This window comes from Parabacteroides faecalis (assembly GCF_022809355.1).
GTDB lineage: Bacteria > Bacteroidota > Bacteroidia > Bacteroidales > Tannerellaceae > Parabacteroides > Parabacteroides faecalis.
In genome coordinates this window covers 55,770-112,989 of the sequence record NZ_JAKZMM010000008.1, presented here as the reverse complement: position 1 = coordinate 112,989, position 57,220 = coordinate 55,770, and the positions used below count along the sequence as shown (strand labels likewise).

Here is a 57,220-nt window from a genome sequence, read left to right as displayed (position 1 = left end):
CTGAAGTAAAAACCTCAATTATTGTTCCGCATCGAATAAAGAATTTATTGTCTGACAAACATAACTGACTAATATCTCCTATTAATTTATCGTCAGAAAGTGGAATATAAGTGATTGATGCCGCAAAATCTGATAGCTTCGCGTGTGAATCCTTGTACGAAACATCAGATAGATTTATTATCTGCAAAGTATCTCTTTTTATTTCATCTTGTTTAACCGATGACTTTTCATTCTGCCTAGAACTACAACTCAAAATCAGGCTTCCAACCAACAGAAGCATACAAACGAAGAAAAAAACTTTTGTTTTCATAAGCGTGAAATTATAGGTATTTAAAATTCAATCAATTCTTTTTATCCTTTTCTCGTTACATTTCATATTTTTGACAGATGTCGAAAAGCTTTATCACATTTGTCAAAAAGCTTTAGCACATATATGGAAAAGCTTTACGACTACTGTCAAAAAATTAAAAAGCAATGAATATTTTGGATGTATCCAATCTATTAAAAGTCTTTCAGGAAATCGTCTAAGCTGAGGTGTTCATCCGTAATTCCTAACTTTTCGGTTTTCAGCCGGAACTTACGTTTCGAAATAGCGGCTTTACTGACACAGTAAATATCTGACAGGTCTTGCATATTGACATTCAGTTTTACCAGACAACAGAATATGACGTCTTTCGGAGTAAGAGCTGGGAAAGACTCATGCAAACGACGGGTAAAATCGTCGAACACGGCATCGACCGACTCTGTTATTTCCTTCCATTCCTCGTCGGTCAACCGGATCTTCTCGTGTGTTCCGGCAGCACGATCGCCTTGTAACGAAGGTAGTTTGCTGTAAAAAGAAAGACGACGGAAAAGGGCTTCGCGCAAATCGGCAACCTTCGACATCTGCCAGGCTTCTTTCTCTCGCAACAGACTGATTTCTGTTTCTTTCTTCAACAACTCGTTTTGATACCGCAGGATACGGGCTTCTTCTTCCATTTTCTTGTTTTGCAAGCGGACTTCGGCCAACGCCCGTTCCCGCTTGATACGCAAATAAAAGAATATAATCCAGGCAAGCAACAACACCAAACCCAACAACGAAGCCAACAACCAGAGTTGTTGTTGCTGCCGCTTCAGTTTGATCTGATACAATTCATTCTCCAGTTGGGTACGTTTGAATTGGGCAATATCCACTTCTGACTCAATATGTGAAAGCAAGGACTCGTCCAACAACTGCGATTTCTTCATGCTGTCAAATGCTTTCTGCACGTCATGTAAAGAAAGATAATAATGCATCAGGCGGGAAGAAGCCAGGCTGGCAATGGCCGGTGAATAGCCTTGTTCTGCTTTCCGGTAATAATACAAAGCCGAATCTACTTGTCTCAAATCTTCAAACGCCTGGGCCTTGAGATAGAAATTACGGGAAGCCCGCAACTTGGGAGATTCTTTCAACTGGGTATTCAGCTGTAACGCATCGCCCCATCGTTCGTTCTGTTCCAGCCACGACATCTGATGGGTATAAACAATGTTACTAATCACATCGAAGCGTTCGGTATCCGGCATATAATCTGCCAACATCGCATACAGGCTGTCCACTTTCCCGTCTTCGTTCAATGCCTGCAAAGTACGGATACGAAAGACCGTTGCCTGAATATAACAGATCGAATCAGGAGCCAAGACACAAGCTTCTTCCGCTTCCTGCAAAGCAAGCTTCAATTCTCCTTTTTGCAGATAGGCTTGCTGCCGGTAATAACACATATCAAACGCTAAAGAATCAGCCACCTGTGGAAATTTTTCCTGCAATACCTGACTCAGCAGTAACACCGAATCCGGTTTTTCGTAATAACTCTTCCGCTGTATATCTAGCCAAAGCAATTGGCTGATATAAAACGAATCCTTCTCCTGCACTGCCAGCTGGTTTGCTTCCCGCAGAAGAGAATCCGACTGGCTTCCAAGTGTATAAAATTCGATTTTTCCTTTCAGGTAAGCATAGCGCAACTGTTCTTTCGGGGCAAGTTTTTCCGGATGTTCAATCTGGGAAAGGTAAAAGTCCGCACTATCGAGCGAAGCGACAAAAGCCCTTTCCGCCTGATCCAGCAAATAGCGCGGCGAATCCGTACAGCCAGTCAGCAGCCACACCCAACAAATACCCATCACCAACAGCAGTCGCGCCATGTATTGCATAAACACTCGTATTAATTCTTCAGCTTCGCCAGTAAAATTACATTATTTCCATTTTCATCCAAAGAAGAAAGGCAAGCTTTGATGCGGGCTTGTACCGATTCGTCCAAGTTTTCCTCCTTCAAGGCTTCTTCCAACTGTTCCTTCAGGGTCATCGGTTCCATATTGGCGATATAATAACCATTGGAAAAACTCGGCCATGCCGAGATATGTAGAAAATCATTCTTCAGCCGCATGAAGTTTCCTTTCAAGGTCGTTTTATCGACGATATAATAAGCCGGAGCCGAACCTTGAAAAGAGGTTTCACTGACTTGTACCGGGAAAGACACATCGCCCATAAAATGATGCGGCAATTCGGTATATCCGTGCCAAGGCATTTTCTCTCCGGTAAATAGCGTCGTAAACCGAGGCTCTAACCGGTTCTTCTCCCAATTATAATGATATAACGAGTCTTGTTTAGCTTCCGGCACGATTATTAAGAACATCACATCATACGCCGACGTATTGCGTGCATCCATGACTTCGTTGCTGAAATCTCGTGGAGCCATCAAATGGCCCGGAGCAATGCTCTGTTTCCGATTACCGTGCATGTCTTGTACCCAAACCATTTCAGCACTTCCTTCAAACGGAAGTTTGGTAACAATCACTGTCGAATCGGCCGTATTCACCCGAAACTTCCCTTTCGGGACACGTGTATTCAGCGGGATATACGGTTGCGGATTTCCTTTCAGGTCGAATACCAGAATCTTCTCCGCATTCCACGACATAATATAAATACGGTTATGCGCTTCGTCCAATTGTTCGGCATACGTCAGTTGATATTCATTCGGTCCCTGCCCAAACGAGCCTACGGTACAAATAAACTTACCGTCTCGTCCGAATAATTTATAAGGAACCTGCCTGTTATTGCTGACAAGAATATAGTTGTCGGAAACAGTTGTGCGTACCCAACCGCCCACCAGCGCCTCGTCCCGATTATCGAGCGGAACGATCTGCAGTTCTTCCGTCAGCATACTCAAAGGAACATCCAAGGTATCCGTCGCTTTTGCCAAATCACACACAATCAAATCACCTGTAGGCAACGTTACTTTCTCGGCAATAACCGGCATTTCTCCTAAACTGTCTTGCTGCGTACTGCTACACGCCATCAACAAGCTGCATGCGATTCCCATCATCCAAGGAATCATTGTTTTTCCTGATACCATATAACCATCGATTTAATAAGTTTACAGGGCAAAAGTAGAGGTTTATACGAATAAGGGCAAAAAAGCAATTGGACATTTCAGATCATTCAGACAAACATAGACAACTCATTATCAACCGACTAAAGAAATACAAAAGAGAAAATCAATGGACAAGTACAAAAGAAACATCCTGTGATACGGGCATTCACCTCGCATCACAGGATGACAGTAAAAAACAACTGTTTATCTTCGTTGTGAAAGAAGCGTATTTAAAAGACACGCCGGTATTATTCGATATTCTTCCGGATTTTAGTCAGGAAAGTCTTGATACCATCCGTATCTCTATTCTTGATAATATCCAGCAGCGTATTCAATTCCTCCTGAATCCGTTCGATCTGCTTCGGAGTCCGCGGATTAAACAGAATTTCCGTCAACAGATAATCATCTTCCGAAAGCAGGCCACGGGCAATCTTCATGTGCCGTTTGAAAGTCGTACCCGGCGCATCCTGATGTTTCATCGTAGCCGCAAAGACCATGGTCGAAGCGAAAGGAATACCCAATGAATAAGCCACCACTTTATCGTGCTCTTCAAACGTATATTCACGGATATTCAGATGCAGGCGGCTGTATAAGTCCTTGAAGAAGATCTTTCCCAGATGATCGCCTTCCGAGATGATAATGGTATTTTCCTTCTCCAGATTTCCCAGATTGGCAAAAGTTGGCCCAAACATCGGGTGTGTTGACACATAAGGAAAACCACAAGTCTCGTAAAATTCCTTCAAATGTGTCTTGACCGAAGCAATATCGGCAATGATACAATACGGCTGCAAGTAAGGCAATACTTCCCGAAAGGCATCAATCGTATGATTCAATGTCACACAATTGATCACCAGTTCCGGAGCAAAGTCCTTCACTTCCTCCACCTGTTGCATCCGGACTGCATTATAAATAAAACGCATCCGTTTCGGATCTTTTTCCAGAACAGCGACCTCATGGTCAAAGCTAAGCAAATCCGTAAAGAAAGAACCCATTTTCCCGGCTCCTAAAATCAGAATCTTCATCGTGACGTCTTATTTTTGTTCTTGCTCTTGTTCTTCGTTCATAATAATCATTTGCTGGCGGACAGATTCTTCGTGAATCAGACTTAATATCTTCTTGATAAAGTCGGTATTCAAATCCATCTGCTGTCCCATATCGGAACGGTTCTCCAGAATCTCGCTGTAACGCGGAGATTGCAGGATTGGCATATTATGTTCTTTCTTGTAAACCCCAATTTCCTTTGAAATACGCATACGCTTTGCCAATAACTCCAATACCTGTTCGTCGATACCATCAATCTGGCGGCGTAAAGCACTTAAATTCTCGGTTGTCTGGGTTGATTCACGGATCACCAGCAAGTTCAGTACGTAATCCAATACATCCGGTGTAATCTGCTGGGCAGCATCACTCCAGGCAGCATCCGGATTACAATGCGATTCGATCATCAAACCATCCAGACTCAAGTCCATTGCCTGCTGACAAAGCGGAGCTATCAGTTCGCGTTTACCACCGATGTGGCTCGGATCGCAGAAGATTGGCAGATTCGGCATCCGACGACGCAGTTCAATCGGAATATGCCACAAAGGCAAGTTGCGGTAGATCTTCTTATCGTAAGAACTGAATCCGCGATGAATGGCACCCAGACGCTTGATACCGGCACCGTACAGACGCTGGAAAGCTCCGATCCACAATTCGAGATCCGGATTAACCGGGTTCTTTACCAAAACAGGAATATCTACACCACGCAAAGCATCCGCAATTTCCTGTACTGCAAACGGGTTAACCGTTGTACGAGCTCCGATCCACAAGATATCAACACCAGCCTTCAAAGCTTCGAAGACATGATCTTTGTTAGCGACTTCGGTAGCTACATACATACCGGTTTCTTCTTTGACCTTCTTCAACCACGGCAGACCAATCACGCCGATTCCTTCGAATCCTCCGGGTTTGGTACGCGGTTTCCAAATACCGGCACGGAATATCTTAATGCCTTTGGATGCCAAATTCTTGGCTGTTTCCAATACTTGTTCTTCTGATTCTGCACTACAAGGACCAGCAATAACAATCGGACGCTGCGGATCAATTCCCGGTAGTAAAATAGATTCTAATTTCATCTCTTCCATGACTATATTTTTCTTTTTATTATTTAGACTTCATTTAATAACTTTCTGAATACGAGTTAAAGCCTCCTGCAACATCTGGTTATTACAGCAAAGCGAGATCCGGATAAAACGGTTTCCCTGACTGCCGAAGATAAATCCCGGTGTAAGGAAGACATTCGCCTCATATAAAACTTTATCAGCCAATTCTTCACTGCCGCTGTATATATCAGGAATTCTTCCCCACAAGAACATGCCGACCTGGTTCTCATCGTAAGTACAACCCAAGGTATGCATGATTTCTCCGGCCAAAGCCCGACGGCTGCGATACGTTTCGTTCATCTTATCATACCAAGCCTTTGGAGCGGCCAAAGCCTCAACTGCCGCATGTTGCATCGGTTTGAACTGACCTGAATCAATGTTACTCTTCACTTTCAGTATCCACTGAACAAACTGTTTGTTGGATGCCAACATGGCCATACGCCAGCCCGGCATATTATGCGCTTTACTCATGGAGTTCAGTTCAATACAAATATCCTTTGCTCCCGGAATACTCAAAATACTCAACGGATGTTCGTTCAGGATAAAGCTATACGGATTATCGTTACATATAATAATACCATGCTTTCTACCAAAGTCAACCAGCTTTTGATACAGTTCCATACTGGCATTTGCTCCGGTCGGCATATTCGGATAGTTCGTCCACATCAACTTCACGTTCGACAAGTCCATCTTTTCCAACTCATCGAAATCCGGTTGCCAGCCTAACTCTTCCTTCAGTTCATACGGAATCAAATTCGCCTGTACCAATTTGCTGACCGAGCTATACGTCGGATAACCCGGATTCGGAACCAACACACCATCACCCGGATTCAGGAAAGCCAGTGAAATATGCAGAATGCCTTCCTTTGAACCAATCAGCGGCTGGATTTCAGACTTCGGATCCAGCTCTACCTGATACCAGGTTTTATACCAGTCGGCAAATGCCTGGCGCAATTCAGGAATTCCCACATACGGCTGATAACCGTGTTCGTTGGCATTGCGGGCATGCTGGCATAAGGTTTCGATCGTTTGTTCGGAAGGAGGTAAATCCGGACTACCGATGCCTAAGTTGATCACCTTTTTCCCGGCAGCATTCATTTCTGCCACTTCCTTGAGTTTCTTGGAAAAATAGTATTCCTGTACGCTGTTCACCCGTTCGGCAGGAACGATTTTACAAACCTTGTCTTCCTTCTTCATATTCACCTAATATTTTAAAGTCCTTTGTCAATGGCCGGATCGCATCCAACGCCTGTCTGTATCGGGTATAATCCACAAAAGTCAGGTTGATATAGAACATATATTCCCATTCACGGCCAATAATCGGTAATGATTGTATCTTTGTCAGATTCATGTCGTAGAAAGAAAGAACAGACAAAACCTTGGAAAGGCTGCCGGCTGTGTGAGGCAAGGCAAATACAAGAGATGCTTTATTCTTGATAGAATCTTTCATCATCTCGTCGGCCGTCCAACGATCGGCAATCGCCAGAAAACGGGTGAAGTTCCGTTTATTGGTCTCGATTCCTTCAGCCAATACTTCCATTCCATAAATTTCGGCAGCCAGTTTACCGCAAATTGCAGCATGACCTTTCAACTGGTTCTCGGCAATCCAACGAGCACTCGAAGCCGTATCGTCTTTCTCGACAACTTTGGCATAAGGAATCGTATCCAGGAATTCCGTACATTGCATCAAAGCGATCGGATGCGAATTGACTTCCTTTACATCTTCGATCTTTGTTCCCGGCAATGCTACCAGTGAATGAGAGATGCGCAATTTGTATTCTCCGATAATACTAAAGCCACTTTCGCGGATCAACTCATGATTCTGCAACAAACTTCCGGCGATGGTATTTTCAATCGCCATCAAGCCCAAGATAGAAGGATCACGTTTGATAGTCGTAATGACATCCCGAAAGGTATTGCAGGGAATGGTTTCCACTTCATCCTTCTCAAAGTACCTGCGAGCTGCGATATCGTGATACGAACCGGCTATTCCTTGAATTGCTACTTTTCTTTCCATTGTTACGTTTCTTTTGTCTTTTATTGGATTTGAGTTTCAGGCTCGAATTGCCAGATAATAAAAAAGTCCCACCGGATTCCGGCAGGACTTTATATCTGATTATTGATACATACAAACTATCATCAACTCTTTACATACAAACTCCTGCCTTTACCTTGCTATAAAAGTAAAAGTAATAAAAGTAATATGTAAAGCTAAATCGAGTCATCTTTATTTGTTCGTTTTTAATTACGGGGCAAAAATAACGATTTTTCCGTAAAAACAAGAAAAAAGTAATATTTTTCTTCAGAAAATGATATTTTTCCGAATCCATACCGATCAGACAACCTTTTGTCCGGCTCTCAGACGAAGCATATCTTTGGGAACGGCTTCTTGAATATGCTCTATCAAGATCTTGGATAAGGAATGACGGATAAAGTCTTTCCGTGTAACGAAATAGATTTCACGTGTCGGCTTGGGAATAGCAAACGGACGTACCATTTCCTGTTGTTCCTGACTGAGTTGCAAGGTAGCCAGTTCCGGAATGAATGTCATTCCATAACCACTTTCCACCATGTGCATGAATGTTTCCAGGCTACCGAAACGATAAGCCGCCTGATTAACCCGGGCTTTCTCCCGCTGGCAGAAACGCATCAGCTGATCGCGGAAGCAATGTCCTTCGTCAAGTAACCATAAACGTTCGTCATTAATATCCGTTGTCCGGATTTTGTCCTTTTCGAAAATAGGTTCGTTACGCGACACATAGCCGAAGAATTCTTCATAATAAAGAAAATGGCCCTGAAGTTCGCTCTCTATCGGTTGGTTGGCGATAATGGCAGCATCGATTTCACCTTTCAGCAAAGCAGATAAAGTGGGAGCCGTCTGCATTTCCTGGATCCGTATATCCAAATCCTTGTGTTCTTCCGCCAAATGTTGCAGGAAACGCGGCAATAAGTAAGGAGCAATGGTTGGCAAGACAGCCAGCCGGAAAGAACCTCGGACCGATTCTTTCTCTTCCGTTACAATGTCTTTGATCAGCGAAGCCTGATACAAGACGCGCTGGGCCTGTTCCAATACTTTCATACCGGCCGATGTCGGACGAACCGGCTGCGAAGAACGGTCAAACAACTTCACTCCCAACTCGTCTTCCAACTTCTGCACCATCATACTCAGCGTTGGTTGTGTTACCCGGCAGTATTCGGCAGCCTTGGCAAAATGGCGGAATTTATTAATCGCCAAGATATATTCCAGTTGTTGAATCGTCATAAATACATCTTTATTCTGTTTATTTTACAAATGTACATGATTCTGTTTGATTCTAGTAGGTGGATTCTATGAAATATTGTATATTTGTCAAAAGAAAAAAACGTATATGTATGCAGCCATCTATATTGATTGTAGAAGATGATGTTACTTTTTCACTAATGCTAAAGACTTGGCTGGGCAGAAAAGGGTTTCTTGTAGAATCCCAGACGTCTGTTTCTGACGCCCAAAAGTGTTTGGATAGCCGGTCATTTCAGTTGGTCCTGTCAGATTTGAGATTACCTGACCGGGATGGAATCGAATTGCTGAAATGGCTGAAAGAAACACATCCGGATGTGGCCTTAATTATGATGACCAGCTATGCCGATATCCATACGGCCGTACAAGCGATCAAATTGGGAGCATCCGATTATATTTCCAAACCAGTCAACCCGGAAGAATTGCTGACGAAGATCAAAGAAACCATAAAAGTACCTGAATTATCAACCGGCAAAAGCACAAAGACTGCTGCCGGAAATGCTGTTTCGAACCCGTATATAGAAGGAGTAAGCCAAGCGGCCGTCTCGATGTATGAGCATGTCCGGCTGGTTGCACCTACGGATATGTCGGTATTGATCACAGGATCGAGCGGAACCGGCAAAGAATATGTTGCCCGCCGGATTCACGAGCAAAGTAATCGGGCCAACGCTCCTTTTGTGGCTGTCGATTGCGGTGCTATTCCCAAAGATCTGGCTGCTTCTGAATTCTTCGGTCATGTAAAAGGTTCTTTCACCGGAGCCATCGACAATAAAGTCGGCGCTTTTGTTGCAGCACAAGGCGGAACTATCTTCCTCGACGAAATCGGTAACCTGACTTACGAAGTGCAAGTCCAGCTTTTGCGCGCCCTGCAGGAAAGGAAAGTCCGGCCGGTCGGCAGTAATCAGGAGATCACCATCAACGTTCGTCTGGTATCTGCCACGAACGAGAATCTGCGTCAAGCCATTGAAAAAGGAGATTTCCGAGAAGACTTGTACCATCGAATCAATGAATTTACCATCCGGATTCCAGACCTTTGCGAACGTCAGGAAGACTTGATGCTGTTTGCCAATAATTTCCTGGATCTGGCCAATGCCGAGCTGAAGAAAGATATCATCGGTTTTGATGCCGAAACAATCCGTCTCTTCCAGTCATACAGCTGGCCCGGCAATCTGCGCCAGATGAAGAATGTGATCCGCTATGCTACCTTGCTGGCCAAAGGACGCTTCATCACTTGTGCCGAATTGCCTGACGAACTCCGCGAAACGCCGCAAGCCAAACATTCCGTCTCTCAGTTGCGTGACGGAAACCATGAGATTGATCTTATCCGAAAGGCTTTGCAGGAATGCGGTAACAACAAGACGAAAGCAGCGCAAATGTTGGGTATTGACCGAAAGACTCTCTACAACAAACTGAAACTATATCAGATAGAATAAAGCTTTCAGTCCATCATCAACCGCATATAACCGGACGATTCCGGTTCATCCAGTAAGCATGTTGTCTGTTCCCGGACAGACCATGCTTGCCAGGCTTCGTCCGTCAATGGTTTGTCAGGATGCATCTCTTTCCAACGCGATAGGAATCGCTCAGGAGAGAGAATACGTGCCATCCCATATCGTGCTGTCTTTCCCGGCAAACGATAGTCGATTTCCTGCCGTTGAAAGACAGCTGCTGCAGCCTGAAATAAGGTACCGCGTACTGATTCCGTATCGGCTTTCCATTCAGGCAGGAAGAGTTTTTCTCCGGAAGGTACAGCCATTAGTACACCTTGTATCTCTTGTTCCTGCCGATACAGGAAACATTTTCCATCACTGGCTATGATATCTTGGTAAAGGAATTGGAAATCTTCCCAAGAATGTAATATGGAAACCGGTTCTTCCCGCCACTTCCGATCCAGATAACGCCAGCCAGCATACAAATCAGAAACCGTTAACTCTTCCACTCCGGCAAGCGGATACGGAGGAATTGCCGGATAAGTTTGGGTCGCATGCCGGCAACCAAAGGCTTCGGTAAAACCGGATTTCCGGTAGCAGTCGAACAGCCAGTCGTGGGCCGGAATCAGAAAAGCCAATCCACTACCCTGCTCTTTCAAGCGTACAAAAGCTTGTTCCAACAGCTGATGCATATAGCCACGCCGACGATAATCCGGATGTGTACAGACACCATATATATAGGTAGCCGGAATCGACTGGCCATAATAATTAATGGTATAAGGAAGTAACTGCATGGCGCAGACAATTCGCCCGTCTTTCTCCAGCGTCCAAGCATTTTGATCCTGATAAACCTGACTGAAGAAACGGTAGATAAAATCTTCGCTGTCTTCAAAGCAGCACCGCCAAAGCTGGATGATTTGATCTTTCCGCTCCATAGGCCTTATTCCGATTTAATCTTTTTGATAACGGCGGCTTTCGGAAGCAATATCGTCGGATTGTAAGATAACTTCGCCTGCCGCAAACCGGGAATACCCAGATCTTCCTCTCTATTTATATAAAGGTATTGCTCGGGAATGCGGGAAGCAAATTCCTGATTGATGATGCTGTAAGCTCCATCGTAATGGGTATCCGCCTTTTCGACATGCACGCCAAACGTATCCTGATTGATCGGCGAACCAAAGGTAAATGCCACCAACTGATTATCTATCCGGATTGCTCCGCCCATCAGATCCAGTTCCTTAAAATGCTGAAGGGCAAAAATCATCGACTGCCGTTCTTCTCTCAACTCTTCCTGATCCGCATCCGTACGGTTTGCCTTGTACCATTTCGCTTCCAGTTCCAGACATTCGGGTATCAGTTCAGGCGTCAAAGGGACATATTCGTACGCATATTGCTTCTTGAACTTATTGACATGATTCCGCTTTGCCTGGAATTTCTTGCCTTTCAGGGTGGCCAAATCTTCGCGTAAGTAAATATAATCAAAGTAATCCCGCTCGGGAATGTAAGTAAACTCGCCCGGGAAAGCCTCTTCCAGCAAATCTTTCGATACAGGTGTCACACCCAGCATCAGCAACGGATGTCCGTGTTGCCAGGAATCTTCTTCCAACTGCAATAAAGCGTCCTTGAAGTCGCCACTTCCGATAGGCCGCATATAAGCGATCCGGTTTTTATCTTCTATGCGGAAACGAATCAACAGAAAGTTCTTATAGACAGCGAACTCACTTTGATACAGGAAACGCCAGCTACACATATTGGAAAAAGCCAAATCGCAATTGCGCAACGGAGAAGACAACGTAAAAGAAGTGATCGTCTTTTTGTCATCGACGGTAATCGGATTGAAATCTAACTGCATATCCTTTTTAATTCTAATCATTAATCCATCTGGAATCTCTGAAACCAGCTTCATATACAAAACTGACAAAAATCCCCTTTTGTTTATCTTCCTTCAAAAAATATACCACTCTTGCGTATTCTTCCTGTTAAAGGCAAAAATTCTTTTCGTATTCCCGAACAATTCTTTAGTTCACGTCGTGAACTACTTAATCCACGACGTGAACTAAGTAAACCACGGCGTGGATTAAAGAATTGGTCACTGGAATAACATCTTTGATAGACGACTCCGATAGGAATAGAAACCGGATAACAGGTTTTGGCAAAAGGATATTAAATGTGGCATAAAAACTTTATAGGGTAAACAGCCTTGTTGGGACATGTAAAATAAATGACTACTTTTGCGCCATAATAAAGAAAAACGATCGTATCCCGGCATGAACAGCCGGAATCGTTTGGACAGAAAACAAGACTAATATGGATGATTCCAATTCGCGAACGTGTAATTTGATTTATTAACTCCGGAAGAGACATTTCGAAGATGCCTCTTTTCGGGCCTAAAAAGAGAAAGGAGGCAATAAGATGAGAGGTTATCTTTATTGTGGAGAAGCCGGCTTGGTAGAAAAGCAAGAGTGGCTTCCAAACAGCTGGGTGAATGTTGAATGCCCGGATGCTGATGATTTCGATTTTCTGACTAAAACCTTGGGTGTTCCCGAATCATTTCTGGATGACATTGCGGATGTGGACGAACGTTCACGCACGGAAGTAGAAGGAGACTGGTTGCTTACCATCTTACGTATTCCGGTACAGAGCGACGTGGCGGGTATTCCTTTCACGACGGTCCCACTCGGTGTAATTACCAACAACGACATTATTGTGTCGATCTGCTACTATCATTCGGAAATGCTGACAGATTTCATCGAGCATACCCGGAAGAAAAGTGTATTGGTACGAAACAAGCTCGACTTAATATTCCGCCTGATTTATTCATCGGCCGTCTGGTTTCTGAAATACCTGAAACAAATCAATGTAGATGTAACGGCAGCTGAAAAAGAACTGGAGAAAAGCATCAAGAACGAAGATCTTCTGCGATTGATGAAACTACAGAAGACATTGGTTTACTTCAATACCTCCATCCGTGGCAATGAGGTACTGATCGGAAAACTGAAGACGATCTTCAGTGATACGGATTATCTGGATGCAGATCTGGTGGAAGATGTAGTGATCGAGCTGAAACAGGCCTACAACACCGTCAACATCTACAGTGATATTCTGACAGGAACCATGGATGCCTTCGCTTCCATCATCTCCAACAACGTCAACGTCATCATGAAACGTATGACCAGTCTTTCCATCACGCTGATGATTCCGACGTTAATAGCCAGTTTCTATGGTATGAACGTAGATATTCATCTGGAAGAGATGCCTCATGCCTTTGCTTGGATTGTCATTGCTTCCGTCGTTTTGTCAGGTTTATCATTCGTCCTTTTCAAGAAGATCAAATGGTTCTAAGAACCACAGCATACCGGTAGGGAAAATCAGGAACGATTATCCCTGCCGGCTCAATTCATGCTCCACTTCCTGCAAAAGCATCATCCGTTCAACAGAATAGGTCAAGTCGTGAATCTGAAGATAATAGAGAAGTTCCTGCGCCTTATTTAATAAAGGAAAAGGAAGGCTGGATACATAACTGTCTTCGATCAGGAGTTTGGCCGCCAATTCCAGGCGTTGTAACCCGCAGCCGTCGTCTTGGTTCAAGGCCTGTTCGATTTCTTCCGGCGAATGCCCCAGCAAAAAAGCCGAATCCGTCTTCAATGCCGTGAAAGCCTGTTCGATCAGGTCCGGATTCTTATCCAGATCTTTCCCGCTCTTCCGATTGAACACGAGCCGGGCAAGCGCCTTGCCCAACTCTTCAATCTGTACCATGATAAAATCTCTTTTCAGCATACTTATTCATTTTCTACTGTAATACTAACGATGCGGATATCTTTCAGCGGACGGTCATACTTATCTGTCTTCTGGGCAGCAATCTGATCCAATACTTCAAACCCTTCCGTCAGTTCGCCGAAAATCGTATAAATACCATCCAGATGGTGGCAGCCGCCTACTGTCGTATAGGCTTTTCTCTGTTCGTCGGTAAATACCAGATGACCGGGTGTTGCCAGAATCATCGAGTCGATTTTGGCATTGATTGCCGCAACCCGCTTATTATATTCGCGCGGATTATCCATCTTAAGCATCTGCAACTGTACTTTTACCGGACGATAATATAAATCGAGTGCTTTCTTTCGGATTGCATAATTCTTTACTTTTTCCAAGGTATCCAATTCACCGCTTCGGTAAACCTTTCCTTCCACAATAAAGAACTGCGACATATCCGATTTCTTTTCCGGATTCACGTCATCATTCTGTCGCGGAGCCGCCAGTGCACCTTTCTTATGAAAATATTCCGGACGAAGTTCCGGCAAGATCTCGGCATCTTTATCACCGAAACCAACCCGTGCTCCCGGAGAAGCGTTTCGGGAATCAGGCGCACCACCTTGTATCATGAAATCTTTAATCACCCGCGTAAAAAGAGTTCCGTTATATTCTCCTTTTTTGGCCCGTTCGATGAACGTTTTCACATGGTTCGGAACATTGTCGTACAACTTGGCTTTCATCACTCCTACATTGGTTGTAATCGTAACAACCGGTTCATTGGCTTTCAACGGGCAGGCAAAAGCACCCGCCAGACTGAAGATTAATAAAAAGATAAGGTGTTTCATTTTTTTATGTTTTATCGGGTAAAGTTAAGACTTTATGTTGTTGAAACAAAAAAATAGTATTACCTTTGCACACTTATTAGAGGAATTTAAGTTTTTTAATGGTATTAGTATGAATTGGATTAATGATTTGATATGGGGCCAAGGAGTTGGGCATTCCATTCTGTTGTTATCTTTTGTGATTGCAGCGGGTATCCAATTGGGGAAAATAAAGGTTTTCGGAGTATCCCTGGGTATCACGCTCGTGTTGTTTGTTGGGATTATCATGGGACATTTCGGAATAACCATTAATCCGCACGTAATTCATTATTTCAAAGAGTTTGGTCTGATCTTGTTCGTGTATTCAGTCGGAATGCAAGTAGGACCGGGTTTCTTTTCTTCTTTTAAGGAAGGTGGTGTCACCTTAAACATGCTGGCCGGAGGAATCGTCTTATTAGGAGTGGCCACAGCTTTGGTGATACACTTCATCACAGGAATCCCTATTCCGACAATGGTCGGTATCTTATCGGGAGCTGTTACCAATACGCCGGGATTAGGTGCTGCCCAGCAGGCTTATTCTGATATGTATGGCGTGAGTGAGAACTCTATTCCGCTGGGATATGCCGTTGCTTATCCGCTGGGTGTTGTTGGTATCATTCTTTCTATTATCGTTATCCGTTACATCTTCCGGATTTCTTTCCAGAAAGAAAACGAACAGCTCGAACAAGCCGAGACTTCACACGCCAACGGAGCTATTCCGATTTCACTGGTCGTAAAGAATCCGGCCATTTTCAATAAGACAGTAGCTGAAATCTCTTCTTTACTCGAACATACCGACTTCGTTATTTCCCGAATCTGGAGAGACAGCGATAAGCAAATCGACATTGCTTCGGCCAATACGGTATTACACGAAAACGATAAGATCTTCGTGATTACGACAGAACAAGATGCGGAAAAGATCAAGATCTTCATCGGTGAAGCCATCGACATGGAGCGTAAGCAGTGGATCCGTATGGAAAGTCAGTTTGTCAACCGCCGTATCCTGATCACGAAACCGGAATTGAACGGAAAACGTTTAGGAGACCTGAAATTGCGTAAACTATATGGTATCAACATTACCCGAATCAACCGTGCCGGTGTTGACTTGGTTGCGAAACCGAATTTAAGTCTGCAAGTCGGTGACCGCGTTAATGTAGTAGGTACTGAAACAGCCGTATCAAATGTAGAGAAAGTATTGGGTAACTCTATGAAGCGCCTGAATGAGCCGAATCTGATCACTATCTTCGTTGGTATTGCATTAGGTATTATCTTAGGAAGTATCCCATTTACATTCCCGGGTATTCCTCAACCAGTGAAGTTAGGTCTTGCCGGAGGTCCGCTGATTGTAGCGATCCTGATCAGCCGTTTCGGTTATCACTACAAGCTGATTACCTATACAACACAAAGTGCCAACCTGATGCTTCGGGAAGTAGGTATTGCGATGTTCCTGGCCTGCGTTGGTTTAAGTGCCGGTGAAGGCTTCGTCGATACGATTGTTAACGATGGCGGTGTTGCGTGGATTGGCTACGGTTTCATCATAACTGTTGTTCCGTTGCTGATCATTGGTTGTGTTGCCCGTTATTTCTTCAAGATCAATTACTTCACATTAATGGGATTAATTGCCGGAAGTACAACTGACCCGCCAGCATTGGCTTATTCAAATGCAACAGCTGGAAACGATGCTCCGTCAGTAGGTTATGCAACTGTTTATCCGTTAACCATGTTCTTACGTGTATTGACGGCTCAATTAATGATTCTATTCTTCGCCTAATTTCTCATTATTTTAATTTATATGGCGGACATTTCGAAGGGAAACCGAACGGAATGTCCGCTTTTTTATAACCATATTGTATCTGAGTTATTGATAACACTAACCAATAAATACGGAGTATTTAATGGGTTACTTCGTTTAAAGCCAGAATAAAAAGAATTAGTTGCCGCGAATGTGTAACTAGATGTTTAATCAAATATACAACTACATATAAAAAATAAAGCCTCAACTGCAGAAACGCACTTGAGGCTTTACATATCAATTTTAAATCTATACCTTTTTATAAAAGGCTATCTGTTTATTCCCATTCGATTGTCGCATTAGGTTTCGGCGACATATCGTAGCAAACACGGTTCACATGCGGCACTTCTTTCAGAATACGATCTGTGATCTTCATCAAGATAGGCCAATCAACCGGTTCGATTGTAGCCGTCATAGCATCTACTGTATTGACAGCACGGATGATAACCGGCCATTCAAATGAACGGGCATTATCTCTGACTCCTACTGACTTGAAGTCTGGAACTACCGTAAAGTATTGCCAAACCTTCTTGTCTAATCCAGCCAACTGGAATTCTTCACGCAAAATAGCGTCTGCTTCCCGAACAGCTTCCAGTCTGTCGCGAGTAATCGCTCCCAAACAACGGACACCTAATCCAGGACCAGGGAACGGCTGACGATATACCATTTCGTAAGGCAAACCTAATTCTAAGCCACAAGCACGAACTTCGTCCTTGAACAACTGGCGCAAAGGTTCAACCAATTCGAACTTCAGGTCATCAGGCAGACCGCCTACATTATGATGAGACTTCACCATCTTGGCTGTTTTTGTACCACTCTCAACAATATCCGGATAAATAGTACCTTGACCCAAGAAATCGATACCATCCAACTTGCGGGCTTCTTCTTCAAATACGCGGATAAACTCACCACCGATGATCTTCCGTTTCTGTTCCGGATCAGCCACACCTGCCAGCTTATTCAGGAAACGATCAGTTGCATCTACATAGATCAGGTTCGCTTTCATCTGATGCTTGAATACTTCCACAACAGCTTCCGATTCTCCTTTACGCATTAAACCGTGATTTACATGTACGCAAACCAAATTGTTACCAATAGCCTTCAGCAATAAAGCAGCCACTACAGAACTGTCAACACCACCCGACAAAGCCAACAACACCTTCCGGTCGCCAACCTGACGTCTGATCAGTTCAATCTGATCGTTGATGAAGTTCGGCATATTCCAATTGGCTTCTGCATGACATACATCGAATACAAATGACTTAACGGCCGACTGAATAGCCTCCATATCATTATTGAATTCCGGTAATTTTGTCTCACACAAAGCCTTGTCGTGTCCGGCTGACATGACAGGAATACCTAATGTATAAATCTCTGGACGCACATCAATAGCCACACCATCAATAATATGATTGGGACCACCATTGATAATGATACCCTTTACATTCGGCAATTTCTTGATTTCTTCGGCAGTAATATCGTGCGGATAGATTTCACTATAAACTCCCAACGCACGAATGGCTCTTGCCAAAACCGTGTTTTCATGACTACCCAAGTCTAAGATGATAATCATATCTTGTTTCATAGATATATCTCCTATATTGTTGTAAGTTAATAATCAGATAAAAGTTAATGCCTTAGCTTATTCCCACTCGATTGTTGCAGGTGGTTTTGAGCTGATGTCATACACTACGCGGTTGACACCTTTTACTTTATTGATGATCTCGTTAGAAACCTTGGCCAGGAATTCGTATGGCAAATGAGCCCAGTCTGCCGTCATGGCATCCGACGAAGTAACTGCTCGCAAGGCAACTGTATTTTCATACGTACGTTCGTCACCCATCACACCAACCGACTGGATAGGCAACAAGATTGCTCCTGCCTGCCAGATCTTGTCATACAAGCCCCATTCACGCATCAATGACATATAAATATCATCTGCCTCTTGCAGGATGCGTACTTTCTCAGGTGTAATATCACCCAAAATACGAATACCTAAACCAGGACCTGGGAACGGATGACGCTTGATCAGATGTTCCTGCATACCCAATTCGATACCAACCCGGCGAACCTCATCCTTAAACAACAGGCGCAAAGGTTCTACCAGCTTCAGGTTCATCTTTGCTGGCAGACCACCTACATTATGATGACTCTTGATTGTTGTTCCGGTAATTGATAAAGATTCGATCACATCCGGATAGATGGTTCCTTGTCCCAACCATTTAATATCTTTCAGCTTGTGTGCTTCTTCATCAAACACATCGATGAAACCTTTACCGATTATCTTACGTTTCTTTTCCGGCTCAGTTACACCAGCCAGCTCACGATAGAATTTGTCCTTTGCATTGACACCGATCACGTTCAATCCCAGATGTTCATAATCGCGCAATACGTTTTCGAATTCATTCTTTCGCAGCAAACCATGATCGACAAAGATACAAGTCAGGTTTTTACCGATCGCTTTATTCAGCAGAACAGCAGTCACCGACGAATCAACACCTCCGGATAAAGCCAGAATCACTTTGTCGTCACCCAGCTTTTCTTTCAGTTCGACAACTGTCGACTCGATGAAAGAAGCAGGAGTCCAATCCTTGGCGCAACCACAGATATTCAAGAAATTGTCGAGTAACTTGGTTCCGTCAGTCGAATGGAATACTTCCGGATGGAATTGTACGCCCCATGTATTTTCACCTTCAATATGATAAGCCGCATTCTGCACATCATTTGTGCTAGCTATGATCTTGAAGTTGTCTGGCAACTGTGTGATCGTATCACCATGCGACATCCAAATTTGTGAACCCGACTGAATACCTTTAAATAAAGGATCATTTTCATCAATAGAAGTCAAGTTGGCCCGGCCATACTCGCGCGAGTTGGCTGGTTCTACTTTTCCGCCGGATGAATAGGCAATAAATTGTGCACCATAGCAAATACCCAGCACCGGATATTTACCACGAATCTGACTCAGATCAATTTTAAAGGCACTTTCATCATAAACAGAATAAGGACTTCCAGAGAGGATCACACCTTTTACATCTGTTGCATCATGCGGAAACTTGTTGTAGGGAACGATTTCGCAGTACATATTCAACTCTCTGACGCGCCGGCCTATGAGCTGCGTAGTCTGCGAACCGAAATCAAGAATGATAAGTCTTTCGTGCATGCGATTATCTTTATTAGAATATTTGTGCAAAGGTAATAAAATATTGCCTGATTCTACAGGACCCCGGCCGATTTCTTCCGTCAGCCAACGGAAAAAGAATATAGTATAATTAATTCGGAAGAAATTATCGTTCCGGTTCTGGCTTTTCCAACTACTTTTGCAACCAGGATATTAACTAAACAATCGAAGGATCATGATACAGATTAAACCTTTTTTACTAGCTGGAATTTCCGGTTTGTTTTCGGTGTTCTCACTGACGGCACAATCGTCGCCCGAAGAAGTTCATGTACTGCAGAAACAAATTCTGAACGAAGGCTTAATGACGCAAGTGGACCAGATGGCTCGCCAAGTTGCTTCCGGCGGATTTAATGCCGGCGACGGATATGGCGAAGTCTGGATACGCGACTATAATACTTTTATCGAACTGGCCATGGAAGTCATGCCCGACGAAGCCATCCGTTCCAATCTGAATACATTCTTTCATTTCCAGGGGAAAACCGGGGATATTGTAGATGGTTTCCTGGATATCAAGAAAGCGGAAATAGGAAAAGAAGGTGGATATAAATATCGCCTGTCGGAAACGGAACCTCGCTTTGCGGCACACAAGAACACCGTGGAAACGGATCAGGAGGCTTCGTTGATCCAGGCTATTTATAAATATGTAAAGCGGAGCGGCAACACGGCCTATCTACAGACGAAGATTGAAGGCAAAACGGTCCTCGAACGGATGGAATGGGCGTTGGAATATCTCCTCAACGAGAAGTATAACAAGCAATACGGATTGTTGATCGGTGCGACAACAGCCGACTGGGGCGATGTGCAACCGGAACATCCGTGGGGCGTCGAGATCGACAAGGATACTCATTTTTCCATCGATATTTACGACAACGCCATGATGGTCTTGGCGCTGAACAATTACCTGGAACTGGAAAGCAATACAGCCAAACAACAGAAGTGGACACAGGTGCGCGACGAGTTGAAGAAGAATATCCGTACACACTTGTGGGACGAAAAGAACCGCAAGTTCATTCCGCATATCTATCTTGACGGCTCTCCTTTCCCGGCCAGTTTCGATGAGAATCAGATCTATTATCATGGTGGAACCACTATTGCCATCCTGGCTGGCCTGCTCTCGAAAGAGGAAATCAAAGAAGCCAACCAGAAGATGCTGGAGAATATGAAAGCTGCGCATGCACAGACCATCGGTCTGACGATGTATCCGACTTATCCGGCCGGCTCATTCAAAAATGTGGGCATGTATCCGTATGGCTATCAGAACGGAGGCGACTGGACTTGGTTTGGCGGACGAATGATCCAGGCACTGATAGAGAATGGTTTTATCCGGGAAGCTTATACCGAAATCTTACCAATGTTACGGCGCATTGTCAGCAACCAAGGTTTCTATGAATGGTACACGCCGGGTGGCGAACCTAAAGGTTCCGGCACATTCCGGGGCGAGGCTGGTGTCTTGTTTACTGCCATGAACATGTTGAAAGAGTGGGCTGAGAACCAACAGGTGCAGTCTTTAGACCAGGCGAAAGGCAGCATGGTTCTATTCACGTTCGGGCAATCGAATTCGGCTAATCACGGACAGGGTTTGTATCAGCCTGCCAAGACGGTCTATAATTACTACGACGGCAAATTATACCAGGCTGCCGATCCACTGATCGGTGCAACAGGTGAAGGCGGCAGTGTCTGGACCCGACTGGGAGACAAGCTGATCGAAGCCGGAATGACAGAAAAGGTGACAATCGTCCCGATTGGTGTGGGCGGTGTCCGCATCGGGGCGTGGGCTAAAGGTGGCGAATTGCACGAACTGCTGATCCGCACCGTTGAACAAATGAAGAAAGACCGGATCGAACCGGATTATATCTTGTGGCACCAAGGCGAGACCGACAATATCCTGAATACGCCAAAAGCTGATTATATCCGCATGTTCGAGACAATCCGCGAAGTGTTCCGCTCACGAGGTATCAAGGCGCCGATCGTCATCGCACAGGCCAGCTATCATCCGAATTGCCTGGAAGAAGACAACGGCAACAGCGCCGAAATCCGGGCGGCACAAAAGGCATTGGCCGATCAGTATCCGGATATTTACTTAGGACCAGACACCGACCAGTTGAACCAGCTTTGGCAACGGGCCGATGGCATCCATTTCTCTACCAAAGGGCAGGATCTGCATGCAGCCATGTGGCTGGAAAGCCTGAAGCAAGTGAAATAAGGAGGATTTGATTTCCCCGACTGAAAAGGAGATATCTTCGAAGAGAAAGGTATCTCCTTTTTCATTTTAAGTCCCGACGCTGACGATTGAATCAGCATTTATGGTAAATTTGCCGGAAAAAGAAAAGACGATGATGGAACTATCAAATAAATGGGTGGATACACTGCATGCCTGGGGCATTCATGGCATCATGCTGCAAATAGTAACAGTAGCAGCGATCCTGGTGATTGCGTTTATACTCGATTATGTCTGTCGCCGGGGAATTATCCCGATGATCCGGAAAGTGGTCCGCAAGACCAAGATTGAATGGGATGATTATCTACTGAACGACAAGGTGCTCGACAATACCTGTCACCTGATTCCGCCGATCGTCATTTACCTGTTGCTTCCCCTCGCCTTTCCGCCGCAGTCGCCATTATTATCTTATCTGCTGATGTTCTCGCAGATCTATATTGTGGTGGTCACAGTGCGGCTGATCAATGCGGTCATTTCTTCGCTTTACGAATTGTCGAACCGGAGCGACAAACTGAAAGACCGTCCGCTGAAAGGAGTTTATCAGATGATGAAAATGGTTGTGATCGGAGTCGGCGCTATCATCATCTTCAGCTTGTTGCTGGATAAAGATCCTAGCCGCCTGCTCACCGGCCTGGGTGCTTCGGCGGCTATTCTGATGTTGGTGTTTAAAGACACGATCATGGGTCTGGTGGCCGGTGTGCAACTAAGTGCCTACGATATGCTTCGTCCGGGCGACTGGATTTCCATGCCGAAGTATGGAGCTGACGGCATCGTGCAGGAAGTCACCTTGAATACGGTCAAGGTGCAAAACTGGGATAATACGATAACAACGATTCCGCCATACGCCTTGGTCAGCGATTCCTTCCAGAACTGGCGGGGCATGCGCGAAAGCGGTGGCCGACGCATCAAACGGTCGCTTCACATTGACATGAACTCGATCCGCTTTTGTACTGCCGACGAAATGGACTATTTCGCCGCACAGGGTTGGATCAGCGAAGCGGAAAAAGCCGGTGGTCAAATCGTCAATCTCCATGTTTTCTGCCATTACATCGAGCGCTACTTGCGGAGCTTGCAGGAAGTGAATACCGGAATGACACTGATGGTCCGTCAGTTGCAGCCCCTGCCTGAAGGACTGCCGGTCGAACTGTACTTCTTCACGACACACAAGGATTGGATTCCCTACGAACGTCTGCAGGCCAAGGTATTCGAACACCTGTTTGCCGTCATCGGCACCTTCGGATTACGGGTTTATCAAAAGCCTTCCAGCCTGGATTTGGAACGCATGAACCGGAGTATCTGAGGTTTTCATCTTAAAAATATATAAATACGGAGAGGGCTTTCCTTCATAACTAAATTAATACTACTTTTGCGTGTTTATTTTTAGGAACTTTAAGAGTATGGATTCAGAAAAGAAAGAGACGAAAGAGATAAATAAAATGTCAATGCTGATTTTGGCAGTTATTATTCTGATTTTGGTGATAGCAGGAGCTGCTTATTATATATTCCATCAGCAACAGCAAATGGAAGAAATGACTCAGTCGTTCGACTTGGAAAAGGAAATGATGGCCGACGACCTGAATGAGCTTTCCCTGCAATACGAAGGATATAAATTCAGTGTCAGCAATGACTCTCTGGTTGCTTTATTGACAACCGAACAAGCCAAGGTACAACGCCTGATGGAAGAGTTGCGTACCGTCAAATCAACCAATGCCAAAGAAATTGCCCGCCTGAAGAAAGAGTTGGCTACTTTGCGGAAGATCATGCGCAATTATGTGATCCAGATCGACTCACTGAACCGGGCGAACGAACAGCTGAAGGTGGAAAAGAACGAAGCAGTCAAGAAATATCGCCAGGCTTCTACAACGGCAGCCAGCCTGAAACGGGAAAAAGAGAAGTTGACCGAACGGGTAACGTTGGCCAGCAAACTCGATGCAACGAGTATTTCGGTCACACCGGTCAATTCGCGCGGCAAACTGGCCAAGCGGATCAAGAAGATGGAACAGTTTGTCATCAACTTCAAGATCGCCAAGAATGTGATGGCTCCGGTCGGCGAAAAAGTCGTTTATGTCCGCATCATGAAACCCGACGATGATATCCTGGTGAAAAGCCGGGGCGATGTCTTCACGTTCGAAGGCAAAGACATCAATTATTCAATCAAGAAAATGATCGAATACGAAGGCGAAGAAGTTCCGGTAACGATGTACTGGAACATCGAAGAGTTCCTCTCTCCGGGTACTTATCGGGTAGATATCTTTGCCGATGGCAATCTGATTGGTCAACGTTCTTTCACGCTCGAAGAATAACGGATGAATCCGGAGAAGCCTTTTACGCGTTTGCTGGCGGATTTACCTGAGGCCCTGGCTCAAGACGATGTTTTTGTGAATGAGTTGAAGAGTCATGCCCGTGTCATCACGCTCAAGAAGGGCGATTTATTGCTCCGCACCGGCGAAGTCTGCCAGAACGCCTATTTCATCAACAAAGGGCTTTTCGTCAATATCTTCATGACAGACAAGGGGAAGGAATGTGTCACCGGTTTCTCTTCCGACGATCAGTATCCTTTCCTTTCCGAAATCAGCTACATCACTCAGACACCTTCCAGCTTCGAGATCAAGGCGCTCGAAGACAGTGAGCTGCTGTGTTTCTCGCGCGTCTCGATCGAAGACCTGTCTCTTCGCTATCCGCTTTTCGCGTCTTATTATCAGCGTGCGATGTTGGTCATCATCTCCAAACTCTATATGATGTTCGCCATCCTGCAATCTTATACAGCCGAAGAGTTTATCAAATATTTGTACGAGCACTACAAATGGATCATCAACCGTGTTCCAGATAAATACATCGCGCTCTACATGGGCATCAGCACATCTTGGTATTGCAAGCTGAAACGCCGCATCTTCAGTCTTTAGAGAAAGAGAATCTATATTATACAATAAGCGCCGGCTTGTTGTGCTCGTGCACTGACAGCCGGCGCTTATTGGCATTTCTATCAGGGATTCCAACCTTTCGGCAGTTATTCAAAGCTGGATTTCTTCCAGGTGAATACTTTCGGTGTATCTTTCAGGAAGGGCTTCAGCTTCTTCTGGGTTTCCTTATCCAAATACTCCGGCGTCGTATAGGTTTGTGTCAGGGTATAATCGTCCGGACTCAGTTGGAAACGGAACAGATCCATGTCCAAGCGGGATGTCGATTCGATATAAGTGACCGACGACTTGTCGGCATCTTCCCGGATAAACCAGTCAGCTGCAACGGGAGTCAGCATATCAGTCGCATCCAGCGGTTTCCAGTCGGGTGAAAAGAACGACACGCGGCTATCGGCCACCGGCCCTTTCACCGTCACTACCTGGCAGATCACAAACGTATTATTGACCAGCGGCAAGAGTTTCATCTCGATCGTGGTCCGTTCCGTCGATTGCAACAACAAGTAGTTATCGGTCAGCTTTTCCAATGTCGAATATCCGTTCATGTTGTTCTTCAACCGCGCTTTCTCGTTAGAGCGATACAAATCCACCAGATCTTTCCGCCAGGCATCTTCCAGTTGCGGAACATATTCGTCGGGCATCGCGATAAACACCGCTGCCATATCCTGCGCTTTCAACGGCAACACACTCATCACCAGCAGGCATAATAATACGATTCGTTTCATACGTTCTTCTATCTTTATCATCTTGTTCCCAAATATAAGAATATCATACCTATCAAAACCAACAGCAGGTCGATTGCCTTGTTCTTCAGATTCTTTTCATGGAAGAACAAAGCTCCGGCCGCAAAGGTAACCAAAACATTACTTCTACGGATCATCGAGACGATCGAAATCATCGAATCCGGATCACTCAGGGCATAAAAATACACCCAGTCAGCAATACAAAGGAAGACGGATATGAAGATAATATTCCACCGCCAGGTAAAAGGCGTGGTGTGTTTCCGTCGCGGATACCACAGGAAAAGCAGGATCGCCAGCATGATGGCACACTGATAGACGTTAAACCACACCTGCACGGTCATCACGTCCAGACTGCCCATCAGGTATTTGTCGTACAAACCGCTCAATGAGCCCAGCATCACCGACAGGACGGTAAAATAAATCCACTTGTTGTGGGTGAAGCGGATGCCTTCTTTCTTTCCCGAGACCGAGAGCAGATAAAACGAGGCGACCGCAAAGGCCACACCGATCCACTGATACAGATTCAGCCGCTCACCGAAGATCACCAGCGCGCCCACCAGTGTCAGTACCGGCTGCGTCGCCTTGATTGGTCCGGACAAAGTCAACGGCAGATGCTTCAGGGCAAAATAGCCGAAGATCCACGAGGAAAGGACTATCACGGCCTTGATGAATACAGCGACATGGGTTTCAAACGACACGCGGGGTACATAGAGCAGCGAGCCGTCCAACACATCTGTCGTATAGGAAAGCACAATAAAGGGCAAGAATATCAGACTGCTGAACAGCGTATTGAAAAACAATACCGGAATCACTGCATTCCTGTTGAGCGACATCTTCTTATTCACCTCGTAACAGCCCAGCAGAAAAGCAGACAGAAAAGCATAAAGAACCCACATATTTCTTGAGTTTTTGTTTGGTTATACTTCGAATAATCGGTCGGGATAAGTCACATTCACCAGATACAGGGCATGGCCCGGAGCCGATGTGCCGGCTTTGCCCCGGTCTTTGGCTTCGATCACCTGGCGGAAACCGTCGACCGACATCTTGCCGCGCCCCACTTCCAGCAGCGTTCCCACAATGGCACGCACCATATTCCGCAAGAAACGGTCGGCCCGGATCGTGAAGACCCACAAATCGCCTTCCTGCTTCCAGCCTGCCTCATAAATACGGCAATTGTTGGTCTTGACATCGGTGTGCAACTTGCTGAAGCTGGTAAAATCCACATAGTCGAACAGCACCCGGCAAGCCTCGTTCATACGGTCGAAGTCCAGTTTCCCCAGATAACGGTACACCAAATCATAGCGGAAAGGATCTTTCTGCATCGTCAGGTAATACTGATACGTTCGGGAAGTGGCATCAAAACGGGCGTGTGCCTCAGGAATCACCGGCACAATCCGATAAATCACAATGTCTTTCGGCAACAGGCGGTTCAGCTTGTCTGCCAGAAAAGCCGGGTCAGGCAAAGTTTCTGTCCAGTCAAAATGGGCCACCATCAGGCGGGCATGCACGCCGGCATCCGTCCGTCCGGCACCCACAATCGAAACCGGCTGTCTGAGGATGGTCGAAAGTGCTTCTTCAATACATTGCTGTACGGTCATGCCGTTCGGCTGTATCTGCCATCCACAAAAGGATTTGCCGTTATATCCTAAATAAATAAAGTATCTTTTCACAGGCATAAGTTTAGTACGAAATACGTTCCTAAGAATGCTATTTTCAAGGCAAAGGTACAAAGAAATCCGGCTATGACCTTGTACATCCCACTGAAATACCTATTTTTGCAAAAAATAAACCTTCATAACATCTTAACAAATTGCACAATTATGTTTGAATCTTTATTGCAGACTTCCTATTTCGCCTTGTTCCTGATCATCTCGCTCGGATTTATCCTGGGACGGATCAAGATCAAAGGCCTTTCGCTCGATGTATCAGCCGTTATCTTCATCGCTTTGCTGTTCGGGCACTTCGGAGTAACCATTCCCAAAGCCTTAGGCGACATCGGTCTGGTGCTTTTCATCTTCACCATCGGAATCCAGGCAGGTCCGGGTTTCTTCGATTCTTTCCGTTCGAAAGGGAAAACACTCATCATCCTGGCGCTGCTCATTGTCGGTTCGGCCAGCATCACCGGGATCATCTTCAAATATGCCCTGGGCATTGATACGCCCAGCATCGTGGGCCTGATAGCCGGAGCCCTGACCAGTACGCCGGGTCTGGCTGTTGCCATCGATACTACCCAGTCGTCATCGGCTTCCATCGCCTATGGTATCGCCTATCCTTTCGGTGTGATCGGCGTGATCCTGTTCGTCAAGCTGCTGCCCAAGCTGCTGCGGATTGATGTCGAGGCCGAAGCCCGGAAGCTGGAAATAGAACGCCGGGGCCAGTTCCCAGAACTGAACCGGGCCACGTTTCGGGTAGAGAACCAGAAGGTCATCGGCAAGAGTATCGCCCAGCTTCAGTTCCGCAACATGACGGGCGCCGTGGTTTCGCGCATCAAGCACGGAGCAGAGATTATCATCCCTACGGCTCATTCGGTACTGAAGAAAGACGACTTGATCCGCGTAGTGGGCAACGACCGCTCGTTCGAACAGGTCAAGCTGCTGATCGGCGAGCAAGTGGACGAGGATATTCCTTTCACACAGACGCAGGAGCTGCAATCGTTATTGCTAACCAATAAAAACATCATCGGCCATACGCTGGGTGAACTGAACCTGCAAAGCTCGTTCGGCTGTACCGTGACGCGCGTGCGCCGAAGCGGCATCGACCTGATTGCCGAGCCGAACCTGGCACTCAAGTTTGGCGACAAACTGATGGTGGCTGGTGAGAAACAAAGCCTGGATGAATTGAGTCAATATGTGGGCAACGACGAAAAGAAACTCTCGGATACCGACTTCTTCCCCATCGCGATGGGTATCGTGCTGGGTGTATTGTTCGGAAAACTGAGCCTCTCTTTCTCCGACAGCTTCTCCTTCTCGCCCGGACTGACCGGAGGCATCCTGATGGTGGCTCTTATTTTAAGCGCCGTCGGAAAGACCGGCCCTATTATCTGGAGTATGTCCGGACCGGCCAACCAGCTCTTGCGCCAGCTCGGTCTGCTGTTCTTCTTAAGTGAAGTCGGCACATCGGCCGGAAGTAACCTGGTTGCTACATTCCAGGAAAGCGGCTGGACACTGTTTGGTGTCGGGATGGCCATCACCCTCGTTCCGATGATCGTCGCCCTGGTGTTCGGATACTGGGTATTCAAAATAAATATCCTCGACCTGCTCGGAACCATTGCCGGAGGAATGACCAGCACACCCGGACTGGCAGCAGCCGATTCGATGGCCGACAGCTCGGCACCCAGCATTGCCTACGCTACGGTCTATCCCATTGCCATGGTCTTCCTGATCTTGTTCATCCAGTTCATTGCAGGGGTTATCTAAACAAGCCTTTTTACAAATAGTACATTAAACAGGCTTTTTGCAGACAAAAAGTCTGTTTAATTCTTTTTATACTAACTCTCATTTTGGCTTTTCGAACAAAAAAACGAGAAAATTAGTATATTTTCATCCATTTTTGATCAAAAACATCCGTTTTTCCTATTCATTTTCCACTTTTTCATGCCTAGATTTTCGCTAATTCATAACCATCTTTGAACAAAAAGCCGGCGTATTTTAACTCATTCCTGCCTAGAAACGTAAACAAAACTCCCAAATTTCCTAAAAAAAGGGCTGTTCAAATACATTTTACCTCTTTTTCTGAACGATTTTACTTCAATTTTCTCTCATCCAAAGCCCTCAAACAAAATATCATTTTGGCAGCATTTATATCCACTAACTAACACGGGACACGTTTTTATCCCTTATTCCGGCGAATACAAAAATCAGAATAACACGATCTCCCCTCTTTCCATATCAGCATGTAAATGCTCAACTCCCTGAAAATCGAACCGAAGCAAGTTACTTACAGGCAACTCCGAAATCATGGAATTCTGAAAGGGGCATTTTGACAAAATGACAAAGCGGAAAAAGCGGTCGGAATTCTGATTTTGGACTATATTGTTGCATATATGCAATAATTTTACGAATATTGTATGACATTTCAGTTACAATTAATGTTACACTTAGCGATTACTATAAAAAACACATGAAAATACTTGTAATTACGGGAAGCCCTCATAAAAAAGGGACTTCAGCATTATTAGCAGATAATTTTATTGCCGGGGCTTTGGAAGCCGGGCACGAAGTTTTTCGGTTTGATACCATCTTTCAGGTAACGCAACCTTGCCTGGCATGTTATTATTGCCGGAAAAACAACCATAAGTGTATTCAAGAAGATGACATGGAGCTGGTTTGGGACAAACTGATTGCTGCCGATATGGTGGTATTCGTGACTCCCGTTTATTATTTTGGTATGTCGGCCCAATTGAAAAAGGTTATCGACCGCTTCTTTGCCATCAACGACCTGCTGAGGAGCAAACCGAAAAAAGCCGTCCTACTGGCAACCTGCGGCGACGCGGAAGAGTGGGTTATGGAACCGTTGGTAGCACACTACAAAGCCATCTGCCAGTATTTGCACTGGGAAGATGCCGGACAGATTCTGGCCACCGGCGTGTACGACCGGGCAGCCATTGAAGATACGCCTTACCCCGAACAGGCACGTATCTTGGGTAAACATATTTAGCGGAAATGTATTATTTGTGGGAACAATACTCTCGGATTTTCTGTTATTTTTTATAGCTTTGTGTGCGTATTTTACACATTCAGATAAACCTTGCCTGTCTGCTACGGGCAGCGGATCTGAATCTAAACAACTTAATATTAAACGAATCAGTCTATGGCATTACAAGTGGGAGATAAAGTTCCTGAAGTATTGGGAACAGACCAGAATGGTAACGAAATAAAGATAAGTGACTTTGCCGGCAAGAAACTGGCATTGTATTTCTATCCGAAAGACAATACATCGGGTTGTACGGCCGAAGCCTGCAGCCTGCGCGACGGTTATGACGCATTGAAGGCAGCCGGCTATGAAGTGGTGGGCGTGAGCAAAGACAGCGCCAAGTCGCACCAGGGATTCATCAGCAAGCAGAACCTGCCTTTCAACCTCATCGCTGATACAGAAACAACCCTGCAACAGACATTCGGCGTATGGGCAGAAAAGAAGATGTGCGGAAGAACGTATATGGGTACGCTGCGCACGACCTTCATCATCGACGAAAACGGCGTGATCGAGCGGATCATCGGTCCGAAAGAAGTAAAGACCAAGGATCATGCGAACCAGATTCTGGCCCTATAACGTCAAATCCAAGAACCAGTACAACATAAACAATATATTTTATGGCAAAAGAAGATAACTTATTCGAAGAAAAAGCAGAAGGAACAAAACCTGCCGTGAACGCCGACAAGCTGAAAGCGTTGCGTGCCGCTATGGAAAAGATAGAGAAGAATTATGGGAAAGGCTCTATCATGAAACTGGGAGATGAAAACATCGAAAATATAGAGGTGATCCCGACGGGTTCCATCGCGCTCGACGCTGCACTGGGTGTAGGCGGTTATCCGAAAGGACGCATCATTGAAATTTATGGTCCGGAATCATCCGGTAAGACAACATTGGCCATCCATGCCATTGCCGAAGCCCAGAAAGCCGGCGGTATCGCTGCCTTTATCGACGCAGAACATGCTTTCGACCGTTTCTATGCCGAGAAACTGGGTGTGGATGTAGAAAACCTCTGGATCTCACAGCCCGACAGCGGCGAGCAGGCATTGGAAATTGCCGAACAGCTGATCCGCTCGTCGGCAGTAGATATCATCGTGATCGACTCTGTGGCGGCTCTGACTCCGAAAGCGGAACTGGAAGGCGACATGGGCGACAGCAAAATGGGCTTGCAGGCCCGTCTGATGTCGCAGGCTCTGCGCAAGCTGACGGCAGCCATCAACAAGACGAACACGACCTGTATCTTCATCAACCAGCTACGCGACAAGATCGGTGTCATGTTCGGCAATCCCGAAACGACCACCGGTGGTAATGCCCTGAAGTTCTATGCTTCTGTCCGCCTGGATATCCGCCGCATCGGACAATTAAAAGACGGAGATGAAGTGAAAGGAAACCAGGTCCGCGTGAAGGTAGTGAAGAACAAGGTGGCACCTCCATTCCGGAAAGCCGAGTTCGACATCATGTTCGGCGAAGGTATTTCGCGTTCGGGTGAAATCATCGACCTGGGCAGCGAACTGAACATCATCAAGAAGAGCGGTTCGTGGTACAGCTACAACGATGCCAAACTGGGACAAGGACGCGATGCTGCCAAACAATGCATTGCCGACAATCCGGAACTGGCCGACGAGCTGGCTCAGCTGATCTTCCAGGCATTGAAAGGCTAAGAAAGAATCCATCGATATATTCATAACAAGTTGGCAAGTGGGTAACGCAGTTACATTCATTTGCCAACTTACTTGTTAAAAAGAAGACAAACTCTACATTACCCAGCCATGACGTCGAAAGAAATCTACCGGCAGCTGTGCCAGCAGGAAAAGTCCATTCCCATCTTCTCACGGGACTGGTGGCTGGATATTGTATGCGGCCAGGAACAATGGGACGTGTTGCTCCTTCACGACAAGCTGGGCACCATCGAGGCTGCCATGCCCCTGTATATGCCGCGCCCGGGCTATGTCGTCATGCCTGCCTATACCCAAACCATGGGACCATGGATCGCAGCGGCCTCGGCCGACAGCAAATACACCAGCCTGCTGGGAAAAAGACAAGTCATCCTCGGAGAACTGGCCTCGCAATTAGCCCATCTGCACGTGTTCCAGCAAAACTTTGCCTGGACAATAACCGACTGGCTGCCCTTCTACTGGCAAGGTTTCCGGCAGACAACCCGCTACACCTATCTGCTGAGTGGCTTGCGGCAACCGTCACGCATCTGGGAAAACATGAGCCAGCAAACCCGGAGAAACATCATCAAGGCAGAAAAGAAATATCAGATACAGGTTCGGCGGAACATCCCGGCAGACGAGTTTATCGGGATCCAGCGTCAGACCTTCCAGCGCCAACGGCTGGCAGCACCCAAAGGAGAAGCCGTATTGCGTCAGCTCATCGAAGTGTGCCGCCAACGAAACCAGGGAGACATCTGGGGCGGTTATGACGCCAACGGCCAGCTGCACGCAGCCGTCTTCATCGTCTGGCAGGAAAACTCAGCCTATTACCTGGCCGGCGGAGGCAATCCGGCACTCCGGCAATCGGGCGCACACAGCCTCGTGATGTGGAAAGCCATGCAGGAAATAGCAGCCTTTACCGATCACTTCGACTTCGAAGGTTCCATGATTCCCGGTGTAGAACGTTTCTTCCGCGAATTCGGAGCCCGGCAAACTCCTTATTTTGCCATCAGCAAAGGAAAACTGAATCTTTGGAAACGATTTTTAATCCATCTTAGCAAAAGAAGGCAATAAAAAAGGAAAAGTAGAGTTATTACACTAGAAGACGAACGATACGGGAAGAGAACAGGAACTAGGTATGAAGCAAACGATCAATTATATCATCCGATTCTTATTAGGAGTAGATCGGGCCGGTGCCTATAGCTCGCTGGTGGGCTATACATCGAATGTCCGTCATTTCCATAAATATAAAGTAGTGATTATTCCTTCCGGGTTCTTCAGTTCATCCGTCTATGGAACGCAGGCCTCCATGCCCCAACTTCCACTCAAGGAGATAGAAGGCGTTCCGTTGCTCTTCGGGTCGCCCAAGGAAGAAAGCTTCGACGAGACCCGGATCATCCATGCCGATATCATTGCCAGCAGCTACTTCCTGCTAAGCCGCTACGAGGAAATCCAGAAAAGGAATATCCGGGACGCGCATGGCCGCTTCCCCGGAAAAGAATCGTTGCCCTTCAGGGCCGGTTTCATCCAGCGCCCCATCGTGGAAGAATACGGGAAGCTGCTGCGGAGCTGGCTAAGAAAAGCCTGCGTACATATTCCCGAGCCGCAGCCCGAGCTTCAGGACATCTGGCTCACGCACGATGTGGATGCCCCGTTCTTCTGCCGCAGCCTAAGGAACATCTGCCGCGAAACCTGGAAAGGCGCCGGACTGCTGAAGGCATTAAAGCTGTATGGAGGACCGCTGGAGAAAGATCCTTATTATACATTCCCGTGGATATTGGAACAAGACGGCAAAGTACAAAACAAATACGGCGACCGGTGTCACCAGCTGTATTTCCTGAAAGCCGGAGGCAGACATGCCAACGATAAACCCCGGTATCCGTTCTGTTCGCACGACGTGCAGAAGCTACTCCAGCTGTTCCGGCAGAACCAAGTCATGCTGGGACTTCACAGCAGCTACGAAGCAAGCCTCTGTCCGGATCTGATCCCGGAAGAGAAGATGAAGCTGGAACACGACTGGAAACTGGAGAATATCCATCAGAACCGGCATCATTACCTGGCTTCCCGCGAACCGGAAGACCAGACAAAACTGATCAAGGCCGGAATCACCGACGACTTCACCATGGGATATGCAGATGTGAGCGGATTCCGGTTAGGAACATGCCGGCCTGTCAAATGGATCAATCCGATGACACGCCAGCTCACGTCACTGACGTTGCATCCGCTTTCCGTCATGGACTGCACCCTGAGTGAATCTCAATACATGGGACTTCCGCTAAACGAGGCTTTCCGGTACTGTCTGCAACTGCTCAAGCAGACCAAACAGTATGGAGGAGAGATCGTGTGGCTATGGCACAACACTTCATTTGCTGAAACAGAAAAGAACAGCTATCACAAGACATTATATGTACGCCTATTAAATGCGTTGATCCAATGAAAAAGATAATTACAATTGTAGGTGCACGCCCTCAGTTCATTAAAGCAGCCATGCTGAGCCGGGCCATCCAGCTGCATAATCAGGCAGGACAGGAAACAATCCGGGAACAGCTGATCCATACCGGGCAACATTACGACGAGAACATGAGCCGTATTTTCTTCTCCGAAATGGATATGGCACGTCCGACCTGGCAACTGCATTGCGGACATACCACGCATGGAGCGATGACCGGACAGATGCTTATCGAAATCGAAAAGATTCTGACGGAACACCGGCCGGATTATGTAGTCGTATATGGAGATACCAATTCGACACTGGCCGGAGCGCTGGCTGCCAGTAAACTGCATATTCCGGTAGTGCACATCGAAGCCGGCCTGCGCAGCTTCAACAAAGCCATGCCGGAAGAGATCAACCGGATTCTGACGGATCATGTCTCGACCCTGTTATGCTGTCCGACCCGTTCGGCCGTACAACATCTGGCCGAAGAGAACATCCACGAAGGCGTCTATCACGTGGGCGACATCATGTATGACGCCGCCCTCTTCTTTGGCCGGAAAGCCGAAGAAGCCTCGGATATCATGCAACGCCTGCAACTCGAGAGCAAAGGATTCCGGCTCTGTACCGTACATCGGGCCGAAAACACCGATCAGGAAGAGCGCCTTTCGTCGATCGCCGAAGCCCTGATGCAAATCGCCTCTTCCCATTGTCCACTGGTTTTTCCGTTGCATCCCAGAACCCGACAATATCTGGAGAAATATCACTTGCTGGAAAGATTCGTGTCACATCCCCATATACGACTGACCGAACCACTGGGCTTTCTGGATATGGTGATGCTGGAAAAGCAGGCAAGCACAATCCTGACCGACTCAGGCGGCGTACAAAAGGAAGCCTATTTCCACCAGACACCCTGCATCACACTGCGGGAAGAAACCGAATGGACAGAAACCGTTACGGCTGGCTGGAACCAGACAGCCGGTTACCGGACCGACCAAATCCTGGCTTGCCTGGAGAACAATCCGGTACGGCATGAGATAGACGAATATGGACAGGGAAACACCGCCCAAAAGATATTGGAGTTATTATGAAACGGGTACTCATTCTATGCGATTTGTTTCCGCCGGCATTCGGACCGCGGATGGGATATTTATGCAAGTACCTGAAACAGGCCGGATGGCAGGTTGAAGTGATTGCTGAGGCGATGGACGACCAGACTTTCGCCTTTCTGGCCGATTCTTGTCCGGTCACATTCGTGCCTTATTATACAGCGAAGAACAAATTCCTGCGCAAGCTCCAGTGGATCTTCACGCTTCTGGCCGATTTCCTGTTCTCCTACAAAGACCGGAAAATGGCGAAAGTCGCTCACCGGATTTGCCAGCATCAGGCATTCGACCTCATCTTGTGCAGTTCCTTCCGAACCTTTCCGCTGGTGGCAGCCCGTCTGACTGCCCAAAGGCATCATTTGCCGCTGGTGGTGGATTTGCGGGATATCATCGAGCAATACGCCGGGAATGAATTCCTCTCCCACTCTTTTCATGTCTGTCCCTGGCTGGACAAACAGCTGACAGTTCTGCTGAAGCGGAAGCTGCTGAACGACCGGAACCGCACACTCCGGATGGCGAGTCAAGTCACCACCGTTTCTCCGTGGCATGTCGAACAGCTGAAGCAGTATAATCCGAACGTATCTTTGATCTACAACGGATATGACCCGGACTTATTCTATCCGGATCATCGTCCGAACCGCCGGTTTACCATTACTTACACCGGACGAATCCTCAGTCTGGCCATGCGTAATCCGGAATTGCTGTTCAAAGGCGTGCTGTTGTCCGGTCTGTCGGCCGAACAGATCACCCTCGAATGGTATGTAGATCCAGCCTCCGAAGCCCTGCTGAAAGAAGCCGCCACTCAGTATCAGGTCAGCGAATACATGTCTTATCAGTCGTATGTACCAGCCTCCGAAATTCCTTCGGTACTCAACAGTAGCAGTATGCTGCTGCTGCTCACGGAAAAGAGCGGAGAGCACGCGCCCAAAGGAATCATGACCACCAAGTTCTTCGAAGCCCTGGCTGTCGATAAGCCCATTCTCTGTGTTCCTTCTGATGAAAGCTATTTGGAAGAGAATATCCGGCGCACCCGTTCCGGACTGGCTGCCCGAAGCGCCGAAGAAGTGGCCCAATTCATCCTTCAGTATTACCGGCAATGGGAGACACAAGGATACACAGCCACCACGCCCGATCACGAAGAAATCAAGCGTTTCTCCCGGAAAGGACAGGCGGAACAGTTTATGCAATTATTCGAAACCCTATCATCTGCTGGCTTATGATCTCCATCCTGATTCCTACCTATAATAAAGTATGTGTCCCGCTGGTGGAAACCATGCACTATCAGGCACAACAACTCCAGATTCCTTTCGAGATTCTGGTAGTCGATGATGGCTCGTCAGCAGAGATTCAGGCCGAGAACCGCCGTATCGAAGCCTGGGAAAACTGCCACTACCGGATTCTGCCCAAAAATGTAGGTCCGGCCCGTATCCGAAATGTATTGGCCGATCAGGCTCATTATCCGTATCTCTTATTCATGGATGCCGATACGATGCCGGCTTCCTCCATCTTTCTCCGGTCGTACTGGGAACAACGCATGAAAGGAGGCATTGTGTGCGGTGGATTTATCTATGAAAGGACGAACACGCCGGCCATGTGTCCGCTACGCTATCAATACGGCATACAAGTAGAGGAAAGATCGGCCGAAGAAAGGAACAGGCAGCCTTACAGCCAGTTTATCAGCATGTGTTTCTTAGCCGACAAGGAAGTCTTTCAGACAGTCCGCTTTGACGACACGATGCACTTCGGATACGAAGATGCCTGGTTTGGCATCTTACTCCAGCAAGCGGCTGTTCCCCTCAAGTACATAGACAATCCGGTTTTCCACCAGACCACCGACAAGGCAGACGATTATCTTCGGAAAATCCGGTTCTCCATCCAGAACCTGGCAGCACACCGCCATCGGCTGCAACCTTATATCCGCCTGTTGCAATGGCACCACAAGGCCGAAAGTCTGCATCTCACCCGATGGATCAGACTTGTCTTCACATGGACAGAGCCCTGGCTGGTCAGGAATCTGACTGGAACACATCCGTCCATGCATCTGTTTGCCTTCTACAAACTAGGCTATCTCTGCCAGTGGCTGAATCAGACACGCTGCTCTGACAACTGAGAAATTCCCGCCTTTATATAACTCCGTTGCAAATCGTCGGGCTTCAGCAGATCATCATTCCATTGAAGCAGATCAATATCCATGGGAATAATGCCCAGATGCTTGCTTTCGGAGACACGCCCCAAGGCCCGTTCTATCTGCTTGAAATGACGGATCAGTTCGGTAGCGGAAAGAGAAGTATAAGCGATTCCTACCCGATTGAGGAAAAACGAAGGATTGACACAGGCTTCCGGAGCCGTATAAACAGCATCCGACCAGCGGATGCCGGGCAAGAGGAGTTCCACGGCTCCACAAGCCGCCTCCATATTCTGCTTCGGATTCGTATTCGAACCTAATGCGATAATAATTCGATTGCCTAACATAATCTTATCCATCCTCTGTTATCGCTTACGAAAGTACAATGAATTATCCGGAATAAAAACAAATAGGCCCAAGTTTCATGGATATTTCTTTCCATGCAAAGGATTTGAATCCGTTTATTAGGTTTTTTGGTAACAATTTATTACCTTTGTCGCCGAAAACAACAGGTATATGATGACAGGCAATGTACATATTGTTCATTTAGCGAGCGCTCGAATCGGTTCGTGGTGCAGCCATTGTATTGTCCATGTACACTGGTTCAGCGGATTTATTTAAGCCAAATTTCCCTCCTTTTTATTTCGTATCACGTACAGATTTCTTCCTGCCTGCTTGCAGGAAGCAGTATCATTATTCTTTTATTCTAAATTTTATCCGTTATGCTGAGCATTATTTGTGTTATGTTTGCAGGGATGGGTATTGGCTTCCTGTTCCGTAAAATAGAATGGTTACAAAAGACGGAGAAGACAATCTCCTACACCATATTTGCCATGTTGTTTATTCTGGGTATATCAGTCGGTTCCAATCCGCTGATCATCCAAAACATCGGCCAGTTCGGCTGGCAGGCAGCCATTTTGGCTGTGTCCAGTTTATTCGGCAGCATCCTGGCTGCGTGGGCTGTATATAACTTATTCTTCAAGAAAGGAGGTAAAAGATGAAAAACAGTATCATTGTCTTCTTGTTCTTCTGCGTCGGCTGTCTTCTCGGTTTCTCCGGAGAGATCAAACTGGATGCGCACCATATTTCCCTGTATATTTTGTATGCCCTGATGCTTCAGGTGGGCATCAGCATCGGTTCCAACAAGAACCTGAAACAGATCGTCCGTCAGATCCGACTGAAGATGCTGGTGATTCCGTTGGCAACCATTATCGGAACGCTTCTGTTCTCGGCATTGGCCAGTCTGCTTTTGAGTCGATGGAGCGTATTCGAGTGCATGGCTGTGGGAAGCGGTTTTGCCTATTATTCACTTTCGTCCATCTTGATCACCCAGTTCAAAGAACCGTCTATCGGTTTGCAGCTGGCAACCGAATTAGGAACCATTGCTTTGCTATCCAATATCATCCGCGAAATGATGGCCTTGCTGGGCAGTCCGCTGATCGAAAAGTATTTCGGCAAACTGGCTCCGATATCGGCTGCCGGTGTCAATTCGATGGATGTGGTTTTGCCCGCCATTACCCGTTATTCCGGGAAGGAAATGATTCCGGTGGCCATCCTGCATGGTATTCTGATTGATTTCAGCGTGCCTTTGTTCGTTTCTTTCTTCTGTAGTCTATAAGGAAGAAATGTAATTTTAACACATTACATCAGTCCTATATCAAATATTATTCTAAATTTGTGGCTATTAAGATCTTTCTGACAGGATCATTACCTTTTATCTAATTAGCAGGAAACAATATAAAAGCGTATGACAATGAAAACATCCAAAAGCATCTTCGTAGCTACATGGCTGGCTGCCGCTTTGATCGGTTGCCAGCAACCCGTAAAAACAGACCAAGAGAAAAGCATGTCATCGGAAGCAGAAGAAATTCCCATGGCCATGTTAGTCGACACACCGGCCATCACAGCTCCGCCTGCCGAACTGAAGCTGGACGCTTTCTACAAGAAATATATGAATGTAAACGGCATCCATGTAGTCAGCTCATGGCGTGTTCCCGACAGCTGTTTCTATGCGGCTTATATCAGTATCAAGGCAATGACCGACGCACTGCCGGCAGAAGTCATGAAGTCGCTCACCGACCGCAATACCCGCATCGGCATTATGGCGCGTTATGAAGGGACGACTGATATTCCCGAACATGCTTTTCTGGCAAACGATACGACACTCAACTGGGACGTCCGTGCCCGCGGCTTGGGTGGTGACGCCGAAAATCCGTTCTCGACTTGCGCGGAAGAGAATATCCTGGCTTATCAGATCGACAAGTATCATGCCGAAGATATCCTGATCCACGAGTTTGCCCATACAATTCATGGAGCAGGCATCCTGCCGATTCATCCGGAATTCAACGACGAACTGCAGGCCTCGTTGGATGCTGCCGTAACCAAAGGACGGTGGAAGAATGTATATGCTTCGACCAACGTATGGGAATATTGGGCCGAAGGTGTACAGAACTGGTTCAATGTCAATGCGGAAGTAGATAAAGATGATGGCGACGGAAAACACAACAAGATCAACACCCGCGAGGAAATGAAGGCTTATGATCCGGGTTTATATGCCATCCTTGCCAAATACTTCAAGGAAGTAAATGAACAGGTCAGCCGCCACAAGAAAGTGGATTTGTACCACTGGCAGGAAAGCTGATCAACGGAAGTGCAGGATGAAGGTAGTCATCCGCTTGTCGCTGCGGCCCAAGGTAAGTGTGCCGTTGTGCAGACGCATGATCTGCCGGGAAAGACTTAATCCGATGCCGGTGCCTTCCGGCTTGGTGGTATAGAAAGGTACAAAGATTTCTTCCTGGCTTTCCGCACTGATCGGGCGACCATTATTCGATACAGTGATCACGACGGTTTCGGCATAGTCGATTTCCGCTGTGATTTCTATTTTTGTCGCATCGGCTTGCAGGGCATTCTTCACCAGGTTGACAAGCACCTGCGACAACTGGTCGGCATCGGCATACAACAGGATATCTTCCGACTTCTCCACGTACGAGCAGACCGCTCCGGCCTGATGCAAGGATTCACGGGTGAGTTGTTGTACCTTTTCGATCAGTTCACGCACGAAAAAGGCTTTCTTGACGGGCGCCGATACACGAGTCAGGCTGCGGTAGGTATTAACAAACTTGATCAGTCCGTCGGAAGAGCTGGCAATCGTATCTAATCCTAACTTCAACTCCTTCCAGTCGAGCGAACGGGCCAACGTTTCCGAATCGAGTTCTTGGGATAAGGTATGACTCAGCGAGGCAATCGGCGTGACCGTATTCATGATCTCATGCGTCAGCACGCGGATCAGTTTATTCCAGGAAAGCTCTTCGTTGTGGACCATTTCGCCGGTGATGTCGTTGAGAGCGACGATCTTGACCTGCTTTGCCTGCAACATCGCTTCCGAAGCCGTCAGGGAAAGAGTGATCTTTCCCCGTTCGTTATAGTAACTGTTCCGCTGTTCGTGCGCCGACGAAACTTCCCAAAAGGCATTCTCCAGTTCCTGATGGATATTTCCCAGCTGACGGATATGGCTGAAGGTGGCCAATCCCAGCAGATTCCGAGCCGAGGCATTGCTGTAAATGACTTGTCCTTCCCGTTTCCGGGATAAATCGATGACGACAATTCCGGTACGGACCTGGTCGAGCATCTGTCCATAATATTGCTCCTGTTCGGCAATCTCCTGCCGCTCACGGTCATAAAGGATGTGAATCCGGTTGAGCGTCCGGTTAAAACGCCGGTACCAGAATTTCTCTTCGCTGAAATGGAAGTTCGTTTCCTTATCTTCCAGCGCATCCAGCATATAGTTCAGTTTCCGGTGAATTTTCCCCAGGGAATAAACACGGGAAATCAGCGCTGCCACCAGGGCCGAGGCCAAAGCGATGAGTATGACTGTCGGCGTATCCATATCAGATGTTGTATTTCTTCAGTTTCGCATATAAGGTGGGCCGACTGATGTTCAGTGATTTCGCCACGTGTGTCAAATTACCTCCGAAGCGATCCATGGCAGCGCGGATGGTCCGTTCCTCTACTTCTTCGAGGGTTTCGGCTTCCGCTGCCGGCTTTACTCCGCCAGATACAGGCAAAGGCAGATGGAAATCTTCGGCATCCAGCTTATCGCCGTCGGCCAGAATGACGGCCTTTTCTATGCCGTTCTGCAACTCCCGGATATTTCCGCTCCAATGATTGGCAAGCAGAACTTGCCGGGCGGCATCTGTCAGCCCAGTAACCGGACGATGATACTTCTCGGCATAACGGGAGATAAAGAGGTTGGCCAAAGGAACAATCTCATCCGGCCGCTCACGCAAGGGCGGCAGTTCCAAATGGATGGTATTGATGCGGTAATAAAGGTCCTCGCGAAAGGTTCCCTGCTTCACCATCTCTTCCAGATTCTTGTTGGTTGCGCAGATCAGCCGGATGTCAATCGGAATTGAACGCGTATCACCCACCTTCGTCACCGAACGGTTCTGCAACACCCGCAGCAGCTTTGCCTGGAGATGCAGAGGAATATTACCGATCTCGTCGAGAAACAGCGTACTGCCGTTGGCCTGTTCCATCTTCCCGGTGTGATCGGTATGCGCATCGGTAAACGCCCCTTTCACATGTCCGAACAATTCACTCTCGAACAAGGTCTCGGTAATGGCGCCGGCATCCACGCAGACCATTGATTTCAGTCCACGGTCGGACAAGCGGTGAATCTCGGCAGCCAACACGTCTTTTCCCGTTCCGTTCTCACCGGTAATCAGAACACTCGCGTCGGTCGGAGCAATCTTCTCGACCGTGCGACGGACAGCCGTCATGGCCGCTCCCGTTCCCCATAACATCGAAGGTCCGGCTTCTCCGATTTTCTTCTGCCCTTTTCCACCGACTTTTCCACCTTTTCCGTTATTGGCTTCCGCCTTGTCAATGGCTGCCTGCAAAGTAGCGATGAGTTTCTCATTCTCCCAAGGCTTCACAATGAAGTCGAATGCCCCACGTTTCATGCCTTCCACCGCCAAAGCGATGTCGGCATACGCCGTAAACAGTACCACTTCCGTCTGCGGACGGCGCTGTTTGATTTCGGAGAGCCAGAACAGACCCTCATTTCCCGTATTGGTATCTGCCTCGAAATTCATATCCAGCAAGATGACATCCGGCGCAAACTCCCGCAACGAGGCATGGATTTCCTTGGGCGAAGCCAGCAACTCCACCGCCGCGAAATACTTGGGCAATAAAATCTTCAATGCCGCCCGGATGCCCGGATTATCATCCACCACCAATATCTTTCCTTTATTCACCATGATCTGTTTCTCTTTTCTCCTTTTATTTAGCATTCAAAAATAAGGATTTTCCGAGAATCCACCTCGTTCTTTTTCCGATTCCCAAGAATCCTATTTCCTTTTCATTAGACCTTTTTACCGTTTCACCCGGGTGAAACGATCATTCCACGACTGTGATTCGATCGTTCCACTTAGGTGAGACGATCGTTCCACCTGGGTGGAACGATTAAAATGTAATATAAAACAACCTTATCCTCATCAGGTAATACACTAAAACACACCGTAAAAGGGTTGCCGAACAGACGACAACCCCGCATCAGTGGCGTATTACTCAACAGAAAGGCTATCTCGAGGTACCTCACGGGCAAGCGTGGCATACATGATAAACACCAAGGTTGCCGTTAGGATTTGCATCAGGATGAAGATCAAAATAAAGACAAGCGGTGTGAGCGGTACGCGGAAAGCAAAGTCTTCCAACCAGCCGGAAACCACCCACCAAGAGAAAGGAAGCGCCAGCACAAAGCCAATGCCAACAAACCAACAGTAGGGTTTGAGACCTAATCCTACAATATCGGTCAATTCGGCCCCGAACACTTTCCGCAAGGCTATTTCCTTCCGCTTGTAATACATATCGAAAATCACCAAGGCAAAAACACCGATCAGCGACAAGACGACGGCCAGCAAAGAGAAACACAAGAGTGTCTTCCCGAAGCGCACTTCCTTTTGGTAAAGAGTATTCAGCACCTGGTCGTAGAATTCAACTTCCACCGGATAGGCCGCATCCATTTTGGCAATCGCTTGCCGGATATGCGACACGGCAGTTACGGCATCAAAGCCTTTTTTCAACCGGATATAGACAACAGGCAAATAGCCGGAAGCAGGCGATGCCACCGAAAAGACAATCGGAGCCTTCTCCTTTCGGGCCGAAGTGAAAGATACTTCCTCACAAATGCCCACAATCTCGTTACTGAGTCCGCTAATCGGACCAAGACCAACGCCGTAATGGTCGCGTACAAACGAGTTGATGATATATCCCGAATCTGTATCACCGGTAAAATTGCGTCCTTCGACAATCTTGATTCCCATCACATCGAAGAAATTCGAAGAACACCAGAGCCGATAGGTATTTGTCTTTTCTCCTTTCCATTCCATGCTCCACTTCGAATAAGAATCCTGCCCACCCACACATTCGGTCGCAAAGGCCACATCTTCTACTTCCGCATATTGCCGCAGTGTCTCCTGCAACCACGTTCCTTGCTTCTCGACCATTTCACTGGTCAACTGGACTATCGCCAGCTGGTCCTGGTCAAAGTTCGTATTCGAACGCATCATCATCCGGTTCTGCAAGAAAACAAAGGCGATGAAAACCAACAACGAACACGCAATGGCATATTGAAGTACCAGCAGTCCGCTTTTGATTTTCCGTCCGGAAGGAGTCAGCCCATAATTTCCCTTGAGCAATAAGGCAGTCGGGAAAGAAGTCACAAAGTAGGCCGGATAAAGACCAGCAGCCATGCCAACCAGCCAAGCACCAACAACTGTAGCGATATACAACGTCCGGCAAGAAGCAAACGTCACCGGCTCCTGAATAATGCCCGAGGCGGCAAACCATTCCGAAACAGGCAGACTGAGACCTACAGCCAACAGACTTGACAGTCCGACGAAGCAACCCACTTCCAACACCTGTTCCAACCGAAGCATCCAAACCTCGGCTCCCAAGATCTTACGTGTATTGATTCCGCGCAGCCGCGAAGGCATGAGCGAGATATAAAAGTTCGTAAAGTTGAACATGCCGACAAAGACAATCAGGACCGCGATCAGTATCAATAAATAAGTCTGCATCCGGCTGCCCAACTTGAATACATGTCCTTCCGTCTCGGCATCACTAAAATAAATTTCCGGAAGCGGTGTCAGATGAATCGGACTCAAATACGGATAACGGGAGAAATCAAATGCCCGGTTAAACTCATCCGCCACCGACGAAGCATGACCCGGATCATCCAAGCGCAGGTAACAAATAAAATTGGAGTTTCCGAAGGTCTCCAAGAACGATGCCGGCATCGGAGCCAGGATATTATTCCCCAATTGCGTATTTCCAGGCAGATCCTTATAGACAGCTCCGACTTGCCAGTCCGTTAATGGCAGGAAATAAGCCGATTTGGATTCCATCCGTATTGGTTTGCCGACAGGCGATTCCTCGCCGAACATCTTTTTAGCCAGACTTTCCGGAATCGCCAGCTGATTGGGTTTCAACAAAGCCTCTCGTTCTCCTTCTGTTACTTCCAGGCCAAAGACATCGAAAAAGCCGGGACTTACCAAATTGGCTTCCTGCTTGTAACCAGTCCGTTTTCCATCGGTTTCAGTTATCGTCAGATAAACCTCGCCCACAAACGGACAAAACACAGAGCCCGCTTCCACATGAGCCGAAGCATGGATAATCGATTCGGCAAAGCCCGGTGGAAGAATGGAACGGAAGAAAGGTGTTTCCGGCATATCCACCTTGAAAACGCAATCCGGTTTCGGATAACATCTGTCAAAGTTCCATTCAAAGCGGACATGGACCATGATCATGATGAAGGCCGTAAAAGCCATCACCAAGCCCACGATGTTGAGCGAAACCGGAACGGGATATTTCCGGAATAACGCTTTGATGTTGCTGTATATTTCCATAGGGCTATTTATTTATCAAGGATTAATTGTTCGTATTATTCACTCTTCAGCGAAAGAACCGGATTGGCATGAGTGATCTGCAAACTGTTGATCACTACGGTGACGGCTACAATCAGCGCAACAATCACATCGGCCGAGAAGAGATAAAGCCATGAAACGGTAACTTTCTCGGAGAATTGCTCCAGCCACAAACCGGAAACGTAATAGGCAGCCAGGTTGCCGACAATGGCGGCTATCAACACCCATTTCATCATCTCGCCTACGAAAAGGGATAAAATCTCGGAAGTTGTAGCACCACTGATCTTACGAATAGCGATTTCCTTACTCCTTCGCTGCGATTCGTCACGGATATATCCGATAAGACCAAGGAAAGCGATCACAATGGAAAAGAGACTTCCGATCAGGATCGTGTCCTTCATCTTCCGGTTTTCATCATACATGCTTTGCATCACCTGCTTATACGAGAGTACTTCAACATCTTTTCCTTCTATTTCCTGCTGAACCTCCTGTTGGACACGGGCGATCGTTTCCGGATTCAGTTCTTTTACTTTCACCAGAATAATCGGCATATACCCGGAATCCGGCTCTGCCGTGAAGCGAATACTGGGGCGCTCGTCGTTACGTGTCAATAATCCGATCCGATAATCTTCATAAACACCGCTGATCGTCAGGATACCTTGATTCATGGCACTTGTATCGGAATGTTCGGAAATCTGGATTTCTTTGCCAACAGCTCCGTCTTTCCAATCGGTAAACTCCTGCATCTTCTCTACAAACTGCCGGCTCACGGCTACTTCCTGTCGGGTTTCAGGAACACGTCCTTCCAGCATCGGAATCTCAAAGAAGTCGAAGAAGCCTTTCGTCCCATCATATTGATCGGCTATATTAAACAAATCCCGATCATCACCCGGCAGATAAATATTGTTTCCCGAACTGTAATCAAAAGGAAGCGTATAACAACGTTCGACATCAACTACTTCGGGATTCGATGAAAGAGCAGCTATGCTTCGGTTCGCCTGCAATTTATCCACGCCCCGGACATTATAATAGAGAACATTCTCATACGTATAGCCCGGCTGGTCGTTCAACGCCTTGTCGTATTGGGCAGCAATGACAAACATAAAACAGACCAGAAAGACATTGATCGTAAACTGAACCCACAGCAAAGCCAGTTTCCATTTCCGCTTGTTCTCCTTATAATTCCGGAATGCCACACCAACCGGAATCTTATCATATAAATAACTGGGAACAACCGTAGAAACCAAAAACAACAGGAAGATGACTCCGACCAACACAGCAATGGTTTCGGGAATAAAGAGTGCCAGCAAACTTGCTCCCAACAAATCCTCCACCAAAGGTTTGGCTGCCCAAATCAGAATCGCCGCCAATACCAATGACATCAGTAAGACCATGGCTGTCTCTTTACTCAGCATCTTATAGATGTCCCAACTGCCCGCGCCATAACACTTATGCACGCCAATCTCTTTCGACCGCCTAACCATCTCCGATATCGTGATGAGAATATAGTTCATCAGTGAGATCAGAAGCAAGACCAATGAAATAATCGAGAGTATGACAATCATATTCCGTACCTGAGGTTCGGATGTATGCAACTTATCGAAAGCCGAAAGATAATACCAGATTTTTGTCCCGTTCTTTTCCAATTCTTCCAGAGGCTGGTTCTTCTCCTGCATCGAACGGATCGCCGCTGTCAGGGAAGACGGATCTATGCCTTCTTCCAGCTTCACATAACCCTGATAACGATCGTTTCCCAGCCAATTCTCCCGACTCCTTTTATTAAATGATTCCATGGAAAGCAAGACATCATAGTCCAGACTGCCGTTTTCCGGGAAATCTTCATAAACACCGCCCACTGTAAATTTCCAGCCGGATGCATCTTCGTTGTAGATGACTTGTCCGACAGCTTTATCAATGCCACCTATTTTCTCGGCAAAAGACCGGCAAACCATAACCATTTGTGGCTGCGACAAGACCTGAATCGGATTTCCGGACAAGATCTTCCAATCAAATACATGGAAAAAGGATGTATCCGCCAACACCAACTTACCGGAAACCGGCCGCTTGTCTTCCGTATAGAACTTCTCACTCTCAAATAGGAAGGTAGTACGGGTTGCATATTCTACACCAGGTACATACTGCTTGAATCCGGGAGCAACAGCTCCGCTCACTTGCTGATAGTCTCTTACATTTCCTTGAGATGAATACCCCGTCATAATCTTATAAATCCGGTCGATATCCTGATAGAAGTTATCATAGGCAGATTCAAAGCAAACTTTGGCAATCAAGATGCAGCCGATCGCCAAGCCGACACCCAGCGAGAAGACTTTCAATATCCAATTTCTTTTCTTCATATCCCAAGTCTTTTACAATTCATTCCTGACATCACTGACAATCCGCCCATCAAACAAGTTGATGGTTCGCTGAGCCACGGAAGCATCCTTCTGCGAGTGCGTTACCATTACAATCGTTGTTCCTTCCGAATTCAGTTCCGTCAGCAAGTCCATTACTTCTTTTCCGTTTTTGGAATCCAGGTTTCCGGTCGGCTCGTCGGCCAATACCAGATTCGGATTGGAAATAACCGCCCGCGCAATAGCAACACGCTGTTGCTGTCCGCCGGATAACTGTTGCGGGAAATGCTGGGCACGATGACTGATATTCATCCGTTTGAGCATGGCCGTCACACGCTGTTTCCGTTCCGAAGCACTCATGTTCAGATACTTCAAGGGCAATTCCACATTCTCGAAGACATTCAACTCATCAATCAGATTGAAGCTCTGGAATACAAAACCGATATTGCCTTTGCGGAACTTGGTGCGATCACGTTCCTTCAACTGAGCCACTTCCTGTCCCATCAGTTCATAACTGCCGCCCGAAGGATTATCCAATAAACCCAAGATATTCAACAAAGTTGACTTACCACAGCCCGAAGGTCCCATAATCGCTACAAATTCGCCTTTCTTGATTTCAAAAGACACACCATTCAACGCCGTTGTTTCTATTTCTTCCGTACGGAAAATCTTGCTAAGTTCTGTTACTTTAATCATAATCGTTCTTTTTTATTTTGTTATTTCTTTCTTGTTTTATTATTCGTTTTTCAATGTCTTTACCGGATTTGTATGTATCAACCGTAACATCTGCCAGCTAACAGATACCAATGCGACACATAACATAAATAGCAAAGACAAGACATATACTTGGATCGGATTGTCAATCCGATAACTATAGTTCTCCAACCAAATACCGGAAACGTACCAGGATAATGGAATACTAACCAATACCGCGATAAGAACCGCCTTCAAAAACCGGGAAGATGTCTCAACAAAAAGCTGGAAACCTTCGCAACCCATCACTTTGCGCAATGCGACTTCCTTGGCATGTTGACGAGCATAATAAGTACTCATGGCAAACATGGCCATCGACGTAAGCAGTAATATCAAAGCAGTGAAAATCATCAAGAGCTTCAAACTCTTGTTTTCGGCATCATACAAACTATAATTGATCTCGTTATACGTCTTAACCTTTATATCATCTTCTGTGAGACCTTTATTCCGGTAAAACGTCTTGATCTCATTTAAAGCTTCATGCTCATCTCCATGAACCTTTACAGCCAACTTTCTAAGTACGCGGAAATCTTCATCTTTCTCCATATCCATGACCTGAAGAATTTTAAGGAACTCTGTTTTCATCGGGGTAACGGCACTCCCTTTATGGAAATCCTCAATAATACCACAAACAGAAAAACGGGTATTATCAAATTCCAATTCTGTACAATCATAATCCACACCCAAGGCTTTCAAGGCCGATTCCGTCAGCCAAATACGATAAGGTAAAGGCTCGGCATTCTGGCGAATTACTTTAAAGCCCAGTATTTCAAAGGCAGATTGCGTACCATTGATTACATCAAATTTTAATTCTCCTCCGTTCTTAAATACACTGACAACAGAAGATCCCAACGTCATTGGATCAAACTGAAGCCAACCTACATTTTCAACACACGACAATGAACGAAGTTCATCAACATGATAGTCCGACGGTTTAGCAGCATTTTGCACGCTGATGATACCATTCTTCTCATACCCCATCGGTTTATGAATCATATAATTAATCTGCAAATAGATTACACCTGCGACAGACAAAGAGATAAAAGCGATGAAACTCTGAAAACCAATCAGTATTTTCCCCAAAGTCATCTTGCTGGTCCGGGTAAAGTTTCCTCTTACCACATCTATGGGCTTGTATCTCGAAACGATCAAGGCAGGAATAATTCCGGAACACAAAGACAAAAGAATAAGTACGGATAAGAAAAACACCGACTCGCGCCAACCAAACGAGCTGAATGGAGACACTTCTTTTCCGACCAACATCGACAAATAAGGCGAAATAAAACCAACAATCAACAAAGCAAAGGCAAACGAGACCAAGGTAAGAATGAAAGATTCACCTATATACCGGAATATGATATTCTCTATTTGTGTTCCCAACAAACGGCGCGAAGCCATTTCCTTGGCTCTGAATCCGGTTTGAGCCACCGTGAGAGAAATATAGTTGAATACGGCAAACAATAGCAGGAACAAGCCGGCACTGGCAAACAGGTTGGTGAAATCGGCCCGGACAATGCCTTCAAAAGGAATCGTTGCTTCAAGGTCCAACTTACTTATGTCCGCAAACGAAGTCAAATGATATTCCTTAAACAGTTGATGGACATACAGCATATCTTCTTTCTTTAAGACGGATTCAATCTTGTCTTCCAAGGCTTTGACATCTGTTCCTTCCGCCAACCGATAAAATAACACCGCGATTCCGCTGCCATTAACGGTCATGGACTGATCCAATTCAGACAATAAGTCAACACGATAGATGATGTCTGGTACAAAGAAGATCGTCTGGGAAAAATCTTTATAAATCCCTGTCACATGCAAATCCGCACGACTTCCATTGACAACAATTTCTATGTTCTTACCCAAGGCTTCTTCGTCTCCAAACAATCGGTTGGCACAACTTTGTGAAATTACAACTGCATATTTTTCCTTCAACACAGCTTCCGGGTTTCCTTCGACCAATTCAAAAGGGAAAAATTCAAAGAAGTTTTCGTCTGTAATAAGAGAATTTTGTCTTTCCTTTTGACCATCTACAATCATATCCATTTCAATTCCGCCAAATATATGTGTACCGATAACGCGACACATAGCTTCCACTTCAGGGAATTTCCCTTCCAACTGCTCTTTTACGGTTGCACATCCGATAAACATTCTCTCTGAATGCCCTACGTATATATTCCCTTGTCTTTTAATGGCCGAGTCCGTCTTTATCTCCTGTATGGCAAAAGAACCTATAAAAAGGACAAATGCGATGGCAATTGCCATTCCTGTCACTTCTATGGTCGTATATAATTTATTCTTACTGAGAAATCTAAAATAACTCTTCATGGTAAAATCGCTTTTATTTTATTTCAACACCAGACAATCATTATCGCCAAAGTTATCGTATCCGGAAGTAATGACTTTCTCGCCCGGGTTCAAGCCATCCAGTACTTCGTAATACTGCGGGTTTTGACGGCCGATATGTATTTCCCGCTTGAAAGCCTTGTCGCCTTCAGGCGTAAGGACATAAATCCATTTGCCACCGGTTTTCTGATAGAAGGTTCCACGAGGAATCATCACGGCTTCTTCGGGTTGTCCTAACTGTAAATTCAGGTTATATGTTTGTCCGGTACGGATGTTTTCCGGATGAGCGCCGTTGAACTTGAAGTCGGCCTTGAACTTCCCGTCCCTCACTTCGGGATAGACTTTCCGAATCATGGCCGAATACGATTCGTCTTGCCGCTCAAACTGTGCTTCCAGTCCGGGCATCACCCGATCGATATAATGTTCATCTATCTGTGCTTCGATCTTATAACTGCCCAAGTTGTTAATCTGTCCGATCTTCGCTCCCGAAGAAACCGATTGCCCCAGCACCGCATCCAGTAAGCCCAGCTCTCCGTCGATCGGTGCCACAATCATCAGATGTTCTTTTCGCCGGCGGATCATCTGCATGTTCACCCGCATGTTATTCAGGCTTTCCTGCATCTGCTTGACTTGTACGCTACGATAAAGACTGTCTTGGATAGCCCGGTTCTTGACCAGATCCAGACGACTTTCTGCCAGTTCATAATCTTCTTCCGCCTGCAAATAGACTTCTTTCGCAATCAGGTCTTCCTGATAAAGCTCTTTCTGTGCTTCATACGCCCGACGATACCGTTTGACTTCCATTTGCAACTGAAGCATTTCCTGATGCACGTTCAGCTTTTCCTGCTCCATCGAGATCAAAGTATTACGCAAGAGGTTTTCTTTCTCTGCCAGGTCGGCTTCCGAATTAAGGATCTGCATATCCAGATTCTCGTTCTTCAGTTCGAGGATCTTATCGCCCGCCTTCACCTTCGCACCTTCTTCGATGAAGATATCATGCACCACGCCCGACTCCAGCGGACTGATCTGAATGGTTGTCATCGGCTGTACTTGTCCGCTCACCCGAATATAATCGTTAAACTCGCCGGATATCACTTCACTGACAGACACCGTATCCGCATTGACACGAAACGTACGCACGTCATCCCGCAGCAACAAGTAAATCACAAACACCACGACCAGCGCACCCAGCCAGTACGGCATTGCCTTTTTGCTCAGTACAAGCAAAAAACCTTTCTTCGGTTCTATTTTTCTATCCATGATTCTATTTCTATTTATATTGATCCAAATAACTAATTCCTTTGTAATAACTAACGACACTGCTCTTCAGCAAATACTGAAAGCGGGCATTCAGCTGTTCGGCCTTCGCATTCAGGTAATCGTTGGAGACTGTCTGAAACTCGATCGGAGAAATCAGCCCTTGCAACATCTTCCGTTCGCCCAACCGATAGGCTTCTTCTTGTACAACCGAACGTTTCTCGGCTTGAAAGAACGCCGCTAAAGCACCTTTGCTGTCTTGTATCGCCCGGGAAATCTCGGATTCCACATCATGCAATGTCTGTTCATATTCCGCCCGAGCACGCCGCCAGTCGTTTTTCTTCTTCGATAAATTGGAATGACGGGAAAGGCGATCGTAAATCGGTATCGACAGACTCAACTGGATGTATTCACCTCCATTGTTCCGGAACTGCGTACCAAAAGGAATCGCCTGATAATCTTTCCGGCCGGGATAGGTATAATAACTGGTTGACCATCCGCCATTCAACGACAAGGAAGGAAGAAACTGCCACTTGGCCGTCTTCAATTCGTACCGGGCCTGATCCATTTTCCCTTTGGCAATCCGGACAGCCGGATTATTCTCGTGCGCAAAGCTGGTAATCTCGGCCGCCGATTCCATACAAATTTCCGGCAACTCGAAAGAATCTCTTACAGCCGACATATCTACCGGAAGTACTTCTTCTACGGGCCAAAGCATCAGAGCCTTTAATGTCAGAACAGCTTCGTCCTTCTGATTCCGGGAATTGATCAGCTGGTATTCGCGATCCGCCAGGTCGGCTTCCATCTGTACCACATCAGCTCGTCCTTTCTGTCCCAGTTCCAGTTGTCTCTTTACCAAAATCAGATTAGAACGGGCAGCCTCGATCTGCGATTCCATCACCTCTACCATCTGTGTATGGAACAAGACATTATAATAAGCCTCCATCACGGAAAGACAAATCTCATCCCGCAACTTCTGTTCCTGAGAGATTCCCATCTTCACCGCAATATTCGAGATCTTGATATTATTGAGAGCCGAGAAACCATCAAACAACGTAATACTTCCATCTACCGAATACCCATTATTAAAGGAAGTACTGCTGATGTAGGTATTGGTTTCGGGGTCGACCGCACGCCCGAAGTTACTATAAGCATACGTTCCGGCCGACACTTTCGGTGTAAAAGCTTTCAGAATCGCATCCCGCCGGCTCACCAGCGCATCGGCATTGTCGGCATCCTGTATCTTCTTCTTCGAGGAATTTTCCACCGCATACGCCATACAGGCATACAACGACATCGCTTCCTGAGCCAGACAAGCCGCATGGATGGAGCATCCTAAAACCAAAGTCATTATTATCTTTCTTTCCATAAAGCAAACATCTTACACCAAGAAAAATACAACGACCATGCCAGAATTATAACAAGCTTGTTTCTAACAGATTATAATTTTATCATTTCCAAGAACTGTAAAGTTTCTTTACAAAAGGTGTAAAATAGATTGACGGTGTAAAGTTATTTTTAGCCGGTTTTCGGCAATAAGGAGGATAAAACAAAAGGTGGTATTTCCATCAATCCCGTGAACAAGTGGTCCAAACTTCGTATCCTTTTATATTTTTGACAGATGTGATAAAGCTTTTCCATATATGTAATAAAGATTTTTGACAAATATAGTAAAGCTTTTCGACAGCTGTCAAAAAATTAAAAAGTCATAGGATTTATGCAAGAATATACTTACCCATTTATCCGTTTCCGATATTTCTTAATGTCAAAAGAGCGCGATAAATTCAATAAAATCTATCGGATTACGTTATCTTTGTGATAAGCATGGCGTTATCATAATACCAGGAAATATGTCGATATGGAGTAAACTTTTAGGATTTAAGCAAACAGATGAGACGAATCATAAGGTCGATAAAGATACTGCATCTCTATCAACCGATACATCGCGCTATACCTTTGTAGATGTTGAAATCGGTTTGCAGGATCATAAGATCCATGACATCGGAGCACTCCGCTTTGACGGCGCCATCTTTCATAAAGCATCCAAAGAAGAACTATTTGACTTTCTGCGCGACAGCGATTATCTCTGCGGACACAACATCATCCATCATGATGCCCAATATTTGTTTGCCGGCCGCACTTGCCGCTGGCCATTGGTCGATACGCTATATGTATCTCCTTTATTATTCCCCGAACGCCCGTATCACAGACTGGTGAAAGACGACAAACTGGTTAGTGAGCAACTGAATAATCCGGTAAACGACTGCGAGAAAGCCAAGGACTTGTTGCTCGACGAAATAGCCCGCTGGAACGCCTTACCCGAAAAGAAACAGCAGATTTGGGCTTATTTGCTCAAAGATCAGGAAGAATTTACAGGATTTTTACAGCTGGTGCAAGCTATTTCCCCGGTATATATGGATCCGGTTGAACTGATCAGGGATTTTTATGAAGGGAGAATCTGTCAACAGGCAGACCTGCATATGCTCATTGAAAAATATCCTGTCGAACTGGCGTATGCTTTGGCTCTGGTCGATACAACCGATCATCGTTCCATCACTCCAGGCTGGGTACTTCGGAACTATCCGGAAGTAGAATATGTGATGAAGCTTTTGCGGCACACGCGTTGTCAGGAAGGTTGTCCGTATTGCAACATCCAGCTGGATGTACACTATAACCTGAAACGTTTCTTCGGATACGATGAGTTCCGTACCTACGAAGGAGAACCACTTCAGGAGAAAGCAGCCCTGGCGGCCGTGCAGGGAAAATCGTTACTTGCCATTTTTCCTACTGGCGGAGGCAAGTCGCTTACCTTTCAATTGCCAGCACTTATGGAAGGTTCTTCCGTACATGGACTGACCGTGGTTATTTCTCCTCTTCAATCGCTGATGAAAGATCAGGTAGACAACCTGGCAGACCGGGGAATTACAGATGCAGTTACTATTAATGGTTTGCTGGATCCGATTACGAGATCGTTATCCATCCAAAGAGTTCTGGAAGGAGAAGCCTCACTTTTATACATAGCTCCCGAAATGCTCCGTTCCAAAACCATCGAGAGAATTCTGATGGCGCGCCATGTCGTAAGGTTTGTCATCGACGAAGCCCATTGTTTTTCTTCATGGGGACAAGATTTCAGGGTAGATTATCTCTATATCGGTAAATTCATCCGCGAGTATCAGCAGAAAAAAGGATGCAAAACACCGATTCCGGTATCCTGTTTTACGGCAACAGCCAAGCAGAAAGTCATACAGGATATCTGCGACTACTTCAAACAGACGCTGAATCTGGAATTGGAACTGTTCGCATCAACAGCATCCAGAACAAATCTTCACTATTCCGTCATTCATACGGAGACGGATGATGATAAATACTCAAAACTAAGGGAACTGGTGGTGGTATCTGATTGCCCGACGATTGTCTATGTATCGAGGACCAGACGGACCAAAGAGCTAGCTTCCAAATTAACTCGCGATGGTTACAAGGCATTGCCCTACAACGGACAGATGGAAGCAGACGAAAAGATTGCCAATCAAGAGGCATTCATGAACGATCAGGTACGCATCATCGTAGCAACATCAGCCTTTGGGATGGGAGTAGACAAGAAAGATGTCGGGTTGGTGATCCATTATGACATTTCGGATTCGTTGGAAAACTATGTACAGGAAGCCGGAAGAGCGGGAAGAGATCCACATCTGAACGCACGTTGCTACGTTCTTTACAGTGATAACGACCTCGACAAGCATTTTATATTACTCAACCAGACCAAACTAAGCATCAGTGAAATACAACAGGTTTGGAAAGCCGTAAAAGATCTTACCAGACAACGGATGCGGGTTTGCTGTTCGGCGTTGGAAATTGCCCGGCAAGCCGGCTGGGATGATTCTGTATCCGACATAGAAACCCGTGTGCGAACCGCTTTATCGACGTTGGAACAAAGCGGATATCTCGTCAGAGGAAACAATGTGCCTCATGTATATGCCACCGGCATCACCGTAAAAAACATGGAAGAAGCCCGAAAACGGATATCAGCTTCCATCTTATTCGGTAACGATGAAATCGAGAAGGCTGTCAGAATCATCAAGTCACTGATTTCGCAGAAGCATATCGCCAAGGCACAGGATTCGGAAGCAGAATCGAGAATCGATTATCTGGCAGATATTTTAGGAATGAGTAAAAGTGAAGTCGTATCGGCTGTAGAACGGATGCGGCAGGAAGGCATATTGGCCGACAGCAAGGATATTTCTGCACATCTGCTGGATTCAGGTGAATCCGAACGGAAATCAAAAACCTTGCTCGAGCGTTTTGCCAAACTGGAACAATATATCCTCAGCCATATTCCGGACGAGTCTTTGCAAATCTCTTGCAAACAGCTCAATGATAATGCCGTAAACGACGGAATCACTACCTCTAAAGAAAAAGACATTCGAACACTGCTTTACTTCCTCACAATCAAAGGTTATACCCGGAAGAAAGAAGATGCCGTTCATAACATGGAGATTATGCGCCGTTTGGACATGGATACAACCATCAGACGTTTTGAGAAACGATTGGAGATAAGTCGTTTTGCTGTAGAGTGGCTGTATAAATTAGCGACAGAAACCAGGAGAGAGAACGAAGAAAGCAAGTCGATACAGTTTTCCGTTGTCGAATTGTTGAACCAGATTAAGGCAAGTCAGCAATCTCTTTTCGGCGAACTGAAGGATATTCAGCTGGAAGATGTGGAAGAAGCTCTTCTGTACTTATCGAAGATCGGCGCACTCAAGCTGGAAGGCGGATTCCTGGTTCTCTACAATGCCATGGACATCAAACGAATCAAAGACAACAAGGCCCGATACAAGCAAGAAGACTACCGGATGCTAAATGAATTCTACAAACAAAAGATTCAGCAGGTACATATC

At 46.3% G+C, this 57,220-nt stretch carries 46 protein-coding genes (1 of these 46 running past the window's edge); 20 read left to right on the top strand and 26 right to left on the bottom strand.

Features of this window, described 5'->3' with window-relative positions; genetic code table 11:
- The 8 genes from MUN53_RS04885 to MUN53_RS04850 form a co-directional block, all read right to left on the bottom strand.
- On the bottom strand, positions 1-310 hold a 310-nt coding region (locus MUN53_RS04885), incomplete at its 3' end, for a 6-bladed beta-propeller (protein ID WP_243323637.1).
- Positions 311-501: 191 nt separating this feature from the next.
- Positions 502-2,163, bottom strand: a complete 1,662-nt coding sequence (locus MUN53_RS04880; protein ID WP_243323635.1) for a hypothetical protein — start codon at positions 2,161-2,163, stop codon at positions 502-504.
- Between the two features lie 11 nt (positions 2,164-2,174).
- The gene (locus tag MUN53_RS04875; RefSeq protein ID WP_394803038.1) at positions 2,175-3,347 is read right to left on the bottom strand and encodes a 6-bladed beta-propeller; all 1,173 of its coding nucleotides are present in this window, start codon (positions 3,345-3,347) and stop codon (positions 2,175-2,177) included.
- A 284-nt stretch (positions 3,348-3,631) separates the two neighbouring features.
- Positions 3,632-4,405, bottom strand: coding sequence for a prephenate dehydrogenase (locus MUN53_RS04870; protein WP_243323634.1), 774 nt, complete (start codon positions 4,403-4,405; stop codon positions 3,632-3,634).
- A gap of 9 nt (positions 4,406-4,414) precedes the next feature.
- A complete protein-coding gene (locus MUN53_RS04865) occupies positions 4,415-5,497 on the bottom strand; it encodes a bifunctional 3-deoxy-7-phosphoheptulonate synthase/chorismate mutase type II (protein WP_243323639.1) in 1,083 nt (360 codons plus the stop codon).
- Between the two features lie 39 nt (positions 5,498-5,536).
- Positions 5,537-6,721, bottom strand: coding sequence for a pyridoxal phosphate-dependent aminotransferase (locus tag MUN53_RS04860; RefSeq protein ID WP_243323633.1), 1,185 nt, complete (start codon positions 6,719-6,721; stop codon positions 5,537-5,539).
- Positions 6,696-7,541, bottom strand: a complete 846-nt coding sequence (locus tag MUN53_RS04855) for a prephenate dehydratase (protein ID WP_243323632.1) — start codon at positions 7,539-7,541, stop codon at positions 6,696-6,698. The genes MUN53_RS04860 and MUN53_RS04855 overlap by 26 nt, the downstream gene beginning before the upstream one ends.
- A gap of 318 nt (positions 7,542-7,859) precedes the next feature.
- Positions 7,860-8,786: a hydrogen peroxide-inducible genes activator gene (locus MUN53_RS04850; RefSeq protein ID WP_243323631.1), complete on the bottom strand. Its 927-nt coding sequence runs from the start codon at positions 8,784-8,786 to the stop codon at positions 7,860-7,862.
- A gap of 110 nt (positions 8,787-8,896) precedes the next feature.
- On the opposite strand from MUN53_RS04850, the gene MUN53_RS04845 reads away from it, so the two are divergent.
- Positions 8,897-10,234: a sigma-54-dependent transcriptional regulator gene (locus tag MUN53_RS04845; RefSeq protein ID WP_243323630.1), complete on the top strand. Its 1,338-nt coding sequence runs from the start codon at positions 8,897-8,899 to the stop codon at positions 10,232-10,234.
- A 5-nt stretch (positions 10,235-10,239) separates the two neighbouring features.
- On the opposite strand, the gene MUN53_RS04840 is transcribed toward MUN53_RS04845, so the two are convergent.
- Positions 10,240-11,166: a GNAT family N-acetyltransferase gene (locus MUN53_RS04840; protein ID WP_243323629.1), complete on the bottom strand. Its 927-nt coding sequence runs from the start codon at positions 11,164-11,166 to the stop codon at positions 10,240-10,242.
- A 5-nt stretch (positions 11,167-11,171) separates the two neighbouring features.
- Positions 11,172-12,083 (bottom strand): DUF2156 domain-containing protein, encoded by a 912-nt coding sequence (locus MUN53_RS04835; RefSeq protein ID WP_243323638.1) that lies wholly within the window; start codon positions 12,081-12,083, stop codon positions 11,172-11,174.
- 560 nt (positions 12,084-12,643) lie between these two features.
- Here MUN53_RS04835 and MUN53_RS04830 point away from each other — a divergent pair.
- Complete coding sequence (locus MUN53_RS04830) at positions 12,644-13,573, top strand: magnesium transporter CorA family protein (protein ID WP_243323628.1); 930 nt, start codon at positions 12,644-12,646, stop codon at positions 13,571-13,573.
- A gap of 36 nt (positions 13,574-13,609) precedes the next feature.
- Here MUN53_RS04830 and MUN53_RS04825 read toward each other — a convergent pair whose 3' ends face one another.
- Positions 13,610-14,008, bottom strand: coding sequence for a hypothetical protein (locus tag MUN53_RS04825; protein ID WP_243323626.1), 399 nt, complete (start codon positions 14,006-14,008; stop codon positions 13,610-13,612).
- A 2-nt stretch (positions 14,009-14,010) separates the two neighbouring features.
- On the bottom strand, positions 14,011-14,826 hold the full coding sequence (locus MUN53_RS04820) for a peptidylprolyl isomerase (protein ID WP_243323624.1): 816 nt from the start codon (positions 14,824-14,826) through the stop codon (positions 14,011-14,013).
- 109 nt (positions 14,827-14,935) lie between these two features.
- On the opposite strand from MUN53_RS04820, the gene MUN53_RS04815 reads away from it, so the two are divergent.
- A complete protein-coding gene (locus MUN53_RS04815; protein WP_243323623.1) occupies positions 14,936-16,612 on the top strand; it encodes a putative transporter in 1,677 nt (558 codons plus the stop codon).
- A gap of 298 nt (positions 16,613-16,910) precedes the next feature.
- Here MUN53_RS04815 and guaA (MUN53_RS04810) read toward each other — a convergent pair whose 3' ends face one another.
- Positions 16,911-18,218, bottom strand: a complete 1,308-nt coding sequence (gene guaA, locus MUN53_RS04810; RefSeq protein WP_243323622.1) for a glutamine-hydrolyzing GMP synthase — start codon at positions 18,216-18,218, stop codon at positions 16,911-16,913.
- 57 nt (positions 18,219-18,275) lie between these two features.
- A complete protein-coding gene (guaA, locus tag MUN53_RS04805; RefSeq protein WP_243323621.1) occupies positions 18,276-19,796 on the bottom strand; it encodes a glutamine-hydrolyzing GMP synthase in 1,521 nt (506 codons plus the stop codon).
- Between the two features lie 193 nt (positions 19,797-19,989).
- Between guaA (MUN53_RS04805) and MUN53_RS04800 the strand changes: the two genes are divergently transcribed.
- The 4 genes from MUN53_RS04800 to MUN53_RS04780 all read left to right on the top strand — a co-directional run bounded on the left by MUN53_RS04800 (position 19,990) and on the right by MUN53_RS04780 (position 24,935).
- A complete protein-coding gene (locus MUN53_RS04800) occupies positions 19,990-22,017 on the top strand; it encodes a sialate O-acetylesterase (protein ID WP_243323620.1) in 2,028 nt (675 codons plus the stop codon).
- A gap of 130 nt (positions 22,018-22,147) precedes the next feature.
- Entirely contained in the window at positions 22,148-23,332 is a 1,185-nt protein-coding gene (locus MUN53_RS18330; RefSeq protein ID WP_317236339.1) for a mechanosensitive ion channel family protein, read from the top strand.
- Between the two features lie 97 nt (positions 23,333-23,429).
- Complete coding sequence (locus tag MUN53_RS04785; protein WP_243323617.1) at positions 23,430-24,335, top strand: hypothetical protein; 906 nt, start codon at positions 23,430-23,432, stop codon at positions 24,333-24,335.
- 75 nt (positions 24,336-24,410) lie between these two features.
- Complete coding sequence (locus MUN53_RS04780; RefSeq protein WP_243323615.1) at positions 24,411-24,935, top strand: Crp/Fnr family transcriptional regulator; 525 nt, start codon at positions 24,411-24,413, stop codon at positions 24,933-24,935.
- Positions 24,936-25,039: 104 nt separating this feature from the next.
- Here MUN53_RS04780 and MUN53_RS04775 read toward each other — a convergent pair whose 3' ends face one another.
- From MUN53_RS04775 to truA, 3 genes are read right to left on the bottom strand one after another with little or no spacing between them, the layout of a single operon-like run.
- Entirely contained in the window at positions 25,040-25,693 is a 654-nt protein-coding gene (locus MUN53_RS04775) for a DUF3256 family protein (protein WP_243323614.1), read from the bottom strand.
- Positions 25,690-26,586, bottom strand: a complete 897-nt coding sequence (locus MUN53_RS04770) for a DMT family transporter (protein WP_243323612.1) — start codon at positions 26,584-26,586, stop codon at positions 25,690-25,692. The genes MUN53_RS04775 and MUN53_RS04770 overlap by 4 nt, the downstream gene beginning before the upstream one ends.
- Before the next feature lie 21 nt (positions 26,587-26,607).
- Positions 26,608-27,360, bottom strand: coding sequence for a tRNA pseudouridine(38-40) synthase TruA (truA, locus tag MUN53_RS04765; RefSeq protein WP_243323610.1), 753 nt, complete (start codon positions 27,358-27,360; stop codon positions 26,608-26,610).
- A 150-nt stretch (positions 27,361-27,510) separates the two neighbouring features.
- On the opposite strand from truA, the gene MUN53_RS04760 reads away from it, so the two are divergent.
- The 9 genes from MUN53_RS04760 to MUN53_RS04720 all read left to right on the top strand — a co-directional run bounded on the left by MUN53_RS04760 (position 27,511) and on the right by MUN53_RS04720 (position 37,681).
- Positions 27,511-29,106 carry an aspartate:alanine exchanger family transporter gene (locus tag MUN53_RS04760; RefSeq protein WP_243323609.1) on the top strand — a complete coding sequence of 532 codons (1,596 nt, stop codon included), beginning with the start codon at positions 27,511-27,513 and terminating at the stop codon, positions 29,104-29,106.
- A 703-nt stretch (positions 29,107-29,809) separates the two neighbouring features.
- Entirely contained in the window at positions 29,810-30,346 is a 537-nt protein-coding gene (locus tag MUN53_RS04755; protein ID WP_243323607.1) for a flavodoxin family protein, read from the top strand.
- A gap of 153 nt (positions 30,347-30,499) precedes the next feature.
- On the top strand, positions 30,500-30,958 hold the full coding sequence (gene bcp, locus MUN53_RS04750) for a thioredoxin-dependent thiol peroxidase (protein ID WP_022454795.1): 459 nt from the start codon (positions 30,500-30,502) through the stop codon (positions 30,956-30,958).
- A 41-nt stretch (positions 30,959-30,999) separates the two neighbouring features.
- Positions 31,000-32,040 (top strand): recombinase RecA, encoded by a 1,041-nt coding sequence (gene recA, locus MUN53_RS04745; RefSeq protein ID WP_022454794.1) that lies wholly within the window; start codon positions 31,000-31,002, stop codon positions 32,038-32,040.
- A gap of 315 nt (positions 32,041-32,355) precedes the next feature.
- Positions 32,356-33,108, top strand: a complete 753-nt coding sequence (locus MUN53_RS04740; protein WP_243323605.1) for a GNAT family N-acetyltransferase — start codon at positions 32,356-32,358, stop codon at positions 33,106-33,108.
- A 64-nt stretch (positions 33,109-33,172) separates the two neighbouring features.
- A complete protein-coding gene (locus tag MUN53_RS04735; RefSeq protein ID WP_243323603.1) occupies positions 33,173-34,471 on the top strand; it encodes a polysaccharide deacetylase family protein in 1,299 nt (432 codons plus the stop codon).
- Positions 34,468-35,556: a non-hydrolyzing UDP-N-acetylglucosamine 2-epimerase gene (gene wecB / locus MUN53_RS04730; protein WP_243323601.1), complete on the top strand. Its 1,089-nt coding sequence runs from the start codon at positions 34,468-34,470 to the stop codon at positions 35,554-35,556. Before MUN53_RS04735 ends, wecB begins: the two co-directional genes overlap by 4 nt.
- Complete coding sequence (locus MUN53_RS04725) at positions 35,553-36,791, top strand: glycosyltransferase (protein WP_243323599.1); 1,239 nt, start codon at positions 35,553-35,555, stop codon at positions 36,789-36,791. The genes wecB and MUN53_RS04725 overlap by 4 nt, the downstream gene beginning before the upstream one ends.
- Entirely contained in the window at positions 36,788-37,681 is an 894-nt protein-coding gene (locus MUN53_RS04720; RefSeq protein ID WP_243323597.1) for a glycosyltransferase family 2 protein, read from the top strand. The genes MUN53_RS04725 and MUN53_RS04720 overlap by 4 nt, the downstream gene beginning before the upstream one ends.
- Here MUN53_RS04720 and MUN53_RS04715 read toward each other — a convergent pair.
- Complete coding sequence (locus tag MUN53_RS04715) at positions 37,657-38,055, bottom strand: 2-amino-4-hydroxy-6-hydroxymethyldihydropteridine diphosphokinase (protein ID WP_243323595.1); 399 nt, start codon at positions 38,053-38,055, stop codon at positions 37,657-37,659. The two genes, MUN53_RS04720 and MUN53_RS04715, sit on opposite strands and share 25 nt — an antisense overlap.
- A gap of 363 nt (positions 38,056-38,418) precedes the next feature.
- On the opposite strand from MUN53_RS04715, the gene MUN53_RS04710 reads away from it, so the two are divergent.
- From MUN53_RS04710 to MUN53_RS04700, 3 genes are all read left to right on the top strand, one after another.
- Complete coding sequence (locus MUN53_RS04710) at positions 38,419-38,697, top strand: LysO family transporter (RefSeq protein WP_243323593.1); 279 nt, start codon at positions 38,419-38,421, stop codon at positions 38,695-38,697.
- Positions 38,694-39,314 carry a lysine exporter LysO family protein gene (locus MUN53_RS04705; RefSeq protein WP_243323591.1) on the top strand — a complete coding sequence of 207 codons (621 nt, stop codon included), beginning with the start codon at positions 38,694-38,696 and terminating at the stop codon, positions 39,312-39,314. Before MUN53_RS04710 ends, MUN53_RS04705 begins: the two co-directional genes overlap by 4 nt.
- Positions 39,315-39,449: 135 nt before the next feature.
- Positions 39,450-40,337, top strand: coding sequence for a hypothetical protein (locus MUN53_RS04700; RefSeq protein WP_243323589.1), 888 nt, complete (start codon positions 39,450-39,452; stop codon positions 40,335-40,337).
- Here the strand turns inward: MUN53_RS04700 and MUN53_RS04695 are convergent, their stop codons facing one another.
- The 8 genes from MUN53_RS04695 to MUN53_RS04660 all read right to left on the bottom strand — a co-directional run bounded on the left by MUN53_RS04695 (position 40,338) and on the right by MUN53_RS04660 (position 53,694).
- Positions 40,338-41,582 carry a sensor histidine kinase gene (locus MUN53_RS04695; protein WP_243323588.1) on the bottom strand — a complete coding sequence of 415 codons (1,245 nt, stop codon included), beginning with the start codon at positions 41,580-41,582 and terminating at the stop codon, positions 40,338-40,340. It lies immediately after the preceding gene.
- A 1-nt stretch (position 41,583) separates the two neighbouring features.
- Positions 41,584-42,954 (bottom strand): sigma-54-dependent transcriptional regulator, encoded by a 1,371-nt coding sequence (locus tag MUN53_RS04690; protein ID WP_243323586.1) that lies wholly within the window; start codon positions 42,952-42,954, stop codon positions 41,584-41,586.
- A gap of 306 nt (positions 42,955-43,260) precedes the next feature.
- Entirely contained in the window at positions 43,261-45,603 is a 2,343-nt protein-coding gene (locus tag MUN53_RS04685) for an ABC transporter permease (protein WP_243323584.1), read from the bottom strand.
- Between the two features lie 35 nt (positions 45,604-45,638).
- Positions 45,639-47,975, bottom strand: coding sequence for an FtsX-like permease family protein (locus MUN53_RS04680; protein WP_243323582.1), 2,337 nt, complete (start codon positions 47,973-47,975; stop codon positions 45,639-45,641).
- A gap of 12 nt (positions 47,976-47,987) precedes the next feature.
- Positions 47,988-48,668 (bottom strand): ABC transporter ATP-binding protein, encoded by a 681-nt coding sequence (locus MUN53_RS04675; protein ID WP_243323580.1) that lies wholly within the window; start codon positions 48,666-48,668, stop codon positions 47,988-47,990.
- Between the two features lie 39 nt (positions 48,669-48,707).
- Positions 48,708-51,050: an ABC transporter permease gene (locus MUN53_RS04670; protein WP_243323578.1), complete on the bottom strand. Its 2,343-nt coding sequence runs from the start codon at positions 51,048-51,050 to the stop codon at positions 48,708-48,710.
- A gap of 18 nt (positions 51,051-51,068) precedes the next feature.
- Positions 51,069-52,328, bottom strand: coding sequence for an efflux RND transporter periplasmic adaptor subunit (locus MUN53_RS04665; protein WP_243323575.1), 1,260 nt, complete (start codon positions 52,326-52,328; stop codon positions 51,069-51,071).
- 10 nt (positions 52,329-52,338) lie between these two features.
- Positions 52,339-53,694: a TolC family protein gene (locus MUN53_RS04660; RefSeq protein ID WP_243323574.1), complete on the bottom strand. Its 1,356-nt coding sequence runs from the start codon at positions 53,692-53,694 to the stop codon at positions 52,339-52,341.
- A gap of 481 nt (positions 53,695-54,175) precedes the next feature.
- Between MUN53_RS04660 and MUN53_RS04655 the strand changes: the two genes are divergently transcribed.
- Positions 54,176-57,220, top strand: the 5' portion of a protein-coding gene (locus MUN53_RS04655; protein WP_243323572.1) for a RecQ family ATP-dependent DNA helicase. 1,842 nt of this gene lie beyond the right edge of the window; only the first 3,045 of its 4,887 coding nucleotides appear in the window; its start codon is at positions 54,176-54,178; the stop codon falls past the right edge of the window.

What these genes read in the sequence shown, in the direction of transcription:
- MUN53_RS04830 (WP_243323628.1), top strand. Translation starts at nt 12,644, where the DNA reads ATGAGAGGTTATCTTTATTGTGGAGAAGCCGGCTTGGTAGAAAAGCAA.
- MUN53_RS04840 (WP_243323629.1), bottom strand. Translation starts at nt 11,166, where the DNA reads ATGGAGCGGAAAGATCAAATCATCCAGCTTTGGCGGTGCTGCTTTGAA.
- MUN53_RS04685 (WP_243323584.1), bottom strand. Translation starts at nt 45,603, where the DNA reads ATGGAAATATACAGCAACATCAAAGCGTTATTCCGGAAATATCCCGTT.
- wecB (WP_243323601.1), top strand. Translation starts at nt 34,468, where the DNA reads ATGAAAAAGATAATTACAATTGTAGGTGCACGCCCTCAGTTCATTAAA.
- guaA (WP_243323622.1), bottom strand. Translation starts at nt 18,218, where the DNA reads ATGAAACAAGATATGATTATCATCTTAGACTTGGGTAGTCATGAAAAC.
- MUN53_RS04695 (WP_243323588.1), bottom strand. Translation starts at nt 41,582, where the DNA reads ATGGATACGCCGACAGTCATACTCATCGCTTTGGCCTCGGCCCTGGTG.
- MUN53_RS04775 (WP_243323614.1), bottom strand. Translation starts at nt 25,693, where the DNA reads ATGATAAAGATAGAAGAACGTATGAAACGAATCGTATTATTATGCCTG.
- MUN53_RS04880 (WP_243323635.1), bottom strand. Translation starts at nt 2,163, where the DNA reads ATGCAATACATGGCGCGACTGCTGTTGGTGATGGGTATTTGTTGGGTG.
- MUN53_RS04735 (WP_243323603.1), top strand. Translation starts at nt 33,173, where the DNA reads ATGAAGCAAACGATCAATTATATCATCCGATTCTTATTAGGAGTAGAT.
- MUN53_RS04760 (WP_243323609.1), top strand. Translation starts at nt 27,511, where the DNA reads ATGTTTGAATCTTTATTGCAGACTTCCTATTTCGCCTTGTTCCTGATC.
- MUN53_RS04845 (WP_243323630.1), top strand. Translation starts at nt 8,897, where the DNA reads ATGCAGCCATCTATATTGATTGTAGAAGATGATGTTACTTTTTCACTA.
- MUN53_RS04715 (WP_243323595.1), bottom strand. Translation starts at nt 38,055, where the DNA reads ATGGATAAGATTATGTTAGGCAATCGAATTATTATCGCATTAGGTTCG.
- MUN53_RS04675 (WP_243323580.1), bottom strand. Translation starts at nt 48,668, where the DNA reads ATGATTAAAGTAACAGAACTTAGCAAGATTTTCCGTACGGAAGAAATA.
- MUN53_RS04705 (WP_243323591.1), top strand. Translation starts at nt 38,694, where the DNA reads ATGAAAAACAGTATCATTGTCTTCTTGTTCTTCTGCGTCGGCTGTCTT.
- recA (WP_022454794.1), top strand. Translation starts at nt 31,000, where the DNA reads ATGGCAAAAGAAGATAACTTATTCGAAGAAAAAGCAGAAGGAACAAAA.
- MUN53_RS04800 (WP_243323620.1), top strand. Translation starts at nt 19,990, where the DNA reads ATGATACAGATTAAACCTTTTTTACTAGCTGGAATTTCCGGTTTGTTT.
- MUN53_RS04690 (WP_243323586.1), bottom strand. Translation starts at nt 42,954, where the DNA reads ATGGTGAATAAAGGAAAGATATTGGTGGTGGATGATAATCCGGGCATC.
- MUN53_RS04670 (WP_243323578.1), bottom strand. Translation starts at nt 51,050, where the DNA reads ATGAAGAGTTATTTTAGATTTCTCAGTAAGAATAAATTATATACGACC.
- MUN53_RS04860 (WP_243323633.1), bottom strand. Translation starts at nt 6,721, where the DNA reads ATGAAGAAGGAAGACAAGGTTTGTAAAATCGTTCCTGCCGAACGGGTG.
- guaA (WP_243323621.1), bottom strand. Translation starts at nt 19,796, where the DNA reads ATGCACGAAAGACTTATCATTCTTGATTTCGGTTCGCAGACTACGCAG.
- MUN53_RS04825 (WP_243323626.1), bottom strand. Translation starts at nt 14,008, where the DNA reads ATGCTGAAAAGAGATTTTATCATGGTACAGATTGAAGAGTTGGGCAAG.
- MUN53_RS04725 (WP_243323599.1), top strand. Translation starts at nt 35,553, where the DNA reads ATGAAACGGGTACTCATTCTATGCGATTTGTTTCCGCCGGCATTCGGA.
- MUN53_RS04870 (WP_243323634.1), bottom strand. Translation starts at nt 4,405, where the DNA reads ATGAAGATTCTGATTTTAGGAGCCGGGAAAATGGGTTCTTTCTTTACG.
- MUN53_RS04855 (WP_243323632.1), bottom strand. Translation starts at nt 7,541, where the DNA reads ATGGAAAGAAAAGTAGCAATTCAAGGAATAGCCGGTTCGTATCACGAT.
- MUN53_RS04665 (WP_243323575.1), bottom strand. Translation starts at nt 52,328, where the DNA reads ATGGATAGAAAAATAGAACCGAAGAAAGGTTTTTTGCTTGTACTGAGC.
- MUN53_RS04740 (WP_243323605.1), top strand. Translation starts at nt 32,356, where the DNA reads ATGGGACCATGGATCGCAGCGGCCTCGGCCGACAGCAAATACACCAGC.
- MUN53_RS04720 (WP_243323597.1), top strand. Translation starts at nt 36,788, where the DNA reads ATGATCTCCATCCTGATTCCTACCTATAATAAAGTATGTGTCCCGCTG.
- MUN53_RS04700 (WP_243323589.1), top strand. Translation starts at nt 39,450, where the DNA reads ATGAAAACATCCAAAAGCATCTTCGTAGCTACATGGCTGGCTGCCGCT.
- MUN53_RS04820 (WP_243323624.1), bottom strand. Translation starts at nt 14,826, where the DNA reads ATGAAACACCTTATCTTTTTATTAATCTTCAGTCTGGCGGGTGCTTTT.
- MUN53_RS18330 (WP_317236339.1), top strand. Translation starts at nt 22,148, where the DNA reads ATGATGGAACTATCAAATAAATGGGTGGATACACTGCATGCCTGGGGC.
- MUN53_RS04660 (WP_243323574.1), bottom strand. Translation starts at nt 53,694, where the DNA reads ATGGAAAGAAAGATAATAATGACTTTGGTTTTAGGATGCTCCATCCAT.
- MUN53_RS04680 (WP_243323582.1), bottom strand. Translation starts at nt 47,975, where the DNA reads ATGAAGAAAAGAAATTGGATATTGAAAGTCTTCTCGCTGGGTGTCGGC.
- MUN53_RS04785 (WP_243323617.1), top strand. Translation starts at nt 23,430, where the DNA reads ATGGATTCAGAAAAGAAAGAGACGAAAGAGATAAATAAAATGTCAATG.
- MUN53_RS04755 (WP_243323607.1), top strand. Translation starts at nt 29,810, where the DNA reads ATGAAAATACTTGTAATTACGGGAAGCCCTCATAAAAAAGGGACTTCA.
- MUN53_RS04710 (WP_243323593.1), top strand. Translation starts at nt 38,419, where the DNA reads ATGCTGAGCATTATTTGTGTTATGTTTGCAGGGATGGGTATTGGCTTC.
- bcp (WP_022454795.1), top strand. Translation starts at nt 30,500, where the DNA reads ATGGCATTACAAGTGGGAGATAAAGTTCCTGAAGTATTGGGAACAGAC.
- MUN53_RS04770 (WP_243323612.1), bottom strand. Translation starts at nt 26,586, where the DNA reads ATGTGGGTTCTTTATGCTTTTCTGTCTGCTTTTCTGCTGGGCTGTTAC.
- MUN53_RS04875 (WP_394803038.1), bottom strand. Translation starts at nt 3,347, where the DNA reads ATGATTCCTTGGATGATGGGAATCGCATGCAGCTTGTTGATGGCGTGT.
- MUN53_RS04865 (WP_243323639.1), bottom strand. Translation starts at nt 5,497, where the DNA reads ATGAAATTAGAATCTATTTTACTACCGGGAATTGATCCGCAGCGTCCG.
- MUN53_RS04835 (WP_243323638.1), bottom strand. Translation starts at nt 12,083, where the DNA reads ATGCAGTTAGATTTCAATCCGATTACCGTCGATGACAAAAAGACGATC.
- MUN53_RS04850 (WP_243323631.1), bottom strand. Translation starts at nt 8,786, where the DNA reads ATGACGATTCAACAACTGGAATATATCTTGGCGATTAATAAATTCCGC.
- MUN53_RS04815 (WP_243323623.1), top strand. Translation starts at nt 14,936, where the DNA reads ATGAATTGGATTAATGATTTGATATGGGGCCAAGGAGTTGGGCATTCC.